Genomic DNA, 56,584 nt, shown 5'->3' with positions numbered 1-56,584 from the left:
GGCCGATCCCGCCCGCTGTAGCGCATCGGCGCCGGTTACCGTGGACACCGAGGCAGGAAGGGAACACCGGACAGATGAACGCAGGACCGTCCAAGACAGCAGCAACGACTGGGCCGACACCGGCAGCGCCGGTCATCGACGTCGTGGCCGATACCGCTCTGGCCGCGGAGGTCGCCGACGTCGCGGCCATCACCTTTCCCCTGGCCTGTCCCCCGCACTGCACCGACGGCGACATCGCCGCCTTCGTCGCGAACAACTTCCAGCCCGCGAACTTCGTCCGGCACATACAGAACCCCGAATCCGATCTGCTCGTCGCACGCGAGGACCGCAAGGTGATCGGATACAGCCTCATTCACCACACGCCACCGTCCAACCCGGACGTCACAGCGGTGGTCACCGAACGCCCGGCGTCGGAGATCTCCAAGATGTACGTCCTGCCGGGCCATCACGGCTCGGCCGTCGCGGCGGCGCTCATGACCACCGCCCTCGGTATCTCCCGAGACCGCGGCAGCGTCGTCGCCTGGCTGGGTGTCAACCAGCACAATCACCGTGCCCAGCGGTTCTACACCAAGATGGGGTTCACCCGCGTCGGGGAGAAGACCTTCGATCTCAACGGGAACGTCGAACACGATTACGTGCTGAGTCGTCGTCTGTAGTCCGACTCAGCCGGACAGGCGACAACTCTGAAGCCCGCGCCTCACGAGCAGCCCATCGTTCCGACGGCTATCCGTCCCTCGTGTGAACGACACCGTTAACATTGCGTGGCCGCGCCTGCGATTCTCACTATGCATAGCTGACCTATGCATCTTTCCGTCGAGAGGAGCGGCGATGCCGCGCAACACATTCGTCTCCCTGGCCGCGCCCATGGGAATCGCGGGTCTTCTGCTGCTGAGTGCCTGCAGCACGGGCGACTCCGGCGACACCGCCGCAAGCCGGCCCACACCCAGCACCGTCACAGTGACCACGACGCAGGACACGCACACCCAGGACAGCGACAACCAGGACTCCGGCACCCAGAACGACGGCACTCAGAACAACGACGGACAGAACAACGACGGACAGGACAACGACGGACAGGACAACGAAGGCGCCCAACCGGTGGCACCGACGTCACACACCGACTGCTCGACGGACGGCTCCGCGGTGATCACCGACGCGGCCAACCGGATCGCTCCCCCGCTCAGCTACAAGACAGACGTGCCGTGGGTGTTCGGCGGCAACACCAACTACAACACGTGCCGCACCCTGAGCTACGCCTCGCTCGACACCCAAGGCGCCACCGCGTCGTCGCCGATGCAGCTGCTGCTGTTCCACAACGGCAGGTTCCTCGGCACCGGCATCAAATGCAACGCCGCATATCAGACCGTCACCAAGACCACCGACACCGCCGTCTACGTCAACTACCGCTATCTACACGACGGCGACATCAGCGCCAACCCGACCGGCAGCGTCGACGTGTGGTTCGAATGGACAGGGTCGGGCGTGACGATGCACGGCACCCTGCCGTACCTCGTCACCTACGGAAAATGCTGAATCTGACTGCTACACCTTGGATTCGGCGAACCGGGACAGCGCGAGCAGACGTGAGGTGGCGCGCAGGTACTTCTTGCGGTAACCACCGTTGATCATCTCCTCGGTGAAGATCTCGTCGAGCTTGCTGCCGGCCACGGTGACCGGGATGTCGGCGTCGTACAGCCGGTCGGCCAGCACCACGATCCGCAGCGCGACGGTCTGATCGGGCGCCGGATGCACGCCGTCGATGCACACCAGCGACACCCCGTCGACCAGTGCCTTGTACTTGGACGGGTGCAGCGTCGCCAGATGCTTGCACAGGTCGTCGAAGCTGTCGAGGGTGGCGCCCGGCGTGGCCTCCGCGGTGGCGATCAGTTCGGCCTCGGCCTTGGGTTCCGGGGCCGGTGGCAGGTCGCGGTGCCGGTAGTCGGGGCCGTCGACCCGGATGGTCTCGAAGATCCCCGACAGCTTGCGGATCTCGCGCAGGAAGTCCTGCGCGGCGAAGCGGCCCTCACCGAGCTGGCCGGGCAGCGTGTTGGAGGTGGCCACGATCGACACCCCACGCGCCGACAGTTCGGTGAGCAGGCGTGAGACCAGCATGGTGTCGCCCGGGTCGTCGAGTTCGAACTCGTCGATGCACAGCACGGTGTGGTTCGACAGCCGCTCGACGGCATTGGTGAAGCCGAGGGCGCCGACCACGTGGGTGACCTCGACGAAGGTGGCGAACGACTTGGGGCCGGGCATCGAGTGATAGACCGACGCCAGCAGGTGCGTCTTGCCGACGCCGAAACCGCCGTCGAGGTAGAGCCCGACGCCGTGCTCGGGTTCCTTGTGCCTGGAGAAGAAGCCCTTCTTCTTGCCACGCAGTTTGCTCGCCCGGGCCACGAAGTCGCGGGCCTTGGCCACAGCCTGCGCCTGGCTGGGCTCGTTCGGGTCGGGGATGTAGGAGTCGAAACTGACGTGGTCGAATGTCGACGGCGGCACCATCTCGTCGACCAACGCGTCCGGGGAGATCACAGGGTTTCTGTCGCAGAGTCGTGCCACCATGCAGGGAGCGTAACGGGCGGGTCCATGATGGATTCATGTTCTCTGAAAGGAAAGCGACCCACATCACATCGGAGAGCGTCGATGACCCGGCCTCATTGCACCGGCTGGCGGACTGCTACCGGTATCCGGAGTCCCCGTCGCCGGATACCGGCTCGCCGTACGTCCGGGTGAACTTCGTCAGCTCGATCGACGGCGCGGCCACCCACAACGGCAAGTCCGGTGACCTCGGCGGCCCCGGTGACCGGGCTGTGTTCAGGACGCTGCGCGGACTGGCCGACGTGATCCTGGTCGGTGCCCGCACCGCGGTCACCGAGGGCTACCGGCAACCGCAACCGGACGACGTGTTCACCGACCTGCGCCGAGACCACGGTCAGGCACCGGCTCCGCGGTTCGCCCTGGTGTCGCGTTCACTGAACATCCCGGCCGACTACGCGCCCCTCGCCGACGCCGGGACGGTGGTCTTCACCTGCGCGAGCGCCCCACACGACCGCAGACAGGCGCTCGCCGCCGCGGGCGCCACGATCATGGCCTGCGGACAGGACACGGTCGATCTGAAACGGGTGCTCGAGATCTGCGGCACGAACCGGTGGAACCGTGTGCTCTGCGAGGGCGGACCGTCGCTGTTCGGTTCGCTGATCGCCGCCGACCTGGTGGACGAGCTATGCCACACCACCAGCCCGGTGCTGGCCGGTGGTGACGCCGGAAGAATCGCGCACGGCCCCGACACCGCCCTCCGGCCGATGCGGCCGGAAACGACCCTCACCGACGACGACGGATATATCTACACCCGATGGGTGCGCGGGCCCGGCCGCTGACCGGCCGACGGAGGCGGCCTGGTCCGAGGGGTGACCGGATGCCATGCCGTAGGCTCGCGGGCATGCCACGGTTCAGTCCGCCACGCGGCACGCTCCGCATGGCCGCGGCCTCGATCGCTGTGGCGATCACGCTCGCGGGATGCGCAACCGGCCCCGATCCCGGGCCCGATCTCGTCACCGGAGACGACGGCTCCGGCGCCCCCACCACCTCGGAATCGGCCACCCCCGCGGTTCCCGCGGTCACCGCGCCCACCGAGGATCTCGCCTGGAGCGACTGTGCGAAGACGACGACCGACACGTTCGGCCTGCGCCCGGCCGCCGGTACCCGCATCGAATGCGCGACGCTGGACTCCCCCGTCGACCCCGACCGGCAGGACGGGGACTCGCTGACCGTGTCGCTGACCCGTGTCCGCAACGCCAGGACCCCGGCCGGTGCGGTGCCCGTGGTACTGACCACCGGCAGCGACTTCCCGTCGACTCTGGGCGCCCTGCTCATCGCGACCGGCCCCGGCAAGTCGCTGCTCGACACCAACCCCGTGGTGGCGATCAACCGGCGTGGTCTGCCCGGCAGCGGTGACGTGGACTGCCTGACCCGGACCGAACGCGACACCCTCGCCGCCAACGGCCAGGTGGACACCGCGCGCGATATCGCGGCCCGCATCGAGACACTCACCGCCGCGGCGTCGTCGGGTTCGGACGGCTGCACCGAGGCCCTCGACCCGACGCAACTGAACTTCTCGATCGGCGAGGCCGCCTCGGACATCGAGACGCTGCGCCGGGCGTGGAAGGTCGACCGGCTCGCACTGCTCGGCATCGGCGAGGGCTCCGATGTGGTGCTGGCGTACTCCTCCCGGTACGGCGGGCGCGCCGGGCGCATCATCCTCGACACCCCGACCGCGTTCGGGAAACCGGCCAAGGACCGGGCACAGCTGACCGCGGGCGGTGTACAGACGGCGCTGCAGGCGTTCGCACAGCGCTGCACCGCCGCCGGCACCTGTCCGCTGGGCGACGATCCTCTGGCCACCCTCACCCGGGTTCTCGCCGACGCACGCGCGGGCCGGCTCGGGTCATTGTCGGACGCGCAGGTGCTGTCGGCGATCACCACCTCCCTGGCCACCGCCCCGTCCTCGGCCGCCACGATCCGGCAGACCGCGACGATGGTCGCGGCAGCCGCCGACGGCAACCTGCGGCCGATGACCGCCGCCGCCGAACACGCGGCCGATCTGCGTACATCCGACGGGCAACTCCTGTCGCGGTGCAACGACGTCACCGGCACCGTCGGGCAGAACGAGATCCCCGCCCTGGTCACCCGGTGGTCCAAGCAGTACCCGCTCACCGGAACCGATGCCGCGATGACATTGCTGCGGTGCTCGGGCTGGGGGTCGGCACCGCCGACCAAGGCGCCGTCGGATCTGCCGGTGGCGCCGGTGGTGCTCAACACCACCGACGACCCGGTCAACGGCGGCCAGGGCGCGAAGGAACTCAACGCCACCCTGCTGCGGGCCGGTGTCACCCCGATCTCGGTGACGTTGGAGGGACTGGGCTATTCGACGCTGGCCAACAGCAACTGTGCGGCGCTGTTCCTGAAAGACTATCTCGGTCCCCGCCCGGTCAGCGGTCCCACCGAGCGGAGTTGTTCCGCGTAGCGCTCACCGATACCCGACGGTTGTTCGGCGCAGGGGTCCGGGTCGGTACCCGATCGGGGTACCGGATCGTAGTACGGTTCGCGGGTGGCAAGAGTAGATCGCATGCTGTTTCCGCCGAGTTCGGCGCAACGGGTGATTCCGATGATCCTGTGGCCGATTTCGATCATGATGGTGCTGCACAAGTCGGTGATCCTCGGTGTCGACGGCGCCCGCACCAACGATTTCCGTCCGGTCTATCTCGCCGCGTGGCGGTTCCTGAACGACTTCCCGGTGTACGCCGAGAATTACAACACGGTGGATCCGCACTACCTGTATCCGCCGTCGGGAACCCTGGTGATGGCGCCGCTGGCCAAACTCGACTACGAGGACGCGCGCTGGCTGTTCATCGCGCTGAGCACGATCTCCCTGGTGGCGTGCGCGTACCTGCTGGTGCGGTTGTTCGGGTACGGCATCGGCGGCTGGCAGATGCCGGCGGTACTGTTCGCCTTCTTCAGCACCGAAACCGTGGCCAACACGCTGATCTTCACCAACTTCAACGGCTTCGTGCTGCTCGGCATGCTCGGTTTCCTGCTGGCGCTGCGCAACCGGCACGACTGGTGGGCCGGTGTGTTCATCGGGCTGACGATCGCGGTCAAACCGGTCCTGGCCCCGCTGCTGCTGCTGGCGCTGCTGAACCGGCAGTGGAAGGCCATCATCCCGGCCGTGCTGGTTCCCCTCGCGCTGCTGGTGGTCGCCTGGCCGCTGGGTGTCGACTCGGCCGACTTCGTCCACCGCACCGTGCCGTATCTCGGCGAGGTACGTGACTACTACAACAGCTCCATCGCCGGCAACGGCGCCTACTTCGGTGTCGCGGACTGGCTGGTGCTGCTGCTGCGGGCGGCGTTCGTGCTGATGGCGGTGTTCTGCCTGTGGTTCCTGTACCGCTACTACCGCAAGACCGACGAACTGCTGTGGCTGACCGTGTCGGCGGGGGTGTTGCTGACCACCGAGTTCCTGGTCGGCTCGCTCGGTCAGGGCTACTACTCGATGTTGCTGTTCCCGCTGCTCGCGTCGGTGTTCCTGCCCGGTTCGCCGATGCGCAACTGGCCGGCCTGGCTGGGTGTGTATGGCGCGTTCACGTTCGACTCGTTGTACTCGGACCGGTGGGAGGCATTCGGCCGCATCCTCGAATACAACAAGGTGACGATGGGCTGGTCGCTGATCATGATCGCCGTGTTCTGCAGCCTGCTGTTCCGTTACCTGGACCTGCGTAGGGCGGGTGCGGCCGGTCCGCTGCTGGAAGAATGGCCCCGGCGCGAGAACGAGGCGACGGGCACGGGTGGCGAGGGTGCCCCGGCCGTGGCTACCGTGAACCGATGACCGATTTCTCCGCACTGTCCGACGACGAGTGGAAAGCCCGCCTCACCCCGGCCGAGTACCGGGTGCTGCGCCAGGCCGGCACCGAGGCACCGTTCACCGGCGAGTACACCGACACCAAGACGATCGGCGTGTACCGCTGCCGGGCGTGCGATGCCGAGTTGTTCCGCAGCGAGCAGAAGTTCGAGTCGCACTGCGGCTGGCCGTCGTTCTTCTCCCCGCTCGCGGGCGAGGCGATCATCGAACGGGCCGACAACTCACTGGGCATGCGCCGGGTGGAAGTGCTGTGCGCGAACTGCGGCTCCCATCTGGGGCACGTGTTCTCCGGTGAGGGCTACCCCACCCCCACCGACCTACGCTACTGCATCAATTCCGTCAGCCTTCGGCTGGAAGAAAACTGACCACCGGACCGAATACCCGACCGGCACCTGACGATGGTCACTGGCGCGCAGGTGCGGGTGACCGCAAACATATGCCTGTGGGAGCGGTGATACGGACGGTCGGACTGAGTAAGACGTTTCACCCGCGCAACCAGGATCCGGTGTACGCCCTGCGCGGTGCCGACCTGACGATCGACCCCGGCGAGATCGTCGCCGTCCTCGGACCGAACGGTGCGGGCAAGACCACCCTCATCGACCTCATTCTGAGCCTGTCCACGCCCACCTCCGGTTCGGTGGAGGTGTTCGGCACGTCGCCGCGGGAGGCGATCAGAGATCAACGTGTGGGTGCGGTGATGCAGGCGGGCGGGTTGCTGCCGGACATGACCGTCGAGCACACCGTCGCGATGCTCGCCGCCACCATGAGCGACCCACCTGCCCTCGACGACGTCCTCGCCCGCACCGATCTGACCAGGCTGCGCCACCGCCGCGTCGGATCCTGCTCAGGTGGTGAACAGCAGCGGGTCCGGTTCGCGATCGCCCTGCTCGCCAGGCCCGACCTGCTGATCCTGGACGAACCGACCGCGGGCATGGACGCCGGGGCGCGGCGGCGATTCTGGGCCACGATGCGCGAGGAGGCCGACGCCGGCCGCACGGTGCTGTTCGCGACGCACTACCTCGCCGAGGCACAACAGTTCGCGCAACGCATCGTCCTCCTCGACGGAGGCCGCATCATCGCCGACGACACCCCGGCCGGGATCCAGTCCCGGCTGTCGGGGTGTGTCGTCGACTACGACATCACCGAGAACGGGGTGAGGGTCCACCACACGGTCACCGCCGATGACTCGGACGCGCTGGCCAGGGAACTGCTCACCACCACCGACGCGCGCAATCTGCGGATCGCCGCCCATACCCTGGAGGATGCGTTCATCGCGCTCACCGACCGGGACTCACACGTGGTGGAGGGAGACCGCCCATGACCGCCACGATCACGGCGGGTGCCCGGGTGAGCACGACGCTGCGTTTCGCCGGATACGACCTGATGCGCCTGTCCCGGGACTGGAGCACACTGTTCTTCTCGATCATGCTGCCGGTGGCGATGTACCTGATCTTCGGCGCGTTCCAGGACTATGGAAACGACCGCATCAACGACAGCAATGTGACCGCCTACGTCATGGTGGCGATGGCCCTGTACGCGGGCATCACGGGCGCGGTCGGGGCGGCGGGCACCATCGCGATGGAGAACCAGACGGGGTGGGGCCGCCAGCTCGCGCTGACCCCGCTCACCGCGGGCCAGCGGCTGTCGGCGAACCTCATCGGCATCGCGGTGCGCGCGGTGCTGCCGATCCTCGCGGTGTATCTGGCCGGTGCCCTCACCGGCGCCGAGATGCCCACCGGGGTGTGGGCGTCGACGCTGGCACTGGCGGTCGTGATGTCGGTGCCGTTCGGCCTGTACGGCATCGCGTGGGCGACGGCGATACCCACAGCCGCGTCGGTGAGCATCGCCGCGACCTCGGTGGTGGTCCTGGCGTTCCTGGGCGGCATGTTCATGCCGCTGAGCGAAGGGCTGCTGGCCGTCGGGCGGTTCACCCCCGCCTATGGGGCATCCACACTCACCCGCTACCCGATGACCGACGGTATCCAGAGCACCGTGGACGGTCAGCTCTCTGACCCCGACCCGCTGTGGTGGCCGTTGCTGAATGTGATCGTGTGGACAGCGGTATTCGCCGCGGCGGTCCTGCTGCTGCGCCGTCAGCGCCGCTAGCGGCACCGACGGCACAGGGCCGGGCTACGGCAGCGCGTCGATGAGGTCGGCGACCTCGACGCGGGGGCCCGAGAAGAACGGGGTCTCCTCGCGCACATGCATGCGGGCCTCGGTGGCGCGCAGGTCACGCATCAGGTCGACGATGCGGATCATCTCAGGCGCCTCGAAGGCGAGCAGCCACTCGTAGTCGCCGAGCGCGAACGCCGGCACGGTGTTGGCGCGGACGTCGGCGTAGCTGTGCGCGGCCAGGCCGTGGTCCTTGAGCATCTTGCGACGGTCCTCGTCGGGCAGCAGGTACCACTCGTAGGAGCGCACGAACGGGTACACGCAGATGTACTTGCCGGGTGCCTCACCGGCGAGGAACGCCGGGATGTGGGCCCGGTTGAACTCGGCGGGCCGGTGCACGGCCGCGTTGCTCCACACGGCGTCGCACACCTTGCCGAGCTGCACCTCGCGGCGGAAGCGTGCGTAGGCGGCCTGTAGCGCCTCGATGCTGGGTGCGTGCCACCAGATCATGAAGTCGGCGTCGGCGCGCAGACCGGCCACGTCGTAGATCCCGCGCACCACGATGCCCTCGTCCTCGAGCGAGTTGAAGAATTCGGTGGCGTCGTCCTTGACCTTGGCGCGGTCCTCGGGGAGTTCACCGGCACGCACCTTGAACACCGAGAACATCAGGTAGCGGATCGTCGCGTTCAGTTCGTCATAATCCAGGCGGCTCATACCATCCATCGTGCCACCGGGACGTACCGACGATCGCGGCAGGGCCGTTCGGCCCATCCACTGCTAGGTCAAGTCGGCGACGAGGTCGGCCGCGGCCCGTCCGGCCGCCCCCACGCATGCGGGTACGCCGACGCCGGCGTACGACGACCCGGTGAGCACCAGCCGGGACGGCCGCAGCCGCAGGGCCTCGGACATCCTGACCAGATGCCCGGGCGCATAGCGCGGCAGCCCGGTCGGCCACGGTTGCACCAGGGCTTCGACGACCCGCGGTGACACGGCCGGACACCCCGCGGCGGTGACCACCTGATCGAGATCCCCGAGCGCGATGCGCACCAGTTCGTCGTCGCCGGCGGTGACCGGTTCGCCGTAGCGGCCGAACGAGGCCCGCACCGATACCAGGCCGCTGTCGGCGACGTGCGCCCACTTCTGGGAGCTGAACGTGAATGCCTTGGCGCGCAACCGTTCCCCGGTCGCCACGAGGACACCCGAATGGTCCGGCACCGGGGTGCCGGGCGCCAGGGTGATCGAGACGACGGCGCTGCCCGCGGGTTCGACGGCGGCGAGCGTGGTGGTGAGTTCGGGCGTGGTGTCCCCGAGGAGCCGGGCGGCCTCCCAGGCGGGCACGGCCAGCACCACGCCGTCATAGGTCTGCCCGCCGACGTCCCAGCCGTCGCCGACCGGGACCGCCGCGGACACCCCGGCCTCGACGAGCCGCACTCCGGACGCCGCAGCGAGGGCGTCGACGAGCACCCGGTAGCCGCCGACGAGGGTCCCGAACACCGGTCCGGTGGCACCGGCCCCGGCGGTGATCAGATCGGTGACCGCGGCCCGGACACCGGGCGCCCCGGCGTCGAGACGGGCGGCGAGCGCCGGGAGCGCCTCGCGCAGGCCGATGTCGCCGGACAGGCTGGAATAGACGCCGCCGAGCATCGGGTCGACGCTGCGGGCCACCACGGACGGCCCACACCGGTCGGCGATGAGGTCGCCGACGCTCGGATCCGCCCCCGGCTCCCAGGTCCAGGGCCGGTCGGGTTCGCCGGCGATGCGCGCGAGATCCTCGGGGTCGACGAGGCCGGCGACGGCGTCGGGTGTGGCGGGCACCCCCATCAGGGCGGGCGTCGGCAGCGGGTGCAGCCGCCCGCCCGACCAGATCGCGGGGCGGCGTCCCGTCGGGGAGACGACCAGATCGGCCAGACCCAGTTCACGGACGAGTTCAAGCACCTCGGGCCGCCGGACAATGAACGCCTCGGCACCCACGTCGACGGTCAGCCCGCCGACGGAGGTGGTGTTGAGCAGACCGCCAAGCCGCCCGCCCGCCTCGTACAGGTCGATGGACACGTCGGCGCCGAGCGCCTGCCGCAGCCGGTAGGCGGTGGTCAGGCCCGACACGCCGCCGCCGACGACCGCGACCGAACGCCGCGTCATGGCAGGTCGACGGAGTGGATGAGGTCGACCGCCCGGGTGAGGGTGTCCGGGTCGGTGGTGGGCAGCACCCCGTGCCCAAGGTTGAAGATATGTCCGGTCGCCCCCGCCGCGACGGCCCGGTCACCGTCGTCGATGACCCGGCGCACCTCGCGCTCGATGACATCGGCCCCCGCGAACAGCACGGTCGGGTCGAGGTTGCCCTGCACGGCTTTGCCCGGGCCGACCCGCCGGACCGCCTCGTCGAGCGGGACCCGCCAGTCGACGCCGATCACGTCTGGACCGACCTCGGTCATCGCCGGCAGCAGCTCGCCGGTCCCCACCCCGAAGTGGATGCGGGGCACGCCATAGCCGGCGATCTCGGCGAACACCCGCGCGCTGTGCGGTGCCACGTAATGCCGGTAGTCGGCGGGCGAGAGCTGCCCCGCCCACGAGTCGAAAAGCTGCACCGCGTCCACACCGGCGTCGAGCTGCACCCGCAAGAAGGTGACGGTGATGTCGGCCAGGTGCCCCATCAGCACGTTCCACGTCCGCGGGTCGCCGTACATGAGTGCCTTGGTGCGGGCGTAGGTGCGGCTCGGCCCACCCTCGATGAGGTAGGACGCGAGGGTGAACGGCGCCCCCGCGAACCCGATGAGAGCGGTGTGATCGGCAAGTTCACCCAGGATCAGTTCGACGGCCTTGCCGATGGCGCCGACACCCGCCGGATCCAGGCGCGGCAGTACCGCCACGTCGGCGGCCGTGCGGACGGGGTGGGCGATGACCGGACCGGTGCCGGCGACGATGTCCAGGTCGATACCGGCGGCGCGCAGCGGCACCACGATGTCGGAGAACAGGATCGCCGCGTCCACATCGTGCCTGCGCACCGGCTGCAGCGTGATCTCGCAGACCATCGCCGGGTCGAAGCAGGCCTCGAGCATGCCGTGGTCGGCGCGGATCGCCCGGTATTCGGGAAGCGAGCGACCGGCCTGACGCATGAACCACACCGGCCGGCGGGTGGGCCGCCCCCCGGTCGCGGCGGCGACCAGCGGGAACGAGGAATCATGGCTGCGTGAGCGCCGGTTATGCGCTCCGGATTCGTGCGGCATCAGGGTCAACTGTGCCATGTGCGGCCACCGGTGAACACGGCGGGACTCCCCCTCGGGACGGCGACCTTCGGCGCGCCTCCCCGGCGACACGCCGGGTCCGACTTACCGTACGTGCGTGACCTCACCCGGAGCTCCGACCGAGTCCTCGACGCGCATACCGGAAGATTTCCGGACCGCCGTGGACTCGCTCGGCGGTGCGCACATCCGTCCCGAAATCGAGGTCGGCCCCATCCGCCCACCGCAACGACTCGCCCCCTACAGCCACGCACTCGGTGTCGAGGTCCGGCAGTTCGACGGCCCCGACCAACTCGGCGACGACGAGCAGGGCAGCGCGTTCGGCCGGCTCATCCTGCTGCACGATCCCGCCGGGCACGAGGCCTGGAACGGCACGATGCGGCTGGTCGCGTACGTGCAGGCGGAGGTCGAGGCGGCGCTGGCGATGGATCCGCTGCTACCCGAGGTGGCGTGGAGCTGGTTGGCCGACGCGCTGGGCGTCGCCGAGGGCGACACCTCCTCGACGTACGGCGATGTCCACGTGACCGCACTCGGTGGCACCGTCACCTCCACCTCGTCGGTGCGCTACGGCGACATCGCCGGGCAACCACGCACCCATCAACTCGAGTTGCGCGCCTCCTGGACCGCGACCGACCTGGATCTCGGCCGGCACCTCGAAGCGTTCTGCGAGGTCCTGTCGGCCGCGGCCGGTCTGCCGCCCGTGGGTGTGACCGAACTATGACCGCCACGCCCACGCCGCTCACGGAGCCGGCCGGTGGCGTCCCGCCGGTGTTGACATCCGCGGCCGAGTTCTCCGACGCCGCCGCGCTGTTGGCCGCCGGCAACGGTCCGGTCGCCGTCGACACCGAACGCGCATCGGGCTACCGCTACTCTCAGCGCGCCTATCTGATCCAGCTCAAACGGGCCGGCGCGGGGTCGTTCCTGCTCGACCCGACCGTCGAACCCGACGCGCTGGCCCCGGTCATCGAGGCGCTGACCGGTCCCGAATGGGTGTTGCACGCCGCCGACCAGGATCTTCCGTGCCTACGCGAGGCCGGCTTCACGTGTACCGCGCTGTTCGATACCGAGCTCGCCGGTCGCCTGCTGGGGCGGCCGAAGGTGAACCTGGCGACGATGGTCGAGGAGTTCCTGGGTCTGGGACTGAGCAAAGGGCACGGTGCCGCCGACTGGTCGCGCCGGCCGCTGCCCCACGACTGGCTCGTGTACGCGGCCCTCGACGTGGAGGTTCTCCTCGAACTGCGCGATGCCACCGCTGCCGCCCTCACCGACGCCGGTAAGGACGATTGGGCGCGTGAGGAGTTCGCCGCGGTGCTCGCCCGGCCCGCGCCTGCGGCACGGGTCGACCGCTGGCGCCGCACGGCCGGCATCCACACCGTCAAGAGCGCGCGCGGTCTGGCGGCGGTACGTGAGCTGTGGCTGACACGTGAGGAGGTCGCCCAGCGCCGCGACATCGCGCCCGGCCGGATCCTGCCCGACTCGGCGATCGTCACCGCGGCGTCCGCGGACCCGGCCACCGTCAAAGACCTGACGCGGCTTCCGGTGTTCGGCGGCCCACGGCAGAGCCGCAACGCCCGGACCTGGTTCGACGCACTCGAACGAGCGCGGGCCCTGCCGGCTGCCGAACTCCCCCCGCGCAAACCGCCGATGACGGGCCTGCCGCCGTACAACCGGTGGGACCGCGGCAATCCGGAGGGCGCCGAGCGTGCCGCGGCCGTCCGGCCGGTGATCGGTGCGCTCGCCGAGGAGAACACACTGCCACCCGAGAATCTCCTCGCGCCGGACATCGTGCGCACCCTGTGCTGGGAGGGTGTCGAGCTGCCCGCCACCCCCAAGGCCGTCGATGCCCGGCTCGCGGCGGGGGGCGCGAGGTCGTGGCAGCGTGCCCTGGTGTCAGAAGCGCTGGCCGGTGCCCTGAACTCGGCCGGGGAACCCGCCGACAGCCAGTAGCCCGGCTAGTTCGGGATCAGGGGCCCGACCGGCCGGGTCGTCACCGCGTGGAGCAGCAACTCGGCCAGGTCACGGGGGCGGCTCAGAAACGGCGAATGCGATGCGTCGATGGTCAGTTGCTCGACACCGAGCCGCTCGGTGACCGTGTCGGCGAGCCAGACCGGCATCGCCCGGTCCTGCTCGCACCGGATGAAGCTGCGTGGCAGATCCGCGGCCCAGAAGTTCGGCACCGACACCGGTGCGACGGTGGTCTCCCCGAATCGTTCGGGCCCGAGGCGCTCGAAAGCCCAGCGGGCCGTTGCCTCGTCGCAGTCGTGATAGAAGTACTTCCACGCCCCGTCGAAGCCGGCGAACGTCATCGCCCCGTCCTCGGCGAAGCTCAGGTAGCCGAGCATCTCCCCCACGTCGCCGTCGATCTCCCCGTCTTCGGCATTGCGCATGGTCATCGCCTCGGTGTAGCTGCGTCCCTCCCGCGGCAGCGCCGCGGCCAGGTACACGATGTGCGAGACCAGTTCCGGTTTCGTGTCGGCGCCCAGGGTGGCGTCGAAACCGCCGCCGGAATGGCCGACCAGGACATCACCGGGCTGCAGCACGTCGGCGACGGCGGCCCGTCTGTTGGCCAGGGTCGAGTCCTCGTCCACCCGGCTGCCGTGGCCGGGCAGGTCCATCGCCACCCCGTCGTGGCCGAGTTCCCGGAGCTCGGCGATGGTGCGTTCCCAGCACCAGGCCGCGTGAAAACCGCCGTGTACGAAGACAAATCGCATACTCATACCTGACTCTCGTTCGAATCGACCCCGGTCTGCCGATATGTGCGTGCAGAACCGTCGCCATCAGAGTATTCAGGTTCTCTCATAATGAGAGTCGAATTCTCAATTCGCCGTCCCTCCCCGCGGCCGGGTGAGGCGGTTCCGGATCAGTCGTCGGCGTGGGACTCGGCGGGCTGATCGGCCGGGGTGTCGGCGAGTGCGTCGCCGTCGAGTTCGGGCACCGATTGCATCCGCGACACCGTCGCCGTGATCGAGCGGGCCAGATCCTGGGCGGTCAGGCCCAGGTCGGCGAGAATCTCACCGCGCGAACCCATCTCGATGAACTCCTGCGGAATGCCCCGCTGCTGCACCGGCACCAGGACATCGGCGGCGGCCACCGCCGCGGCGACCGCCGATCCGACACCGCCGCTGATACCGCCGTCCTCCAGCGTCACCACGAGACGGTGAGAGCGGGCCAGGTCGATGATCGAGCCCGGCACCGGCAGTACCCACCGCGGGTCGACGACCGTGGCCGCGATCCCCTGCTGCGCCAGCCGGTCGGCCGCGTCGAGGGCCAACGCACAGAACGCACCGACCGCGACGATGAGCACATCACCACGCACGGCACCCGCACCGGGCACCCCGCGGCGCAGCACGTCCACGCCGTCGTCAAGCCGCTGAACCGATCGGATATCTTCCGGCACAGCACCTTTGGAGAACCGGACGGCGGTCGGACCGGCGTCGGTGGCGATGGCCTCGGCGAACTCCTCCCGCAATCGCACCGCGTCGCGCGGGGCGGCCACCCGTATGCCGGGCACCATCGCCAGCAGCGACAGATCCCACATGCCGTGGTGGCTCGGGCCGTCGGGGCCGGTGATGCCGGAGCGATCGAGGACCAGGGTCACCGGCTGTTTGAGCAGCGCCACATCCATGAGCAACTGGTCGAACGCCCGGTTGAGGAAGGTCGAGTAGATGGCGACCACCGGATGCAGCCCGCCCAGCGCCAGCCCCGCCGCCGACGTCAGGGCGTGCTGTTCGGCGATCCCGACATCGAACAGCCGGTCCGGGAACCGCTCCCCGAAGGCGAGCGTGCCGGTCGGTCCGGGCATCGCCGCGGTGATGGCGACGATGTCCTTACGGCGGGCACCGGCCTCGATGAGCGCCGCGGAGAACACGTCGGTCCAGCCCAGCGGCGACACGCTCGTGGCCTGCCCGGTGGCCGGATCGATGACGCCGGTGGCGTGCATCTGGTCCTCTTCGTGGTTCTCGGCCGGTTCATACCCCATGCCCTTACGGGTGACCGTGTGCACGATGACCGGTCCGTGAAAGGACTTGGCCTGTGCGAACGCCGATTCGAGCTCGGCGATGTCGTGGCCGTCGACCGGGCCGACATACTTGATGCCGAGGTCGGTGAACATCGCCTGCGGGGCCAGCAGGTCCTTCAGGCCGCTCTTCATCCCGTGCAGCACCGCGTACGCCGGTTCACCGACCATGGGCACCTTCTGCAGCGCCCTACGGCCCTCGGTCAGCAGCTTCTCGTAGCCGGGTTGCAGGCGCAGGCCGGACAGGTGCCGGGCGAACCCGCCGATCGTCGGCGCGTACGAACGACCGTTGTCGTTGACCACCACCACCAGCTGACGCCGGGCGGCGGCGATGTTGTTGAGCGCCTCCCAGCACATGCCGCCGGTCAGCGCACCGTCGCCGACGACGGCCACCACGGTGCGGTCCTGCCCGGTCAGTTCGAATGACTTGGACAGGCCGTCGGCGTAGGACAGGGCCGCCGACGCGTGCGACGACTCGATCCAGTCGTGTTCGCTCTCGGCGCGTTCCTGGTAGCCGGTCAGGCCCCCGCGCTGGCGCAGCTTGTCGAAACCGGCCTTGCGTCCGGTGACGATCTTGTGCACGTACGACTGGTGACCGGTGTCGAACAGGATCGGGTCGTGCGGCGAGTCGAACACCCGGTGCAGCGCCAGGGTCAGTTCGACCACGCCGAGGTTGGGTCCGATGTGCCCTCCGCTGGCGGCGACCTTCTCGATGAGGAACGCCCGGATCTCGGCGGCCAGCGCGACCATCTCATCACCCGAAAGGGACCGCAGATCGGCAGGGGAATCTATCCGATCAAGCACGCCCATCGCCAACCTCCATCATCACCGTCAACCGATCACGCCCGACCGCACAAGCCGCCACGGGGCGTGCTGCACAGTCTAGGCGACCCGGATGAGCACCCCGCCGCGGAAGATGTGATGTCCCACCGACCCGCCGATCCGGCACGGGTGTCACTATGTGAGCGGATCCACACAACGACACACCACGCGAGGAGCGCAAGTGCCGACCGAAGAACGCCAATTCCTGGGCGCCCACGGACATGTCATCCGGTACGACGTGACCACTCCCGACCGCGACCCCCGGGGCGTGGTGGTCATCGTCCACGGTCTCGGCGAACACGGCCGCCGCTACGGTCACGTCGTCGACGCGCTGACCGGCGCCGGTTTCGTGGTCGCGGTCCCCGACCATCTCGGGCACGGGCGTTCCGACGGAAAGCGGCTGCGGATCAACAGCTTCGCCGACTACACCGGGGACATCGGCACCGTCCTGGACGCGGTGCGGATCGAGGGCCTGCCGACCTTCCTGCTCGGTCACAGCATGGGTGGCTGCATCGCCCTGGACTTCGCGCTCGACCATCAGGAGCGGCTGACCGGGCTGGTGCTGTCGGGCCCCGCGGTGGTCCCCGGCTCCGACATGCCGCCGATACTGGTCACACTCGCCCCGATCCTGGGCCGCATCGTGCCCGGGCTGCCGTCGAAGGCGCTGCGCGCCGCCAGCATCTCCCGCGACCCGAAGGTGGTCGCCGACTACGACGCCGACCCGCTCGTGGTGCGCAGCCCGATCCCCGCGGGCTTGGGCGGGGCGATGATCAGCACCATGCAGTCGTTCCCCAAGCGTCTTCCGTCGCTGCGGATTCCGCTGCTCGTGATGCACGGCGGCAAGGACGTGCTCGCCGAGCCTGATGGCAGCCGGATGGTCGAGAAGCTCGCCGGATCGTCGGACAAGACGCTCATCATCTACGACGAGCTGTTCCACGAGATCTTCAACGAACCCGAACGCGACACGGTGATCGCCACCGCCGTGGACTGGCTGAGCGCACACGCCGACGCCGCGCACGGTTCCTGACACCCTCAGCGCACGGGAGGCTGCCCGGTCATCGGGTGAGGCAGCCGACCGCCTCCACGTGGTGGGTGCCGGGGAACGCGTCGAAGGCCCGCAGCGACCGCAGCCGGTACCCATGCCCGGTCAGGAAACCCAGGTCACGGGCGAAGCGGCCGATATCGCACGCCACGTACACCACGACCCGCGGCCCGGCGGCGGCGATGGTGTCGATCACCGCCCGCCCGGCGCCGGTCCGGGGCGGATCGAGCACGACGACACCGGGTGCCGGCAGTCCGGCAGCCACCTCCGCCACGTCCCCGCGGTGCGCGAGCAGCCGCCGGTCACCGGCGAAGGTGGCCTTCGCCGCGTCGATGGCCCCGGCGTCCGAGTCCACCACGTGGACATCGGCGGCGTCCGCGTCGAGCAGTGCGCCGGCGTAGATTCCGGCTCCGCCGTACAGATCCCACGCCACCGCGTCCCGCAGTTCGGCGTCCGCGTCCGCTGCCAGGTCGATGACGGTGCGCGCGTAGGTGGCCGGTGCCCCGCGATGGGCCTGCCAGAACCCGTTGACACCGATCCGCCAGGACCGCTCGCCCACGCGGTGAGTGACCAGTTCCTCGCCCTCGACCATCGAGATCTTCCGGGAGGCGGCCCGCGCCCGGCGGGTGCGCTGGACGTGTCGCCGGTCGCCTCTGCTGCCCCGAACCGGTTCCGGGGGCGCGATCTCGGCGATGTGTCTGCCGTCGGCACCGGCGACCGCGACGATCTCGGAGCCCGCCCTGAAACGTAGTTCGCCGAGACCGGTCAGTAGCCCGTCGACCGGCGCCGAACACTCATGCCCGACGATCACCGAGCTCGCGTGCCAGGCGTGCACCCCGGTCCGGCCCTGGTCGTCGGCGAACAGCCGGGTACGCACACGCCAGCCCTCCCCATCGGGCCCCAGTGCTTGCACGCCGTCGGCGAAGAATCCGGACTCCTCCAGCTGCGGGTCGGTCAGCGACCCGATACGGCGCAGTACGTCGGCTGTCACCTCGGTCTTGAGCCGCCTTGCCGCGCTCGGTACCACGAACGACAGGTCGCAGCAGCCGCCGCCGTGGGCCGCGGCCGGACATGCTGGCGGAACCCGGTCCTGCGACGATTCGACGACCTCGGTCACCACCGCCCGCCAGAACCGGTCGTTGCTGCAATCGACGATCCGCACCCGCACCCGCTCGCCGGGCAGCGCGCCGCGCACGAACACCACCCGGCCGTCATAGTGGCCGACAGCCTCGCCGCCGTTGGCCATCCGGGCCGTCACCAGCTCGGTTTCCGGCACTTCCGCATCGGTCATCTCAGCGTCGTTCCGTCCCACCCATGCCCCGGCGGGTGTCACCGGGGCCGTACACGTTCAGATCACGATCTTTGAGCCGGTCCGAGGAGTTGAGCTGCCACGGTACGGACGTCACCATCACGCCGGGCTCGAACAGCAACCGGCTCTTGAGCCGCAGCGCGGACTGGTTGTGCAGGATCTGCTCCCACCAGTGCCCCACCACGTATTCGGGGATGAACACGGTCACCACGTCCCGGGGCGATTCGCGCCGCACCCTGCGCACGTAGTCGAGGACGGGCCGGGTGATCTCTCGGTACGGGGAGGCGATCACCTTCAGCGGGACCTCGATCTCGCTGGCCTCCCATTTGGACACCAGCGTGCGGGTCGACCGGTCATCGACATTCACGGTGATCGCCTCCAGCATGTCCGGCCGGGTGGCACGGGCGTATCGCACCGCGCGCCGGGTGGCCAGGTTCAGCCCTGACACCAGAACGATCGAGTGGGTGCGGCTGGGCAGCACGGCACTCTCGTCGTCGCGGTCGAGTTCCTCCTGCACGCTCGCGTAATGCGAATGGATCAGTTTCATCAGCACGAACACAGCCACCATCAGAACGATCGCGATCCAGGCACCGGCTGTGAACTTGGTGATCAGCACCACCACCAGCACCGTCGCCGTCATCACCAGCCCGACGGTGTTGACGATCCGGGACTGGATCATCCGTTTGCGTGCCTGCGGGTCGGTTTCGGTGCGCAGCAACCGTGTCCAGTGCCGGACCATGCCGGTCTGGCTCAGCGTGAACGAGACGAACACCCCCACGATGTACAGCTGGATCAGCACGGTCACCTCGGCGCCGAACGAGATCACGAAGATGATCGCGGCGATCGCCAGGAACAGGATGCCGTTGCTGAACGCGAGCCGATCGCCGCGGGTGTGCATCTGCCGGGGCAGGTAGCGATCCTGCGCCAGCACCGAGGCCAGCAGCGGGAAACCGTTGAACGCGGTGTTGGCCGCCAGAACCAGGATGAGCGCGGTCGCCGCCGCCACGAAGTAGAAGGCCGGTGAACCGTCACCGAACACCGCCAGCGACAATTGCGCGATCATCGACTTCTGGTGATAGTTCTCCGGGGCACCGATGAGATCGTTCGCCGGGTCCATCACGTATTTTGCGCCGATCTCCTGCGCCAGCACCACGATGCCGAGCAGCAGGGTGATGGAGAACGCGCCGAGCATCATCAAGGTGGCCGCGGCATTGCGCGACTTGGGTTTGCGGAACGCGGGCACCCCGTTGCTGATCGCCTCGACGCCGGTGAGCGCGGCACAGCCCGACGAGAAGGCCCGGGCGATCAGGAAGACGAAGGCGATCCCCGCGAGGTGGCTGTCCTCGGCCTTGAGCCCGAACCCGCTGGTCTCGGCGCTGACATCCCGGTCGAGGATGACGATCTCCACGAAGCCCCAGATCAGCATCGCGCCGACGCCCACGATGAAGGCGTACGTCGGGATCGCCAGTACCGCACCCGATTCCTTGATGCCGCGCAGGTTGACGGCGGTCAGCACAGCGATCGCCGCGACGCTGAACCACACCTTGTGCTCATGCACCAGAGGGAACGCCGACCCGATGTTCTCGGCTGCAGAGGCGATCGACACCGCGACGGTCAGCACATAGTCGACGAGCAGGGCACTGCCCACCGTCAGCCCCGCATTCGGGCCGAGGTTGACGTTCGCGATCTCGTAATCACCGCCGCCCGACGGGTAGGCGTGCACGTTCTGCCGGTAGCTCGCAACCACCACCACCATCACCACCGCCACGGCCAGCGCCACCCACGGGGTGAACGTCAGTGCGCTGACACCGGCGATCGACAGGACGAGGAAGATCTCCTGCGGCGCGTACGCGACCGACGACATGGCGTCCGAGGCGAACACGGGCAGCGCGATCCGTTTGGGCAGCAGCGTGTGGTTGAGCTTGTCGCTGCGGAAAGGCTGTCCGAGCAGCAGTCGCTTGATCACGACGGACACCTTGGGCACGGTGGACACCACGCCACACTAGGCCGTGCCCCTCGCAAAGACCACAGCACCACCCCGCCTCGCCGACATGTCACCGCCCACCATCACACTCGATCGGTTCACGGAGTAGGTTGAGCAACGTCAAATGTGGGAAAGGACGCCCGTGCGCGTAGTCATCATGGGTTGCGGCAGAGTCGGATCGTCGTTGGCGATGTCCATGAGCCGCCGCGGCCACGAGGTGTCGATCATCGACCGCGACGCCGCGTCGTTCATCCGTCTCGACCAGCCCTTCGACGGCGCCAAGGTGGTGGGCGCCGGATTCGACCGCGACGTCCTGATCAAGGCCGGGATCGAGACGGCCGATGCGTTCGCCGCAGTGTCCTCCGGCGACAACTCCAACATCATCGCCGCCCGCGTGGCGCGCGAGACGTTCGGGGTGGAGCGGGTCGTCGCCCGCATTTACGACGCCCGGCGCGCGGAGGTCTACGAGCGACTCGGGATCCCCACCGTCGCGACCGTCCCGTGGACCACGGAACGGTTCGTGTCCGCTCTCGACGAGACCGCGAACACCGCTGAATGGCGCGACCCGTCCGGCACGCTCGGGGTGGCCCGCATCGATGTCGACGAATCGTGGATCGGTACCACCGTGGGCCGCTTCCAGGAGCACACCGGGGCACGCATCGCCTTCATCAGCAGGGTCGGCCGGGTGATGCTGCCCGACGTCAAATCGGTCATCCAGCAGGACGATCAGGTGTACGCGGCGGTGCTGCTGGACAATCTGGCCAATGCCAGGGCGCTGGCCGCGGCGCCCGCCCCGATCCGGGACTGACAGGACACCTGATTCACATGGAGGCCATGCCGTGAAGATCGCCATCGCCGGAGCCGGCGCGGTGGGACGTTCGATCGCCCGTGAGCTGCTGTCCAGCGCGCACGAGGTCACCCTGTTCGAACGACTCGCCTCCCACATCGACACCTCCGCGGTCCCCGACGCCACCTGGGTGCTCGGCGACGCCTGCGAGCTGAGCAATCTCGAGCGCGCCCAACTGCACCTGTTCGACGTGATGATCGCCGCCACCGGCGACGACAAGGCCAATCTGGTGGTCAGCCTGCTCGCCAAGACCGAGTTCGCGGTCAACAGGGTGGTGGCCCGCGTCAACGATCCGCGTAACGAGTGGCTCTTCGGGGAGGATTGGGGCGTGGACGTGGCGGTGTCCACGCCGCGGCTGCTGGCCTCGCTCGTCGAGGAGGCCGTGTCGGTGGGAGATCTGGTGCGGCTGATGACCTTCCGTCAGGGTCAGGCCAACCTGGTCGAACTGACCCTGCCCGCCAACACTCCCCTCGCCGGTAAGCCGGTGCGCAAGCTCGCGCTGCCGCGGGATGCGGCGCTCGTGGCCATCCTGCGGGGTAAACGGGTCATCGTGCCGCAGTCCGACGACTCGATCGAGGGCGGCGACGAACTGGTGTTCATCGCGCCGGAGGAAACCGAGGACGATCTGTTCGCCGCCATGCAGGTGGCCCATTGATCGTCTGACCGCCGATCACCGGGATGCGGTGTCCTGGCCGGGCGTCTCGGCGGAAACCGCCCGGCGCACCAGGAAAACGGTGATGACGGCCGCGAGCGCGGTCAACGGCCAGCCCATGCCGATGCGGGCCGCGGCCAGCCAGCCGGTGTGATCGCTGTCGTACAGCGCCGACTGTGTCAGGTACCGGGCGCCGAACACGACCGCCCAGCAGGCGGTGGCCAGGTCGTAGGCACGCAGGACGGCCCGCTGCCGGCGCCAGCCGGTGCCCTCACCGGTCACCAGATGCCAGGCCACCCCGATCAGCGGCCAGCGCACCACTATCGACACCACGCACGCGATCGCGTAAACCAACATCGACCAGATGCCGAACAGGAAGTATCCCTTGGCGTCTCCGGTGCGGTGCGCGATGAACGCACAGATCGCGACGCCCAGCAGTCCCGACACCGCAGGCATCAGACCTTCGCGCCGCACCAGCCGGATCACGAACACCAGTGCCGCGGCTCCCAGTGCCGCGCCGACGGCCACACCGAGCCCGCCGATCGAGTTCGCGGGCACGAACACCGCGATCGGGACCGTCGAGTAGATCAGCCCCGACACACCGCCCATCTGCTCCAGCAGCGGCGGCTCGGCGGCCTGTTCCTCGGAAGCCACTTCCGCCCGGACTTCTTCTGCACGGACTTCTTCTGCACGGACTTCTTCTGGATTGTTCGCCTCGCCCGAACCTCCGGGTTCCGGCCGGCCGGGATCAGTCGTCGGCGCCATACAGCTCGTAGTACGGGTTGTAGATCACCTTGCTGCCGTCGAGGTCGGCGATTCTGCCACGCACCGTCACCGTCCGACCGGGCTCGATACCCGGGATCCGGTTACGGCCGAGCCACTTGAGGATGACGGTGTCACTGCCGTCGAAGAACTCCGCCTTGACACCGGCTTTCGCGGTGCGGGAACAGGTCTCGACCGACCGCAGCTCACCGTGCATGGTCACCTCGTCACCGCGACAACATTCGGCGGCACGCTGGCCGCCGCGGGCACGGGACTCACGGGAGATACGTTCGGTCTCGACGTCGCCGAGATCCTCGGTCAACCGACGAGTCAGCCTCTTGAGATATCCGGGCGTTGTCATTCTTTCTCCAAGCACCGCTGGCGATTTGCGTGGTGGGCCGCGTACGCGATCCACCGGACTTCCGCCACTGTAGACCCCTGCCCACGCCAGATCCAACGCCAGGCATCATCGTTACATGCCGACGGGTTCCGAGTTGTCTCACAGTTCACTCACGCCATCCCCCGCAGCACTGGTGGCGATGCCCGGCACCGGCTCCGACGCCGACTACGTGCGGCGTGCATTCGGGCCTGCCGCGACAGAGCTCGGCGTCGAGCTGATCGCCTCGCAGCCCGCCGACGACCTCGTCGCCGGGCATCTCGCCGTCCTCGACGAAGCCGCCCGTAGGCACGGGACGATCCTGGTGGGCGGCGTGTCGATCGGCGCGGCGCTGGCGGTGCGATGGGCGCTGGCCCAGCAGCCCTCCCCCGGCGAGGCCGGCGCCTGCGCGGGTGTCCTGGCCGCGCTTCCACCGTGGTCCGGCGACGATCAGAACGCCATGGCCCGCGCCTCGGCCACCGCCACCGCCGACTCGATCCGCGGCATCGGCCTGGAGGCGACGATCGTCGCGATGCGCGCGTCCTCCCCGGCATGGCTCGCCGACGAACTGACCCGCTCGTGGACCGCTTTCGGGGACCGGCTCGAAAACCAGCTCCGGCAGGCCGCGGCGTACGTGTGTCCGCGTCCGGACGAAATCGCGCACCTGGCGGTGCCCTTGGCGATCACGGCATCACTCGATGACCCGATCCATCCGGTGCACGTGTCCCACGAGTGGTGCGCGGCCGCTCCGCGAGCCGCGGTTGCCCAACTGCCGCTCCCCGAATGGGGCGCCGACGCGGCCCTGCTGGGGACCACCACCGCCCGTATCTGGGCGGCGCTGCGGGCAGCCCCGAACGACTGAACCTCGCAACAGCCGCACTCGGGAAAGGCCGAAACGGCGTCAGCGACGCCAGGAGCGGCGTCGTAGCCGCTGCATCGCCGAACCCGACGACGGTTCAGGACCGCCCTGCGCGCCGGCCTCGCCGTCGTCCTCATAGGCCGCGGGATCGTCGTACCCGGCACGATCGTCGAAGTCCTCGTCGTCGGCGTTCACGACCGTCGCCTGCGACAGCTGATCGAGCGCACCACCGTCGTGCTCCTCGGCCCCGTAGGCGGGTACGTCCTCGAAGCCCGGTTCGCCGGCCTCGACCATCTCCTGCTGCGCTGCGGCCACCTGCGCGGCGAGTACGTCGGGCAGTTCGATCGGCAACGCCTCACGCGGCGGATAGGGGTCGTTCCCGCGCCGCACCACCGACTCGGCGAGGACCGCGCGGGCGAGCTGGCTGAGCGGTTCGGTGGCCTCGGTCGGGCCGCTGGCCACGCACCGCACGAGCCAGCGCGGGCCGTCGACACCGATGAACCGGTGAATGGTGCCGGGCACCTCGGCGACCACCTCGCGGCCCCAGTGCCCGTCCTCGATGGAGGTGGTGGCACCGCTGTCGCGCAGGGATTCGGCCAGTTCGCGGACCACCTCACGCCAGGTACCCGGCGTCTTGGGTGCGGCGAAGGCGGCGACCCCGATCCGGCCGAACGGTGTCACCAGATACACCGCTTCGGGCTGGTGGTCGGCGGTCATCTCGACGGTGACCTGCCCACCCTCGACGACGGGAACCAGCACCGACCCCAGGTCGAGGTGCGAATTCTGCAGCTCGGCAAGCGAAGTCACCAACGCGTCGATGTCGTAAGGGCCGGCCGCCTGGCCGATCCTCAACCCCTGGGTCGCGTTCTGCCGAGCCATTCCGGCGCCTCCTTGCGTAAGTCGATGTAGATCAGCGGATCCGTCTTGAAGGGTAGTCCACCCCGACGCGCCCGCGGTGCAACGCGGCCGTCACCGGCCCCGACCGAGCCCTCAGCCCTCTAACACCGCATGACCGCCGCTGGACCCGTAGCCACCGGTCCCCCGGCTGGTGTCGTCGAGTTCGGCGACCTCGGTGAATTCGGGCAGTTCGACCCGCTGGACGACGAGCTGTGCGATCCGGTCGCCGCGGGCGATGGTGATCGGCGTGTCGGGGTCGTGGTTGATCAGGCACACCTTGATCTCGCCGCGATACCCGGCGTCGATGGTGCCGGGGGTGTTCACGATCGACAGCCCGGTCCGGGCCGCCAGACCCGACCGGGGGTGGATCAGGCCCACCATGCCGACGGGGATCGCGACCGCCACACCGGTCCCGACGAGCTGACGTCGGCCGGGCGGCAGTTCCAGGTCTACGGCCGAGTACAGGTCGACGCCCGCGTCGCCGGGATGCGCCCGGGTCGGCATCGGCAGATCGGGGTCCAGACGGCGAAGGGGGATCACGGGTGCGGAATCTGCGCTCACGGACCGCAGACTACCCCTCCGCCGCAGCCGACTAGGCTGGTCGTCGTGGCAGCACCCCAATCACCGAACAGCTCGTCATCCGGCCCGGCATCCCAGGTCGGATCCCAGTCGGCCCGGCCCGATCTCTATGACGAACGTCTCACCGTTCCGTGGTGGTGGTGGGTTGCCGGTGCCGTCGTGACCGGCGTCGTGGGATATGAGATCCAGCTGTCCGCGCACAAGTCGGCGTGGAGTGTTGCCGGGTACGTGGTGGTCGGGATTCTCGCGGCCGCGTTGCTGTGGTCGATGGGGCGCACCCGGGTGGCAGTGACCGCCGACGGCGAGCTGGTCGCCGACAAGGCCCGGCTGCCTCGTGAAGTGGTCGCGCGCGGCGCGACGGTGGCGGCCACAGCCAAGTCCGCGGCACTGGGGCGTCAGCTCGACCCGGCCGCGTTCCTGATGCATCGCGCGTGGATCAAGGCGATGGTGTTGCTGGTCCTCGACGATCCCGACGACCCCACGCCCTACTGGCTGGTCTCCACCCGGCACCCAGACCGGGTGCTGGCGGCCCTGGGTATCGATGACGCTGCGGCGTCACCCCGGGACAGGGCTCCGCGGGACCGCGACTGACGGGCACCCGACCCGTCGTACCGGGCGGGTGGCGAAAAACCTGGACCGGAGAAACGCAAAACCGGACCGCACGATCGGGCGGTCCGGTTTTCTCTACCGGCTGGACGGCCGGTTCGGGCTGTCACCCACGACACAGGGCTGGTGGCCGCAGGTGGGGCATGACAGGCAGATGGGTTGTGACGGGCACGTACCCGCGATGGTCAGGCGCAGTCCACGCACACCATCGAGTTGCCGTTCTCGCGGGCCAGCCGGCTGCGATGGTAGACGAGAAAGCAACTGGTGCAGGTGAACTCGTCGGCCTGCTTGGGGATGACCCGGACCGACAGTTCTTCGCCGGACAGGTCCGCGCCCGGAAGTTCGAACGACTCGGCGGTGTCGCTCTCGTCGACGTCGACAGACGAGGACTGTGCCTCGCTGCGACGGGCTTTCAATTCTTCGAGCGAGTCCTCGTTGAGGTCTTCGCTCTCGGTTCGACGTGGGGCGTCGTAGTCAGTAGCCATTGTGTGCCTTACCTTTTTTCAGCGTTGAGGGCGCTTTCTCGGCCCGGCTTGTGGCCGGTTACCGAGAGCAAGCGCCGCCCCGTCCGGAGTTATTCCGGGCGGTGGCCGGGCAACGAGCGAACCCTGCCGCGATCAGCGGCGAAGCGGCGTCGCGTGATGCGCCGCCACCCATGCGATCCCGCACTTCGTCCCCGGACCTGTACGTACGTCTGTGACATTTTGCCGTGTCAACTCGGCCCCGTTCTCCGACTGCTGGGGAGCCCGGGCGCCCAGAGCATAGTGTAGTGACCACCGAGAAGTCAATGCCCAAATTGCCGCGCGCGTCGCACGCGCACCACCGTACAGATCCGGGCCTGTGACGTCGCGCACTCCTGCCGAAACAGGTACCAAGGTCCCACCACCGCGGGGCCTGACCGCGATGGAACGGGCCGACCCTCTAGAGTGGGCCGTCTACAGTGGGCCCCTACAGCAGGCCCCTGGAGTGGGCGCGGTCACGCGACCCATCGAGCATCAGCATCGAGCAGCAACCCGGTCATCGAGAGGAGCGACGTCCAGCGTGGTGTCCCATATCGCGGCAGGTACGACGACCGACCGGAAAGGCCGGCCGTTCCGCAGGCGCCGCAAAGAGCCGGTCCTTATCGCAGTCACAGTCCTCGCCACCATCGCGGTTGTCGTATGGTGCGTCGCGGCAGTCAAATCCGGCGATGACGCCACCCCCACGGCATGCAACAGCCCGCTGCCGGTGCCCACCTCGGCCGCCCCCACCTCCACGGCCGCCACCCGGACCCCGGGTAACCCCACCACGCCCACGCCGTCGCTGACGGTTGTCGCCAAGAGCGAGATGGAAAGCGTCGCGCCCGCGGCGCTGTCGAGCTTCCAGGTGCGGGTGCTGAACGCCTCCGGACAGCGCGGCGCAGCCAGGTCGGCCTCCGACGATCTCACCGCGCAAGGGTTCACCCCCGCCGCCGACACCGCGTACGCCGACGACCCGGTCTACGTCGGCCAGGACCTCGACTGCGTGGCACAGATCCGGTTCGGCCCCGGCGGCAAGAGCGCCGCCGCGGCCGTGTGGCTGGCGATTCCGTGCGCCCAGCTCGTCGACGACGGCCGCCGCGGCACTGTGGTCGATGTCGCGCTGGGCACCTACTACCAATCACGCGAACTGTCCCAGGACGCACAGGCCGCGCTGGAGGCGCTACGCCTGGCGAACCCGAAGGATCCGGCAACCGGCGCCGATCCCGGCCTGGTCAGCGCCGTGCACAATCAGTCCTGCTGACCGCCTTCGGGGATGGCGGCCAAGCCGCCCAGCTCCTCGACCAGGGCCAGGAACTCGCTCGCGATCCCCGGCGCCACCGCGATCGTGGGAACCCCGTCGACCGAACGTGAATCGGCGGCCGGCAGCCGGACGACGGCGCCCGCCTCTGCGGCGATGAGCCCGCCCGCGGCCCAGTCCCAGGGATTGAGGCCATGTTCGAAATGCGCGTCGACGCGGCCGCTGGCGACCATGCACAGATCCAGTGCCGCGGCACCGATCCGCCGGATATCCCGGATATGGGGCAGCAGTCTGCCCACGAACTCGCCCTGCGTCCTGCGCCTGCCCTGGTCGTAGGCGAACCCACTGGCCACGAGCGCCAGCCCGACGTCGGTGACCGCGGCGCACCCGAGCCGCTGCCGGGCTGCTCCGTCCCCGGCGGAACGGGCATAGGCGCCATGACCTCGGGCCGCCGAATACGTCACCCCGGCCGCGACGTCCACGACCGCGCCTGCCACTGATTCGCCGCCGATCTGCGCAGCGACGGAGACCGCGTACGCGGGTATGCCGTAGAGGTAGTTGACGGTGCCGTCGATGGGGTCGACCACCCAGCGCACCCCGTCGGGAACCTCGACGCTGCCGCCGCGTTCCTCCCCGAGGACATCGTCGTCCGGCCGTAGCTCGCGCAGCCGCTCCCGGATCAGGGCCTCGCTCTCGGTGTCGGCCAGGGTCACCGGGTCCGTGGGCGTCGACTTCGTCCCGACGGCCGGTTCGGGTGTCCCGCCGCCCGCGGCGGCCGCGGGCGCAGAGCCGAATGCCGCGAACAGTTCCCGTCGCCGTGACCGCACGTGGGCGGCCGCCAGCTCCGCGACGGCGATGGCGACCCGCTCAAGTTCGACCGGCGACGCTGCTGTACCTGAACGATGGGACCGGGGGGAGTTCACGCTCACCATGTCAACACATCGCCGCACCGAACACAGTGGGCGGGCACACATCGGGCGGTACACACCCGATCCAGCCGGCCGAAACGGCCGCGCCCGGGAGCCGCTGTCCGCCGCACCAATATCGCCCCGATGACCTAGCCTTGTGAGACGACACGACCGATCCGTCCGGCGGACCGCGACGACCGTCTCGGGTGACGCCTGCCATGAAAGGGCCGACTATGACCGAGTCCCCCACCCCAGCCACCTCCGACGCGGTGCCCGGCCCCGGTCCGGAGACCGGCGGCAATCTCGGTTTCGGCGTGGACGTCGGCGGTTCGGGCACCAAGGGCGGCATCGTCGATCTCGACACCGGTCAACTCGTGGGGGAACGCTTCAAGGTCCTCACCCCGCAGCCGGCGTCGCCGGACGCGGTCGCCGGGGCGGTCGCCGAGGTGGTGGCGCATTTCGACTGGCAGGGCCCGGTCGGGGTGACGCTGCCTGGTGTGGTCACCGACGGTGTGATGCGCACCGCCGCCAACATCGACAAGGCCTGGATCGGGACAGACGTCTACGACCTGTTCAGCAAGCACCTCGGTGGCCGTGAGGTCGCCGCGCTCAACGACGCCGACGCCGCGGGCCTGGCCGAGGACCGTTTCGGTGCGGGCAAGGACGTCTCGGGTGTGGTCATGCTGCTGACCTTCGGCACCGGGATCGGGTCCGCGCTCATGGTCGACGGCACGCTCGTACCGAACACCGAGCTCGGGCACATGATCGTCGGCCACAAGGAAGCCGAACATCAGGCGTCCTCGAAGGTCAAGGAGGACAACGACTGGTCGTACGAAAAGTGGGCCGGGAAGGTCAGCGACGTCCTCGTCGCCTATGAGAATCTGTTCTGGCCCAACTTGTTCATCGCGGGCGGCGGTATCAGCCGCAAGGCCCACAAGTGGGTTCCGTTGCTGACCAACCGCACGCCCGTGGTGCCCGCGACACTGCGCAACACCGCGGGCATCGTCGGTGCCGCGATGGCCGTGGCGGACTGAGCCCGAACGCACCTGACCGCGACTGCCGAACCGCCCCTGACCAGGCAAGTGATACTGTCGGGGGTCGGTTGTCGTTACAATGTCCCGTATCGGCCTCAAGCGCCGAGGAATCAAGCCCTGTTCTGCGGCGGACCGAGTCTGCCGCGACATTTGAGTGAGTCAGCTCGAAAGGTTGTACGTGGCAGCCACCAATACCCCCGTGGGTGACACCGAGGTCGTCGACGACGCGACGGCCGAGGCCGCTCCCACCCCTGCCAAGAAGGTCGCGAAGAAGGCCGCCAAGAAGGCGCCCGCTCGTAAGGCCCCCGCCAAGAAGGCGGCCGCCAAGAAGACCGCGAAGGCCCCTGCCAAGAAGACCGCGAAGAAAGCGGCGGCCAAGGCGACCTCGGCGGAGGGCGTCGGCGACGACATGGACGCCGATCCCGATTCGATCGACGATCTCGACGCCCCCGACGGTGACCTCGAGGACCTCGACATCGACGACGACATCGAGGTCGATGACGACGACACCGACGAGGACGACTCCGACGACGACTCCGAGACGGACGAGGACGAATCGCAGGAGGAGTCGGCCACCGACAAGGCCCCGGCCAAGGTCGGTGCGGCCACGGCGGGGGCGAAGAAGGCCACCAAAGCGGCCTCGGGTTCCGATTCGGCCAAGTCCGGCGACTTCGTCTGGGACGAGGACGAGTCCGAGGCCCTGCGGCAGGCGCGCAAGGACGCCGAGCTCACCGCGTCGGCCGACTCGGTGCGTGCCTACCTCAAGCAGATCGGCAAGGTCGCCCTCCTCAACGCCGAGGAGGAGGTCGAGCTGGCCAAGCGCATCGAGGCCGGCCTGTACGCCACCGAATGCCTGCGCCGCATCGTCGAGTCGGGTGAGAAGCTCGGCACCGCGCAGAAGCGCGACCTCAACTGGGTTTCGCGCGATGGCAACCGGGCCAAGAACCATCTGCTGGAGGCCAACCTCCGTCTGGTGGTGTCGCTGGCCAAGCGCTACACCGGTCGCGGCATGGCGTTCCTCGACCTCATCCAGGAAGGCAACCTGGGCCTGATCCGTGCCGTCGAGAAGTTCGACTACACCAAGGGCTACAAGTTCTCCACCTACGCCACCTGGTGGATCCGGCAGGCGATCACCCGCGCGATGGCCGACCAGGCCCGCACGATCCGCATCCCGGTCCACATGGTGGAGGTCATCAACAAGCTGGGCCGTATCCAGCGCGAGTTGCTGCAGGACCTGGGCCGCGAGCCGACCCCCGAAGAGCTCGCCAAAGAGATGGACATCACCCCGGAGAAGGTGCTGGAGATCCAGCAGTACGCCCGCGAGCCCATCTCACTGGACCAGACCATCGGCGACGAGGGTGATTCGCAGCTCGGCGACTTCATCGAGGACTCCGAGGCCGTGGTGGCCGTCGACGCGGTCAGCTTCACCCTGCTGCAAGATCAGTTGCAGTCGGTCCTGGAGACGCTGTCCGAGCGCGAGGCCGGTGTGGTCCGCCTGCGCTTCGGCCTGACCGACGGTCAGCCGCGGACGCTCGATGAGATCGGGCAGGTGTACGGGGTGACCCGTGAACGCATCCGGCAGATCGAGTCGAAGACGATGTCCAAGCTGCGTCACCCGTCGCGGTCACAGGTCCTGCGCGACTACCTCGACTAGTTCGGAACGGACGAATCGGGCCTCGGGTGACACTTGTGTGACCTGGATGTTTCGACGGGGTGTTGTGTCAGAGATGACACACCGAAAACGCTCCCGGAACAATACCTGGACGCCAAACGTCTGACAGAGTGAGGGAAGTACATCAGACCCGATGTACCGGCTCACGAAGGGCAGGCAACGTGTTGCCCACCCGGGACGGAGGAAAAAATGTCCGATATCGCCATGACGCCCCCGATCTCCATGCCACTCACGGCTGTTGACAGGTGCGACCGGTGCGGCGCCGCCGCCAAGGTCCGTGCCATCCTGCCCGCTGGTGGTGAACTGCTGTTCTGCCGGCATCACTACAACAGCCACGAGGCCCGCCTGGCCGAGCTCAGCGCAATCGTCGAGGATTCCGCCGCGGAGCTCGTCTGACCCCGTCACGGGCAGACTTCGTGAGGTCTTCCCCCTGAAACCCCCGATCCCCAACACGTCGATGCCCCGGCCGATTCGGCCGGGGCATCGTCGTATCTGTGCGACGTTCGGGCGAGGCCGCGCGCTACCACTTGCGCAGCGCGGCGATCCGTTCGCGGAGCTGATCGGCAGTGGCCATCGCCGTGGGCGGGCCACCGAGCGTGGTGCGCAGTTCCTTGTGCACCATGCCGTGCGGTTTCCCGGTGCGGTGGTGATGCAGCGCGACGAGACTGTTGAGTTCCTTACGCAGGGCATGGAGGTTATCGCCGGTGGTCGCGGGCGCCTCGGGTGCCGCGACGGTGGTGGCCTTGTCCGCGGTGCGGCGGGTGACCTGCTCATGCTGGCGTTTACTCAGCAGGGTGCGCACCTGATCGGCGTCGAGTAGGCCGGGCAGGCCCAGGTAATCCGATTCCTCGTCGCTGCCGGCGAAGGTGGCGGTGCCGAACGAGGAGCCGTCGAAGATCACCTGATCGAGTTCGGCGTCCGCGTGCAGCGACTGGAAGGACTTCTCCTCCTCCCCGGGCTCGTCCTTCTGCTTGTTGGCGTCGCTGATGAGGGCATCGTCGAGACCGTCACTCTCCCGGTGCGGCTTGCCCAGCACGTGATCGCGCTGGGCCTCCATCTCGCTGGCCAGGTTCAACAGCACCGGTACCGACGGCAGGAACACGCTGGCGGTCTCACCGGGGCGGCGCGAACGCACGAACCGGCCGATGGCCTGCGCGAAGTACAGCGGCGTCGACGCGCTGGTGGCGTAGACACCCACCGCGAGCCGCGGCACGTCCACACCCTCGGACACCATGCGCACCGCGACCATCCACTCGTCGTCGGAGGCGGAGAACTCGGCGATCCGGCCCGACGACTTGGGATCGTCGGAGAGCACCAGCGCCGGTCTGCGCCCGGTGATCGATTCGAGGAGCTCGGCATAGTCGCGGGCGTTGGTCTGGTCGGTGGCGATCACCAGACCACCGGCGTCGGGGATGCCCGACTCACGCAGCCGGGTGAGCCGGGTGTGCGCGGCCTGCAGCACGGCGGGGATCCAGTCGCCGTGCGGGTCGAGTGCGGTCCGCCACGCGCGTGCGGTGTGCTCGGCCGACAGCGGCTCGCCCAGGCGTGCGGTGAACTCCTCACCGGCGCTGGTGCGCCAGCTGGCCTGCCCGCTGTAGGCCAGGAACACCACCGGCCGGACCACACCGTCTGCGAGGGCGTCGGCGTAGCCGTAGGTGTGGTCGGCACGCGACCGCAGCACACCGCCCTCCTCCGGTTCGTACGTGACGAACGGGATCGGCGAGTCGTCGGAACGGAACGGTGTTCCGGTGAGCGCCAGCCGCCGGGTGGCGTCGGAGAACGCCTCACGGATGGCCTCGCCCCACGACTTGGCGTCACCGCCGTGGTGGATCTCGTCGAGGATCACCAGTGTCCTGCGGTTCTCGGTGCGCACGCGGTGCCGGTATGGGTGCGCGGCGACCTGCGCGTAGGTGAGGACGACACCGTGATAGTCGGAGCTGGTCTGGCCGGTCGAGTTGCTGAACCGCGAATCGAGGGCGATCCCGACGCGGGCGGCGGCCTCGGCCCACTGATGCTTGAGGTGCTCGGTGGGTGCGACAACGGTGATCGCCTCGACGGTCTTGTCGTCGAGCAGTTCGCGGGCGATCCGCAAACCAAAGGTCGTCTTGCCCGCGCCGGGGGTGGCGACGGCCAGGAAGTCGGTGGGTTTGGTCGCCAGATACTTGGTGAGGGCGCGTCGCTGCCAGGCGCGGAGCCGGATCCCTGACGCACCTTCTGGCGCCGTGACCGTACTCGCGGCGGCCGAATGTGCTTGGCTCACGTGTGTGCCGACTCCTTACGGGAACTCCGCCGGCCACGCCTGCGCGCGCGGCCGGGAACCTAGACATGCTACCCCCGCGAACACCCGGAGCCCGGTCCGCGACAGCGTGCTCGAGGCCACTGTTTCGAGGTCCGGGCCGCGACACGCCGGGGCGCGGTACCGACCCCCGTAGCGTGTTCGCCGATCCGATCCGCCACCATAGGGACATTGCTACGCGACATCGACACCCGGCACCCACACCCGACGACGACCCCCCGTCGCCGGTCGTACCCGGTCACCCTGATGCCGCCCGCCGCAATCCCGCACCGATCGAGCCTGTCTCACCCGAATTGGCCGGACTCGACCCACATCAACCCGATACCGATCACCTCGACACCGATCACCTCGACGCCACGACCCTCGACACCGAGCCGCTGCGCACCCCCGCGGCAGCCGCACCGGCAGCGGTGACCACCCCCGCAGGAGCTCCCGACGAGACGAGCACGCCCGCACAGCAGGCGATCGGCGGTGCGGGACAGGCACGTCCGGCCCGGCTGCCGGTACTGCCGAATCTGCACAAGATGGTGTGGCGCACGATCGTCAACTCCTGGGACCACGGCATCGTCGGCTGGGCCGCGCAGGCGGCGTTCTGGCAGGCGCTGTCGCTGCCGCCGCTGCTGCTGGGTCTGCTCGGCAGCGTCGGCTACGTCTCGAGCTGGTTCGGCGCCGACACCACCACGGTCATCTCGGACAAGATCATCTCGCTGGCCGGGCGCGCGTTCTCCGACAACGTGATGAACGACCTCATCACCCCGACGGTGGAGAACGTGCTCAGCAACGGCAAGGTGTCGGTGGTGTCCGTCGGCTTCGTCATGTCGCTGTGGGCCGGGTCGTCGGCCGTGTCCTGCTACGTCGCGTCGATCGTGCGCGCCCACGACCAGCACGAGGTCCGTAATCCGGTCTGGCAGCGGATCTTCGCGCTGCTGCTCTACGTGGTGTTCCTGGCGGTATCGGTGATCGTGCTGCCGCTGGTCGCCCTCGGCCCGACCTATCTGCGGCGGATCGTGCCGGACGAATGGGATTCATGGGTCACCCGGCTCATCGACTACGGCTACTTCCCCGCCGTCGCAATCCTGTTGATCGGCGTCCTGACCACGCTCTACCATCTCGCGCTGCCCAACCCGCTGCCCTGGCACCGGCTGCTCGCCGGGGCGATCCTGGCGGCGGTGTTCTTCTGGGTGTCGAGCTCAATTCTGCGCGAATACCTGGCGACGATCACCAAGGCCGGCGTCTCATACGGCGCGCTCGCGACCCCGATCGCGTTCCTGCTGTTCGCATTCTTCCTGGGCTTCGCGATCGTGGGCGGAGCCGAACTCAACGCGGCGATCCAGTCGATGTGGCCCGCCAAACCGACCGCATCCACCCAGGTCCGGGAGTGGGTCAACTCCCAGACGTCGGACCTCACCGACCAGATCAAGACGCTGCCCGAGCGGTTCGGCAGCGGCCCGATCCGGCGGCGATAGCCACGCACACCCCGGTGACCGGGGTCGCTACTCCTTGCGCATCCGGTTGTAGATCTTCTTGCACTTGGGGCATACAGGTGACCCTGGCTTGGGTGACCGGGTCACCGGGAAGGTCTCCCCGCACAGCGCCACCACATGGTTGCCCATGACCGCGCTCTCAGCGATCTTGTTCTTCTTCACGTAGTGGAAGAACTTCGGGGTATCGTCATCACCCCGGTCGGTGGCGTCGGTATCCGGGCGTTCCTTGATGTCGACATCGGGGCGGTCGATAGTCTGCGTTCCCATGCGCACCATGATAGGTGCGCGGCTCCGACTGGGATAGGTGAGCGCCTCTGCCGTGGGGGTAGGGAAGCGGCCGGCACCGGCTTGCGACCGCGATCAAATGCGCGGACAGTGGAGGTATGGGCAACCAACGATCCGCCGACGCGTTCCTGATCACCGACGCAGAGGAATCGTTCGAGGCACAGCACCGCGCCCGGGTGCGTAAATATCTGACGCTGATGGCGTTCCGGGCCCCGGCGCTGATCCTGGCGGCCATCGCCTACAGCGTCACCGGCTCGGGCCTGCTCGCGCTGGGCATCGTCGTGCTGTCCATTCCCCTGCCATGGGTGGCGGTGCTGATAGCCAACGACCGTCCGGCCCGTAAACGCGGCGAGGAACCGCAGTATCGCTACGGCGCCGAACACCACGTGACCGGTCCTCTGCCGATCGAGACCACCGGCCGGGCGATCGGGAACACCACCGTCGAGGGCACCGTCGTCGACGGTTCCCCGCGCGGCGACTCTTAGCAACTTCTCAGCCGATCACCCCTGACGACCTTCCATCGGAGCAGGTCACAGCGCTTCTCCGGGTTTCACCGATCGGGAGGTCCCGGGAACTTTGCGGCCGCCGGGTCCGTTGAATCCTGTGAACGCACTCGATTCAGGAGGCCGAATGTCACGCTCGACAATTGCACGCCCGGAAGTCGCCACCACCCCCAGCACGCGCCCGCAGATGACCGAGCAGGATCTGGATGCGCAATCCCCCGCCGCCGACCTCGTCCGGGTCTACCTCAACGGAATCGGGCGCACCGCCCTGCTGAACGCCGAGCAGGAAGTCGAACTCGCCAAGCAGATCGAGGTCGGCCTGTACGCCCGCCATCTCCTCGACAGCGGCAAGCGCATGACCGCCGCAAAGAAGCGGGATCTGGCCATCATCGTCCGTGAGGGCGAGATCGCTCGCTCGCATCTGCTGGAGGCCAATCTGCGGCTGGTGGTATCGCTGGCCAAGCGCTACACCGGCCGCGGCATGCCCCTGCTGGACCTGATCCAGGAGGGCAACCTGGGCCTGATCCGGGCGATGGAGAAGTTCGACTACGCCAAGGGCTTCAAGTTCTCCACCTACGCCACCTGGTGGATCCGGCAGGCCATCACCCGCGGCATGGCCGATCAGAGCCGCACCATCCGCCTCCCCGTCCACCTCGTCGAGCAGGTCAACAAGATCGCCCGTATCAAGCGCGAACTGCATCAGCAGCTCGGCCGGGAGGCCACCGACGCCGAGATCTCCAACGAGTCGGGCATCCCCGAGGAGAAGATCGCCGATCTGCTCGATCACAGCCGCGACCCTGTGAGCCTGGACATGCCCGTCGGCAACGACGAGGAGGCACCGCTCGGTGACTTCATCGAGGACGCCGAGGCAACGTCGGCGGAGAACGTGGTCATCTCGGGCCTGCTGCATTCGGATATCCGGGCTGTGCTCGCCACCCTCGACGAGCGCGAACAGCAGGTCATCCGCATGCGCTACGGCCTCGACGACGGTCAGCCCCGCACCCTCGACCAGATCGGGCGTGCCTTCGGTCTGTCCCGGGAACGTGTCCGGCAGATCGAACGCGAGGTGATGGGCAAGCTGCGTCACGGAGACCGCGCCGAACGGCTCCGCGCCTACGCGAGCTGAGCAGCGGAGTACGCCTTTTTCGATCCGAGCCGCCACGGGGCCCAGAGCCCTGTGGCGGCTCGTGACATCTCGGGCACAAGCCCGGTGCCGACCCGGCTACAGCCTGCGGGGACCGCTGTCGGCGCGGGTCGGCACCGGACCGAGCACCACCTCCGCCGACAATACGGCCGCACCCTCCGGCGACACCAGGATCGGATCGATGGCCAGGCTCCGGATCTCCGCGTTGTCCTCACCGAGCGCTGACACCCGCACCAGCAGGTCGGCGAGTGCGGCCGTATCCACGCCACTCCCATCGCCCTCGCCGTGCACCAGCGCCGACGACCGCGGTTCCAGGAGCAACTCCCTCGCGTCGTACTCGGTCAACGGCATTGCACGGTAGCCGCGGTCGCCGAGCAGTTCGAACGTCCGGCCCGACAAACCGTAGGAGATGATCGAACCGAACGAGCGATCATCACGGATCTCGATGACCGTTCCGATACCTTTGGGTGCCATCTTCTGCACGTGCAGCACCGCGTCGCCCGTGAGCGCCGACAGTTCGGTGAACGCGGTGATCACGGCGGTGGCGTCGGGCAGGTCCAGGCGCGCACCCTCCCGGTCCAGCCGGCCCCGCCACGACGATGACGTCGCCTTCACCGCCACCGGGAAACCCAGTTCCCGGGCGGCTGCCGAGGCCTCGTGCATCGTGCGGACCTCCCGGAACGGCACCACGTGAATGCCATACTTCTCCAGAAGCTGCTGCGAGGCAATGGGATCGAGCCGCACGGTGGGCGCTTCGCCGGCACCGGCCTCAGGCAGGTCGGCGAGTGCCTCGCGGACCAGGGTGCGGGCGCCTTCGTGATCGATCCCGTCCGCCCGGACGGGGTCGACCTCGGGCCGTTCCCGCCAATTGGCGTACTGCCAGGCCCGCGCCAGCGCCGTCGCCGCCCGTTCGGGGCTCGGATACGACGGGATGGACCCGAACGCCGGCAACCCGTCCGGTCCCGGTTTCGTCAGGCCCGGCGGCACACCCTCGACAGCCAGGAACGTCGACACGATCGGTTTGGGCGCATCCGCACCGGGGGTGCCGGCTGCGGCCATCAGCGCCCGGGCGTGCCAGTCCGCGTCCACGGCCACCGGGGGCACGAACACCACCAGGACCGAGTCGACACCGGGGTCGGTCATCGCCTCGGTGACCGCGTCCTCGAACGCGTCTTCGGACGCGCCCGCGCCCAGGTCGACGGTGTCGGTGACCTCCAGGCCCAGCGCCCGCGCGGTCTCGGCCGCGAGGCTGCCCAGGACCGACGAATTGCCGATGATCCGGGTCCGTGGTCCCCTCGGCAGCGGCTGGAACGCGAACACCGAACCGCAGTCGAAGAGTTCGTCGAGCGTGTCGACTCGCACCACGCCCGCCTGTTCGAGCACCATCTGCGCGATCTCGTCGTCGATGCGGCCGGCCTGCGTGCGGGCCGCACGCACCGGTGACATGGCGTTGTTGCGGCGCTTGACCGCCACGATCGGCTTGGATTGCGATACCCGCCGCGCGATGCGCGAGAACTTGCGCGGGTTACCGAAGCTCTCCAGATACAGCAGCACCACATCGGTGGCGGTATCGGAGTCCCAGTACTGCAGCAGGTCGTTGCCCGACACGTCGGCGCGGTTACCGGCCGAGACGAACGTCGACAGCCCGATCTGCCGCTGGGCCGCGGTGTCGAGGATGGTGATGCCGAGCGCACCGGACTGGCAGAAGAACCCGACGCGGCCCGGTTGCGGGATCCGCGGCGCGAGGGTGGCGTTCAGCGCGATCTCCGGGTCGTTGTTGACCACGCCGAGCGCGTTCGGCCCGACCAGCCGCATGCCGTGCTCCCGGACCTGCGTCAGCAGCCGGTTCTCGCTTTCGAGGCCTTCGCTGCCGGCGTCGCCGAAGCCGGAGGTGACCACGACGAGGGTGCGCACACCCTTGACGAGGCAGTCGTCGAGGACGGCGTCGACCCGTGCGGCGGGAACGGCGACAACGGCGAGATCGACCGGGTCGGGAATGTCGCGCACCGTCGGATACGCGCGGATACCGTTGACGGACGGCTGACGTTGACGTGAGCGGCGGGCCGGGGGCGTATAGGCCGATCCCATCATCGCCGCCCACGGCTTCGGCTTGGTCCCCGCTTTCGCGTCCCCGTCCTTATCGTCACCGCTCTCGTCGTCCCCGTCGTTGTGGACCGGCCCGTTCACCGGATACACCGGCCCCGCGAAACCGGCCGCGACGATGTTGCGCAGCAACGCGTTGCCGACCTTGCGCGGGTCGGTCGAGGCGCCGATGACCGCCACGGACATAGGCCGCAGCAGGTTGGCGACACTGCGCGCCTCGGAGGCGCGTTCGCGGGCGTTGCGTACCGACGAGATCGCGTCGGTGGGGTCGATCTCGAACTCGACATGCACGGTGCTGCCGTCGAAACTGCGCGACAACTGGTACCCGGCGTCGCGGAACACCGCCACCATATTGGGGTTCTCGCTGAGCACCTCCGCTTCGAACTTGGTAAATCCGTTCTCGGCGGCCGCACCGGCGAGGTGTTCGAGCAGCACCGGCCCCAGACCGCGGCCCTGATGTTCGTCGGCCACCACGAACGCGACCTCCGCGGCGTCGGGCCTGCCGTCGATCGCCAGTCCCTCGTAGACACCCATCGCGATGATGTCGTCGGCCAGCACCGCCACGATCGCCACCCGATTGTGGTGGTCGACGGTGGTCATACGGGCCACCTCGCGCGCGGGAAGGCGCGGTGTGGGGCCGAAGTACCGCATGTAGCGGGTGCGTTCGGACAGTCCCGCATGGAACCGGACAAGCCTGTCGGCGTCGTCGGGCACGATCGGGCGCAGATGCACGACGCCACCGTCGGAGGCGAGGACGTCGGCGATCCAGTGCCGCGGATAGTCCCAGGGACTCCGGCCCGACGAGTCGCCCTGCGCCACATCCGTCGGGGACTCTGCCGACTGGACCGCGGCGGCTTGGGATTCGGGGCCCTGAGACTCGGAAGCCCGGGATTCGGAAGCCTGGGATTCGGGAGCTTGGGCTTGCCCTGTCGCGGCGTCCCTGGTCGAGTTCCCGGGAGTCGAGTTCTCGGGGGTCTGTTCCGGCTCGGATGTGCTGGCGGCTGATGCCGGCTCGGGTTGACGGTGATCGGGTGCCGACTGATCAGTCACGCGGGTCCTCCGGGTCGAGTCCATGTAGGGGGTAAACAGCACGTCTGGTGGCGAGGATCCCACGATCGGTTTGCCGCTGCGCGACTTCGGTGATTCCCTCCGGCGGCGACTGACCGGTGTCCCCGTCCCAGGCGACATAGTCGACATCGCCGCCGTCGCCCATCGACTCCTCCGGCGGCCGCGCATAGTCGGGGTGGACCTCGGTGGCCACCGTCACGGCCTCGGTGTACCAGTCGTCGCCGACCGGGGTGGTCACGTCGACGTCGCGGTCGAGGACGGTGGCGATCAGGTGTGTCCAGCTCCGCGGCACCACGTTGACCACCCCGTAGCCGCCACCGCCGACCGCGACCCAGTTGCCGTCGGCGTACGCGTCGGCGCAGGTGCGCAATGCCTGCATCGCCGCGCGCTGGCCATCGACGGTCAGCGCCAGATCGGTCAGCGGATCGGCGCGATGGCTGTCGGCCCCGCACTGGGTGATCAGGATCTGTGGGCGGAACTGCTCGAGCAGCGACGGCACCACCGCGTGGAAGGCCCGCAGCCACAGTCGGTCGCTCACCTCAGGCATCAGCGCCAGGTTGACCGCGGTGCCCTGTGCGTCGCCGGTGCCGATTTCGGTGGGCCATCCCGTGCCCGGCCAGAGCGTGGCCGGATGCTGGTGCAGCGAGATGGTCAGCACCCGCGGATCAGCCGCGAAGGCCGTCTCGACACCGTCACCATGGTGGGCGTCGATGTCGATATAGGCGACCCGGTCGTAGCCGTTGTCGAGCAGCCACTGGATGGCGACCGAGCAGTCGTTGTAGATGCAGAAGCCCGCGGCGTGCGACTTCATGGCGTGGTGCATGCCGCCGCCGATGTTCACCGCCCGCCGCACCGATCCGGAGGCCACCGCCTGCGCCGCTGCCAGAGTGCCGCCTACGAGCAGCCGGCCGGCCTCGTGCATGCCGGTGAACACCGGGTTGTCGGCGCTGCCGAGACCGAACAGCCGCTCGAGCAGCTGCCCGGACAGCGCCGCCGAGCCCGAGCCGACGGCTCGCACGGCATCGATGTAGTCCTGGCCGTGGATCACAGTCAGCGCCGAATCGTCGATCTGCTGGGGCGGAACCTCCTCGATGCCGTCGAGAACACCGAGGCCACGGGCCAGCGACATGGTCAGGGCCAGCCTGACCGGGTTCATCGGATGCGTGTACGCCCACTTGTAAGCGAGAAAATCCTCGCTCCAGATGACCGCTGCGCTGGGGTCTGAGTTGGTGCCGCTTGTCACATCTTCAATCTAGTGGGCGCCGGACGGAATCCGCGACAGTTCCGCGGCATGCGGCCCGGACACACCCGATCGCCGGCGAGACACGCGAATACTCGATGATGAGAAGGGTGTTCCGGTCCTGCTCAGGGTAGCCTTGACAGAGACGAAGGGACTGCGCCACGTGAACGATCTTGTCGATACCACCGAGATGTATCTGCGGACGATCTACGACCTCGAAGAAGAAGGCATCGTCCCGCTGCGTGCGAGGATCGCCGAGCGGCTCGAGCAGAGCGGACCGACGGTCTCGCAGACGGTTGCACGGATGGAACGTGACGGACTCGTGCATGTGGCGGGCGACCGTCACCTGCAGTTGACCGAGAAGGGCCGTCGCCTGGCCGTGGCCGTGATGCGCAAGCACCGCCTGGCCGAGCGGCTGCTGGTGGACGTCATCGGCCTGCCGTGGGATGAGGTCCACGAGGAGGCCTGCCGCTGGGAACATGTGATGAGCGACAACGTCGAGCGGCGGCTGCTCGCGGTCCTCAACAACCCCACCACGTCCCCGTACGGCAACCCAATCCCCGGCCTGGAACTGCTCGGCGTCGACGTCCCGGCCGCCGAGGACGGCGCGAGCCGGCTCTCTGATCTGCCACAGGGCGAGTCGGTGGCGGTGATCGTCCGCCGGCTGTCCGAGCACGCGCAGTCCGATCCCGAACTCATCGCGACGCTCCGCGAGGCCGGTGTGGTGCCCAACGCGCGCGTCGCCGTGACCCAGACCCCCCAGCAGGTGGTGATCAGCTCCCCCGGCCATGACGGGCTGGAGTTGTCCCACGAGCTGGCGCACTCGATCTTCGTCGAAAAGGTCTGATCACCGCGGTCCGATACCGGCAAGAGTACCGGTGATCGGCTGCGGTACAGCACATCCCGCCTCGCTCACCGACCGACCTGCGCCGCCGTCGGCGGGGGCAGATCGACGCCGAGCGAGGCGGCGAGTTCGTAGGAGTGACCGACAATGTCCCACAGCATGGCCGGGTGCGCACCGGTATGCAGTGCCTGGGACAGCAGGACGGCGAACGACCAGTCGGGGTCTGCGTCGAGCGCGCAGTCCAGCGCCACCGCCGCGTAGGCGCCTTCGCCTGCGATGTAGTGCAGGTGTGCCAGTAGCGACGCGGCGCTGGCTCGGGCGGTGCCATTGAGCCGCCGCGCCAATGTCCGCCATAACGTCTCGGCGTCGCCGCGCAGGTCGGTGACGGCGAGCGCCAGCAGCGCATCGCGCACGGTGAGGTCGGTCAGCGCCGTGGCCAGCGTCGCGGCGTCCGCACATCCGATCGCGGCGGGACGTGGCTCTCGACGTCGCAGGTGTGCCAGCACGAGCCGCAGCAGTGCCGCGCTGTCACCACCTGAACCCGCCGGGCCGGTACACGACCGGCATTCACAGGTCAGCGGGTCGAGCATGGTCCGCAGCTCGTCCCGGCAGTCCAGCACGCGGCGGCCGGTGGTGACGACCTCCCGCACGGCCGTCGGCGAGGTGTGCGGGTCCTCGACCAGTCCTTCCCGGGATGCGGGGACCTGGACGGGCGCAGCGACACCTGTCCCGGTCGGGCCGCCACGCCCGGCCCACCAGCGTTGTCCCTGGGCGATCCGGGCGGTGATCAGGCCCGCCGACAGTCCTCCGCAGGAGGCGAAGGCGCGCTCGCACAGCGCGAGGATCGTCCGGTATTCCGGCCCCTCGATCCGGTGTCTGTCATCGGCGATCACCGCCACCACCGCCTCGGCCCCGTATTCCCGGCCCAGCTCTCCGATACCGGCGATCGTCGCTCTCAGTTCGGTCGACGGCCGACCGTCCTGCCGGAGCAGAAGATCGTAGCGCATGGTGGCGATGATCGTGTGATCGCGGCGGAAGGTGAGCACGATCAACGACCGGTCGGGCACGAATCCGAGCAGCGCCGGAATGGCGGTGATCAGGGTTGTGGCGTGAACCGGTCGCCGTGGGACCGAGTCGTCGAGTGGGGAACTGTCTGGCGGGGAACCGTCGAGTGGGGAATCATGGTGTGCCATAGGAGAAATCGTCCGGCCCCCGGAAACCCGGTCCAGGGGCCGCGGCGTCACTGTCCCCAGCACCCTTCGTGCGTCATGACCACCTCGGCGGCCATCCCCAATTCGGCCAGCGTCGACGCCGGCGCACAGATCAGCCGCGCGAGGGCCAGGCCTTCTCGACGGCCCGGCGGAACAGGGTGTCGAGGTCGGCGCTGATCTGCTGGGGGTTCGCGCCGGTGCCCTGCCTGCGGTGTTCGGCGTACACCCGGACCCCGTCATGTTGCGCGACCAGTGTGGTGATCGCGTACGACAGCGATCCCCGCTGTCCTCCGGTGGTGACGGTCCGCGCGTATGACCGCGTCCCGATCGCACCGCCCACGGTGCGGGCCGGCAGCTTCTGGAGCACGACCCGCGAACTCGCCCCGGCGGTGCTGGTGGTGAACCGGCCGCACTTGGCGAAAAACATGTCGAAGGTGTCCAGCCCGGCGGGCGCATACGTGATGAGGACCGTCAACGTGCCGGTTGTTCCGGCGGCCGGCGTGCCCGAGCTCCCCACGGAGCCGGTGTCGGGCAGGATCCCCGGGGACGTGTCCGGGGCCGCCACCGAATCGGGTCCCACATTCGCCGCCGCACCCTCGGACACCACTTCGGGCGCCCGGCAGCGCTCCGGCTCGACGGTCCCGGCCGGACCGGCGACATCGGCGATCACTGACATCACACCCGGTCCGGGCACCGTTGACGCTCCGTGCGGGAACGCCGTCGCGGCGACCAGCCGCGGTGTCAGCGACGGCCGGGCGGGTGCGGACTGCGCCTCGCCGTCAACCGAGCATCCGGGCACCAGCAACGCGCACAGGGCGCCGATCGCGATCGGCACGCGTGTGCGCCACGGCGCGCCGGGTGCCGGTCTGCGGTGCGATGTCGATGCGATGAGCGAACCCACACCCCTACTGTGCCAGCGCGGGACGGCCGGTCCCGGGACGACACTCCCCGGCCGGGTAACAATCCGGGAATCTCCGGCACCCCGGCCTGTGTTGAACAGGCATAGTGGCACCACCGGTGAACGCTGTCGGTGCCATGGGTGACAATTGAACCCATTGCCGGTCACCCAGACGATGTGAGGAGGGACGCGATGGACGGGCAGTCCCCGGAATCGAGCTCGCTGTACTCGATGGAGTTCCCCACTCCCGCGGTACCCGACGACGAGGGCAAAGGCACGGTGCTGCTCCACGCACTGGAGGGTTTCGCCGATGCCGGACACGCCGTCGGACTCGCCGCCCAGCACATCCGTGACAGTCTCGACTCAGAGCTTGTCGCCACGTTCGACGCCGACGAACTGATCGATTACCGGTCCCGGCGCCCGACCATCGAATTCTCCGGTGACAGCTTCACCGGCGTCACGATGCCGTCGCTGTCGATGCATGCTGTGACCGACACCTCCGGGCGCGGGTTCCTGCTGCTCAGCGGGTCGGAACCGGACCTGAAGTGGGAGCGGTTCGTCGAGGCCGTCGCCCGCCTGGCCGAGCGCTTCGGCGTCACCGACGTGGTGGGCCTGAACGCGATCCCGATGGCCGTACCGCACACCCGGCCGTCCACCATCACCGCGCACGGCAGCGACGTCGCGGCACTGGGCGATCTGCCCCGGTGGGGGTCGTCGATGAAACTGCCCGCGAGCGCGTCGATGCTGCTCGAGTTGCGGCTGGCGGAGAAGTCCTACCGGGCCTCGGGATTGTCGGTGCATGTGCCGCACTATCTGGCGCAGTCGAACTATCCGGCGGCGTCGGCACGGTTGCTGCAGGCGGTCACCACCGTCACCGACCTCGAGCTTCCGGTGTCCGCGCTGGAGAACGCGGCCTCGCAGATGCGTGAGCAGATCGACAACGAGGTGTCGGGCAACAGCGAGATCGAATCGGTGGTGCACGCGCTGGAGGAGCAGTACGACTCTTACACCAAGGTGCAGGAGTCGCGGGCTTCGTTGCTCGCGGCCGAGGACGAACTGCCCAGCGGCGATGAGCTGGGCGCCGAGTTCGAGAAGTTCCTGGCCGAGCAGGCGGGCAACGGCCCCGACGGCAACGGTGGTCCGCAATCAGCGAGCTGACACCGGCGCCGGCCGACGTACTCACCCCGGCCGACGATCTCGATGACGCCTTCGACGGCTTCACCACCTGGTGGGCTCAGCGCGGCATCGACCTGTATCCGCATCAGGAAGAGGCGCTGCTGGAGCTGGCCGCCGGGAGCAACGTGATCCTGGCGACCCCCACCGGGTCCGGTAAGTCGCTGGTCGCCGCCGGGGCGATCCATTTCGCCCGCACCCGCGGTCAGCGCGCCTACTACACCGCCCCGATCAAGGCGCTGGTCAGCGAGAAGTTCTTCGACCTGTGCGCCTTGTTCGGCGCCGACGACGTCGGGCTGCTCACCGGCGACGCGTCCGTGAACCCGGATGCGCCGATCGTGTGCGCGACCGCCGAGATCGTCGCCAATCTGGCCCTGCGCGACGGCGCGGCCAGCGACATCGGCGTGCTGATCGCCGACGAGTTCCACTTCTACGGCGAGGCCGACCGCGGCTGGGCGTGGCAGGTACCGCTCATCGAACTGCCCCACACCCAGTTCCTGCTGATGTCGGCCACCCTCGGCGAGTTGTCGTTCTTCATCGATGACCTGACCCGCCGCACGGGACGGCAGACGGCAGCGGTCACCGATGCGGTGCGTCCGGTACCGCTGGAGTTCACCTACGCGGTCACCCCGGTCCACGAGACCATCGAGGATCTGATCTCCCGCGGCCGGGCCCCGGTCTACGTCGTGCATTTCACCCAGGCGCAGGCCGTCGAACGCGCGCAGGCACTGCTGTCGGCCAAGATCTGCGACAAGGCGGAGAAGGCGGCCATCGCCGAGGCCATCGGCGACTTCCGGTTCCACACCGGATTCGGTGCCACGCTGTCCAAGCTGCTGCGGGCGGGGATCGGCGTCCACCATGCCGGCATGTTGCCCCGGTACCGGCGTCTGGTCGAGCGTCTGGCCCAGCAGGGACTGCTCAAGGTGGTCGCCGGCACCGACACCCTCGGTGTGGGTATCAATGTGCCCATCCGCACGGTGCTGCTGGCGGCGCTCAGCAAGTACGACGGCACGCGGGTGCGCAGGCTCAAGGCCCGCGAGTTCCATCAGATCGCGGGCCGTGCGGGCCGCGCCGGGTACGACACGGTCGGCTATGTGGTGGCGCAGGCGCCCGACCACGACATCGAGAACATCCGCGCGGTGGCCAAGGCGGGTGACGATCCGAAGAAGTTGCGCAAGGTGGTGCGCAAGAAGCCGCCGGAAGGTTTCGTGTCGTGGGGTGAGAAGACCTTCCTCTCGCTTGTCGACGCCCCGGACGAACCACTGCGCTCCCATTTCCGCATGACCACCGCCATGCTGATGGAGGTGCTCAGCCGTCCCGGCGACTGTTTCGCCGCGCTGCGGCACCTGCTGGAGGACAACCACGAAACCCGGCCCCGCCAGCGCAAGCACATCCTGCACACCATCGCGCTGTATCGCGGCCTGCGCGACGCCGGCATCGTCGTCCAACTCGATGAACCCGACGCCGACGGTAAGAACGTCGCCCTCAGCGTCGATGTCCCGGAGAACTTCGCCCTCACCAACCCCCTGTCGGCGTTCGCGCTCGCCGCGTTCGAGTTGCTCGATCCCGAGTCGTCCACCTACACACTGGATGTGGTGTCGATCCTGGAGTCCACACTCGACGATCCGCGGCCGCTGCTACTGGCCCAGCGCAAGGCGGCCCGCGATGTGGCGATCGCCGAGATGAAGGCCGACGGCATCGAGTACGAGGAGCGGATGGCGCGCCTGGAGGAGGTCTCCTGGCCCACACCGCTGGCCGAGGAGATCGAGTACGCCTACGGTGTGTACCGGCAGGGCCACCCCTGGATCGCCTCCTACCGGCCCTCCCCCAAGTCGGTGCTGCGGGAGATGCGCGAGCGCGCGATGACGTTCACCGAACTCATCTCCGCGTACGGGCTGGCGCGCAGCGAAGGAGTGGTACTGCGGTACCTGTCGGACTGCTACCGGGTGCTGCGGACCGGCCTGCCGAATTCGGTGATGACCGACGAGATCGTCGCGCTCACCGAAGAAGTGGGCGCGATGGTGCGCGACGTCGACTCCAGCCTGGTCGACGAGTGGGAGGCCCTCACCTCCCAGGCCGACGCTTGATCCACATCCCGAAAGCCGATCAGATCGTCCCGGATGCGCTTTCGTCGTCGTGGCGGGCCGCTCCGTCAGCCACCACCAGGTCGGCGATGATCGCGGCCAGCCTGCGGTAGGCGGCGTCGCGGCCGGCCGACGACCGGCACACCAGCCCGACGCGCCGGCCCGGGCGCGGCCTGGTGAACTCGACGGTGACCAGTTTCCCCGACGCGGTTTCGGATGCGACGGATGTCCGTGGGATGAGCGTCACACCGAGACCGCCGGTGACACAGTGCACCGCGGTCGCGAGTGAAGCCGCCCGGGTGCGTCCCTCCTGGGCGTCGACACCGGCGAGCCGACACACCTCCAGCGCCTGATCGCGTAGGCAGTGTCCCTCGTCGAGCAGGAGCAGCGGCAGGTCGGCGAGGATGCGCGGACTGACCCGGCTGCGGCCGCTCATCGGATGATCGGCGGGCAGCGCGAGGACGAAATCCTCGGCGTACATGGGGATTTCGGTCAGTCCGGGTTCGTCCTCGGGGAGTGCCAGCAAGGCTACGTCGAGCGTTCCTTCGCGCAGTGCGGCCACCAGCCGCGCGGTTTGATCCTCGACGATCTGCGGCCGTAGGTCCGGCAGTTCGGCCGCGAGGCCGGTGAGCACTGTCGGCAGGATGTAGGGCGCGACGGTGGGTATCACCCCGAGGCGCACCACACCGGTGAGCGGGTCATGGTTGCGGTCGGCGGCGGCGACGAACTCGTCGATCGCGTCGAGTGCCGCGATGGCCTTGGGAAGTAGCGCCTCCCCCTCGGGTGTGACCATCATGCGGCGGGTGGTCCGCTCGATCAGACGACAGCCGAGGCCCGTTTCCAGGGAGGCGAGGGCCTGTGACAACGTGGGTTGCGTCACACCCAACTCGGCTGCGGCGGTACCGAAATGACGATGATGGGCCAGTGCCACGAACGTACGCAGGCCATTAACGGAAGGCTGATAAGTCTTATCGGACATACCTATCAGTCTACTCCGACTCATCGACTTTATCTTTCACCCGGACTGCGGCAGAATATCTTTCGTACGTGTGAAACACCAATTCGGCCGGATGTCACCGACGAGAGTGACACCGCGACGGCCGTACCAATTCGAGTAGGAGTGAAAGACTATGGCTCTGCTGACCATCGGCGATCAGTTCCCCGCTTACAATCTCACCGCAGTGATCGGTGGTGACCTGAGCAAGGTGGACGCACAGCAGCCCGATGACTACTTCACCCAGATCACATCGGACGACTTCGAGGGCAAGTGGCGGATCATCTTCTTCTGGCCCAAGGACTTCACCTTCGTGTGCCCCACCGAGATCGCCGCTTTCGGCAAGCTGAACGAGGAGTTCGCCGACCGCGACGCGCAGGTGCTCGGCGCCTCCGTCGACAACGAGTTCGTGCACTTCCAGTGGCGCGCACAGCACGAGGACCTCAAGACCCTCCCCTTCCCGATGCTCAGCGACCTCAAGCGTGAGCTGGCCGAGGCCACCGGTGTGCTCAACGCCGACGGTGTCGCCGACCGCGCCACCTTCATCGTCGACCCCAACAACGAGATCCAGTTCGTCTCGGTGACCGCCGGCTCGGTGGGCCGCAACGTCGATGAGGTGCTGCGGGTGCTCGACGCCCTGCAGTCCGACGAACTGTGCGCCTGCAACTGGAAGAAGGGTGATCCCACCATCAACGCCGGCGAACTCCTCACGGCCAGCGTCTGATCCACCGATCACCCATCGCGCCCATCCATTGTGACTGAAAGGCAAAGCCGCCGAACATGAGCATCGACAATCTGAAGGCAGCCCTCCCCGAGTACGCCAAGGATCTCAAGCTGAATCTCGGGTCCCTGGCGCGGTCGACCGAACTGAACGAGCAGCAGCTGTGGGGCACGTTCCTCGCCGCCGCGGCCGCCACCCGCTCGGCCACCGTCCTTCGTGAGATCTCCGAAGAAGCCGGCGATACCCTGTCGGAGGAGGCGTTCAACGCCGCACTCGGCGCCGCCTCGATCATGGGTATGAACAACGTCGCCTACCGGGCCAAGGGCTTCCTCGGCGACGACTACGCCCAGGTCCGGATGGGGCTGCGGATGAACATCATCGGCAACCCGGGCGTCGACAAGGTCGACTTCGAGCTGTGGAGCCTGGCCGTGTCCACCATCAACGGCTGCGAACACTGCGCCGCCGCACACGATGACGTGGTCCGCAAGGGCGGCCTCACCAAGGAGCAGGTGTGGGAGGCCGTCAAGGTCGCCGCCACCGTCCAGGGCGTCGCCCAGGCCATCACCGCCGCCGAAGCGCTCGCCTGAGTTTCACCTCTCACCGCAGCCCGGTACCGCACACGCGGCACCCGGGCTGCGATGTTTCACCCGGCGGCGGAGGCCAAAGTCTCCGGCCTACACAAAGCCCAATGCTTGCCTCAACAGCACCAACGTATCCAGCCCGTGCTCACGATCTGAGTGATCGAGATTGACCCACGACAGGTGGGCAGGATCGTCCAGCTCACCGATGATCGCCCGAAGTCGTTTCCGATCGTTCTTGCTCATCGAGGCATAGTCCAGGGCGGAGGCATCTGTACACGCCAACAAGACCGCAGAATCATCCAGATGTCGTTCACGGTCCCGACGGTCGACGAGCCAAGCTGCGCCCTTCGCGACGAGCGCGCCAAGTTCGTCCGGAACTCCGACCCGAGCCGCCCGGCCGGAAGAGAACTGAAGATCGCAGACGTCGCGCCGTCTAATCGCCTGCTCGCCCGCCGGCGCCCCGAACGCAGGTCTCCGATCCATCCTCGGTTGCATGCGCGAGGGCAAATGGTCTGCGACCATCAGATCGAGCTTGCGTCCGTCGACGTGTAGAAAGCGGTATGCGTGCTTCTCACTATCACTGAGTTCGAACCCCAGTCGCATCAGCCCTGTCCTCGCCCTGGACAAACTCCCCCGATCAGCGAGGTAGTCCACCAGGACGTCGACGTCCTCAGTCGGACGCCGCATCACGACACCCGCTCTGCGCGCGTGAGCTGCGACCATCAGACCGCCGACGAGGGTCCAATCTTGCGAGACGCCCGATTCTGCAACCTCGACGACGGTGCGCCACGCCGGAATGCGGTCATCGTCCGCCATAAGGATGGTCAGTTCTCGGCCAGCCATGCCTGTCTCATTCGCTCCAGAGCTCGCAGCCCGGCGCTCCGTTCGCGGGTATCGGTACTGTGTGCCAGGTCGGCGGCGACAACTGCCGGCGGCATGACATCGTCGACGTAGTCGACAGGGAGAGTGTTGTCGTAGATCACATCGTTCCCGGTGAGCTTGGGAATCATGAAGTGGCTCTTGGCATACTCGTCGACAGTACCGCTTCGCACGTACCCACATACCCAGCGATGATCCTCGATCAGCTCCGAATCGACTACGTCGGCGGCAGCACGACCGGTGCGTATGAGTCCGGACATCGCACGTTCAGGATTGGCGGCAGTGAATCGGTGCGCAGTCGAACGGCTCGCAACGGCAGTTGCTATCGCCTCAACATCAGACTCGCGCAAACGCCTGCGAACTCGTGCGCGGGTACTGCCGCTGAGCCAGTAAGCTTTGCGTCCCGATAGTTCCCACAACAAGGCCCACCCAGTCGAAGCATCGAGCGTCCGACCCGAACCCCGCCTACCGGCTATCTCATATCGCGCGACGGAATCGCTGTCAGCAAGCCACACACCGTTAACAAGTTGGCGACCGGAGATTTCTCCGTTGTAGAGGAGGTCGAGGGCATAGCGTTTCGTTACTCCGAGACGCTCGGCGACCTGTCTGGCGGTCAGTTCAGGCATGTCAGAAAACTTCCTACTCGGGAACTATTCTGACATACGTTGCGCATACGAACCAGCTTCTAGGACTCTTACGGATCGCGGCAACCGTATCCACCATCTCCACCATCAACGGCTGCGAACACTGCGCCGCCGCACACGATGACGTGGTCCGCAAGGGCGGCCTCACCAAGGTGAACCCGCCGCTACGCGGCACCCGGGCTGCGATGTTTCCGTGGCCCGTCACGACGCTGTCGCCTCCCAGAATCGCCCGGCCCGGATGACTGTGCAGCGCATTGCTTACGGGCGTAGGTTCACGAATACGAATCCGGAAGCGACTCAACGGCAAGGACGACAATGACGGTCAGCGAAACCATCACGATCAGCGCCGGCGACGGCCCTACCGAGGCATACGTCGCCAGGCCGGCAGGCGGCGGCACCTATCCCGGCGTGTTGTTCATCGTCGATGTGTTCGGGCTGCGCGTGCAGACCAGGACGATGGCCGACCGCATCGCGGAGTGGGGCTATATCGTCCTGGTGCCGCATCTGTTCTATCGCGGCGGGTCGGCCGCCGAGCTGGCACCGGACGCCGAGTTGCGCGGTCCGGGCGCACGCGAGGCGGCCTTCGCCAAGGTCCGGCCACAGATGGCTGCGCTCACCCCGGATCTGGCGCGCAAGGACCTCGGCCACTACGTCGACGCGCTGCGGTCACTTCCCGGTGTCGATGCGGGCCCGATCGGGGTCACCGGATACTGCATGGGCGGCCGGCTCGCCCTCCTCGCCGGTGCGGCGCGACCCGACGATGTAGGTGCGATCGGCATGTTCCACACGGGCGGACTGGTCACCGACGACGACATCAGCCCGCACCGCAACCTCACCGGCATCACCGCGTCGGTCCTGGCGATCCACGCCGACAATGACCACGGAATGCCGCCCGAGGCGATCGCCGCCTTCGACGAAGCACTCACCGACGCAGGCATCCCCCACGACACCTCCGTCTATCCGGACGCCCCGCACGGCTACACCATGGCCGACACCGACGCCTACCACCACGACGCCGCCGAACGGCACTTCACCGCCCTACGAGAGCTGTTCGACACCACGCTCGGCTGACCCCAAAGCACCGATCGCGCTGAGTTCGACGTCAATCTCCGGGAGATCCTCGGTGTCCATATCAGAACGTGAGGGCGGCCCTGAGGCGGTCGGCGAGTTCCTTGGTCTCCTCCGTGGTCATCACGAACGCCGGGGAGATCTGCAGGGCGCCCTGGCCGCAGACGCGGCCGGTGACACCCTGTGCACGCATGCGGCCATTCATCGCCGGGCCCTCGGCCGGGTCGGCGAGCTGGATCGCCGAGACCGCGCCCAGACCGGTGCGGACCTCCGAGACGGTGTCGAGGTCGGCCAGCGGTGAGAGCGCCGCGGCCAGATCGCTTTCGAGACGCAGCGACTCGTCGAGGAGGTGCTCGCGTTCGATGATGTCCAGGACGGCCATCGACGCCGCGGCGGCACCGGCGTGGCCGCCGTAGGTGTAGCCGTGGCGCCACCAGACACCGCCGGAGTAGAACGGTTCGGCAACGCGCGGGCTGATGAACACCGCACCCATCGGCACGTAACCACAGGTCAGCCCCTTGGCGGTGGTCATGATGTCCGGTTCGAGGCTGAATCGCGACGACGCGAACCAGGAGCCGCCGATACGACCGAAACCGGTGATCACCTCGTCGGCGACGAACAGCACGTCGTGGTCGCGGCAGATCTGGCGCACCTCGTCGAGGTAGCCCTCGGGCGGCAGGTAGATGCCGCCGGCACCGATGATCGGTTCGCAGAAGAAGGCCGCGATGCGGTCGGCACCGAGCCGTTCGATCAGTCCGAGGAGACTTTTCGCATTGTCCCAGTCGACCGTCTCGGTGTCGGGCATGAGTTCGCCGTAACCCTCACGGTTGAGCGGGATTCCGGCCAGCGAGGTGCCGGCAACATGCATGCCGTGGTAGCCCTTGGTGCGGCCGACGATGATCTTCTTCTCCGGCTGGCCCAGCTCGTGCCAGTACCGGCGGGCCAGTTTGGCGGCGGTGTCGATCGAGTCGCTGCCGCCGGAGGTGAAGAACACCTTGCTGCCGGGCACGGGTGCGATGTCGCCGAGCCTGTCGGCGAGTTCGAGGGTGACGTCGGCGGCGATGTCCCCGAACCCCGAGAAGTGCGCCACCTTGGACAATTGGTCGGCGACGGCCTGTGCGACCTCGGTGCGGCCGTGTCCGACGTTGGCGAACCACAGACCCGCCGTCGCATCGAGGTACTCGTTGCCGTCGGTGTCCCAGATGCGGGTGCCCTCCGCGCGCGCCACCACGAACCGTCCGTTCGCGACGACGGAACCCATGTCGGCCATGCCATGCCAGAACGAATCATCCATGCAGCAATCATGCCCGGTGAGCGATGACGGTGTGATCTGGGTCCCCCACTATCCTGAACACATCATGTCGGCAGCCTCTGATTCCTCCTCCGGTCCCACGCCGGCAGCCTCTTCCGCGACATCGGACGGCGAGGTGTCTGTGGGCGCTCTCCGGCAGCTCTTGCCGGAACTGACGGTCGCCGATGGATTCCGCTTCCGCAGGCGCCTCGACAAACTCGGACGCAACCCGAAACCGCAGGTCCTGAAGTCGATCGAGCGCGAGATCGCCGCCGCCGGCACCCGGGTCGATGCCCGGCGCGCCCGCACGCCACGGATCGATTATCCGGCCGAGCTGCCGGTCAGCGCCGCGCGTGAGGAGATCGCGGCCGCGATCGAGGCGCATCAGGTCGTGGTGATCGCGGGCGAGACCGGGTCCGGTAAGACCACGCAGCTGCCCAAGATCTGTCTGGAAGCCGGGCGCGGGATCCGCGGCACCATCGGGCACACCCAGCCCCGGCGCATCGCCGCCAGTTCCGTGGCCAAACGCATCGCCGACGAGACCGGCACCGAGATCGGTGACGCCGTCGGCTATTCGGTGCGCTTCACCGACCGGTCCGGGGCCAACACGCTGGTCAAAGTGATGACCGACGGCATCCTGCTGCGGGAGATCTCCACCGACCCGATGCTGCGCGCCTACGACACTCTCATCATCGACGAGGCCCACGAACGCAGCCTCAACATCGACTTCATCCTCGGCTACCTCAAACAACTGCTGCCCCGGCGTCCGGACCTGAAGGTGATCATCACCTCCGCGACGATCGAACCCGGCCGGTTCGCACAGCATTTCGCCGTCCCAGACAACCCCGACGTCCCCATCATCGAGGTATCGGGACGCACCTATCCGGTCGAGGTCCGGTACCGCCCGCTCACCTCTCGCGACGCGCCCGACTCCGAACACGATCACGCCGACCTCGATCAGCTCCAGGGCGTCGACGCCGCGATCACCGAGCTGTGGGCACACGAGCGCGGCGACATCCTGGTGTTCCTGCCCACCGAGCGCGATATCCGCGACACCGCCGACGCACTGAAGCGCCGGGCGGCTGCCGGAGCCGAGATCGTGCCACTGTTCGCGCGGCTGTCGATCGCCGACCAGCAGAAGGTGTTCTCCCCCTCCGACGGACGGCGGATCGTGCTGGCCACCAACGTCGCCGAGACCTCGCTCACCGTACCCGGCATCCGGTATGTCATCGACGTCGGCACCGCGCGCATCTCCCGGTATTCGACACGCACCAAGGTCAACCGGCTGCCCGTCGAACCGGTCTCGCAGGCCAGCGCCCGCCAGCGTGCCGGCCGCTGCGGGCGCGTCGCACCCGGCATCTGCATCCGGCTCTACAGCGAGGACGACTTCGACAGCCGCGATGCGTTCACCGATCCCGAGATCCTGCGGACCAACCTGGCGTCGGTGATCCTGCAGATGGCCTCGCTGCGGCTCGGTGACATCGCCGAGTTCCCGTTCGTGCAGGCCCCCGACGCGCGCGCCATCCGCGACGGTCTGGGCACGCTGCTGGAGCTGGCCGCGATCACCGAGACGTCGACAGGCACAGCAGACGAGCCCGACACACGTTCCCTGCGCTCCCGCGGCCCACAGCTCACCGAGGTGGGCCGTACGATGGCGCGGTTGCCCGTCGACCCCCGCCTGGCGCGGATGCTGGTGGAGGCGCACACTCTCGGCTGCCTCGACCACGTGCTCGTGATCGCCTCGGCACTGTCGATACCGGACGTGCGCGAACGCCCCGCCGACGCCCGCGAGGCCGCGGACACCGCGCACCGCCGCTTCGTCGGCGACAAGTCGGAGTTCCTCGGCCACCTCATGCTGTGGAACTACCTGGAAGACAAGCGGAAAGAACTGTCGGGCAACCAGTTCCGCCGCATGTGCGAACGCGAGTTCCTGCACTTCCTGCGTATCCGCGAATGGCGGGATCTGCACGCGCAGCTGACCCGGATCGTGCGCGATCTCGACTGGCAGATCCCCGACGTCGAGGTCGACCCCGACGCGGTGCACCGGTCGGTGCTGTCGGGGCTGCTGAGCAACATTGCCGTCCGCAACGGTGACACCCGCGAATACTCCGGCGCCCGCGGCACCACGCTCGCGATCTTCCCCGGATCCGCGCTGGCCAAGAAGCCTCCGGCGTTCATCATGGCGGCC

The 56,584-nt window shown here is 68.3% G+C and carries 53 protein-coding genes (1 of these 53 only partly in view); 29 read left to right on the top strand and 24 right to left on the bottom strand.

Translation table 11 applies throughout. The annotated features are described in order from the left end of the window. Positions 1-74: 74 nt before the first annotated feature. Both GOAMR_RS21465 and GOAMR_RS23870 read left to right on the top strand, forming a co-directional pair. Positions 75-656, top strand: a complete 582-nt coding sequence (locus GOAMR_RS21465) for a GNAT family N-acetyltransferase (RefSeq protein WP_005193022.1) — start codon at positions 75-77, stop codon at positions 654-656. 172 nt (positions 657-828) lie between these two features. Beyond that, entirely contained in the window at positions 829-1,533 is a 705-nt protein-coding gene (locus GOAMR_RS23870) for an LppP/LprE family lipoprotein (protein WP_005193020.1), read from the top strand. 9 nt (positions 1,534-1,542) lie between these two features. Here GOAMR_RS23870 and zapE read toward each other — a convergent pair whose 3' ends face one another. Continuing rightward, the gene (gene zapE / locus GOAMR_RS21455) at positions 1,543-2,559 is read right to left on the bottom strand and encodes a cell division protein ZapE (protein ID WP_040516018.1); all 1,017 of its coding nucleotides are present in this window, start codon (positions 2,557-2,559) and stop codon (positions 1,543-1,545) included. Between the two features lie 35 nt (positions 2,560-2,594). Here zapE and GOAMR_RS21450 point away from each other — a divergent pair, with 35 nt between their 5' ends. The 6 genes from GOAMR_RS21450 (at position 2,595) to GOAMR_RS21425 (ending at position 8,518) form a co-directional block, all read left to right on the top strand. Then, complete coding sequence (locus GOAMR_RS21450; protein WP_005193014.1) at positions 2,595-3,374, top strand: pyrimidine reductase family protein; 780 nt, start codon at positions 2,595-2,597, stop codon at positions 3,372-3,374. Between the two features lie 62 nt (positions 3,375-3,436). Continuing rightward, positions 3,437-5,020, top strand: a complete 1,584-nt coding sequence (locus GOAMR_RS21445; protein ID WP_005193011.1) for an alpha/beta hydrolase — start codon at positions 3,437-3,439, stop codon at positions 5,018-5,020. 84 nt (positions 5,021-5,104) lie between these two features. Then, positions 5,105-6,379: a glycosyltransferase family 87 protein gene (locus GOAMR_RS21440; RefSeq protein ID WP_040516017.1), complete on the top strand. Its 1,275-nt coding sequence runs from the start codon at positions 5,105-5,107 to the stop codon at positions 6,377-6,379. Continuing rightward, complete coding sequence (msrB, locus tag GOAMR_RS21435; RefSeq protein ID WP_005193003.1) at positions 6,376-6,777, top strand: peptide-methionine (R)-S-oxide reductase MsrB; 402 nt, start codon at positions 6,376-6,378, stop codon at positions 6,775-6,777. Before GOAMR_RS21440 ends, msrB begins: the two co-directional genes overlap by 4 nt. A 71-nt stretch (positions 6,778-6,848) precedes the next feature. Next, positions 6,849-7,733 (top strand): ABC transporter ATP-binding protein, encoded by an 885-nt coding sequence (locus GOAMR_RS21430; protein ID WP_005192987.1) that lies wholly within the window; start codon positions 6,849-6,851, stop codon positions 7,731-7,733. Continuing rightward, positions 7,730-8,518: an ABC transporter permease gene (locus GOAMR_RS21425; RefSeq protein ID WP_005192984.1), complete on the top strand. Its 789-nt coding sequence runs from the start codon at positions 7,730-7,732 to the stop codon at positions 8,516-8,518. Before GOAMR_RS21430 ends, GOAMR_RS21425 begins: the two co-directional genes overlap by 4 nt. 24 nt (positions 8,519-8,542) lie before the next feature. Here the strand turns inward: GOAMR_RS21425 and hemQ are convergent, their stop codons facing one another. The 3 genes from hemQ to hemE form a co-directional block, all read right to left on the bottom strand. Further along, entirely contained in the window at positions 8,543-9,238 is a 696-nt protein-coding gene (gene hemQ, locus GOAMR_RS21420) for a hydrogen peroxide-dependent heme synthase (protein ID WP_005192980.1), read from the bottom strand. Positions 9,239-9,301: 63 nt separating this feature from the next. Further along, positions 9,302-10,663, bottom strand: a complete 1,362-nt coding sequence (locus GOAMR_RS21415; protein ID WP_005192978.1) for an FAD-dependent oxidoreductase — start codon at positions 10,661-10,663, stop codon at positions 9,302-9,304. Further along, the gene (gene hemE, locus GOAMR_RS21410) at positions 10,660-11,748 is read right to left on the bottom strand and encodes a uroporphyrinogen decarboxylase (protein WP_050942843.1); all 1,089 of its coding nucleotides are present in this window, start codon (positions 11,746-11,748) and stop codon (positions 10,660-10,662) included. Before hemE ends, GOAMR_RS21415 begins: the two co-directional genes overlap by 4 nt. A gap of 115 nt (positions 11,749-11,863) precedes the next feature. Here hemE and GOAMR_RS21405 point away from each other — a divergent pair, with 115 nt between their 5' ends. Both GOAMR_RS21405 and GOAMR_RS21400 read left to right on the top strand, forming a co-directional pair. Beyond that, positions 11,864-12,484 (top strand): DUF3000 domain-containing protein, encoded by a 621-nt coding sequence (locus tag GOAMR_RS21405; RefSeq protein WP_040516016.1) that lies wholly within the window; start codon positions 11,864-11,866, stop codon positions 12,482-12,484. Beyond that, positions 12,481-13,710 carry an HRDC domain-containing protein gene (locus GOAMR_RS21400; protein ID WP_005192972.1) on the top strand — a complete coding sequence of 410 codons (1,230 nt, stop codon included), beginning with the start codon at positions 12,481-12,483 and terminating at the stop codon, positions 13,708-13,710. The genes GOAMR_RS21405 and GOAMR_RS21400 overlap by 4 nt, the downstream gene beginning before the upstream one ends. Before the next feature lie 5 nt (positions 13,711-13,715). On the opposite strand, the gene GOAMR_RS21395 is transcribed toward GOAMR_RS21400, so the two are convergent. Together GOAMR_RS21395 and dxs are read right to left on the bottom strand one after the other, a co-directional pair. Beyond that, entirely contained in the window at positions 13,716-14,474 is a 759-nt protein-coding gene (locus GOAMR_RS21395; protein WP_040516040.1) for an alpha/beta fold hydrolase, read from the bottom strand. A 149-nt stretch (positions 14,475-14,623) separates the two neighbouring features. Then, a complete protein-coding gene (dxs, locus tag GOAMR_RS21390; protein WP_005192968.1) occupies positions 14,624-16,588 on the bottom strand; it encodes a 1-deoxy-D-xylulose-5-phosphate synthase in 1,965 nt (654 codons plus the stop codon). A gap of 193 nt (positions 16,589-16,781) precedes the next feature. On the opposite strand from dxs, the gene GOAMR_RS21385 reads away from it, so the two are divergent. Beyond that, positions 16,782-17,627: an alpha/beta hydrolase gene (locus tag GOAMR_RS21385; protein ID WP_005192966.1), complete on the top strand. Its 846-nt coding sequence runs from the start codon at positions 16,782-16,784 to the stop codon at positions 17,625-17,627. 28 nt (positions 17,628-17,655) lie between these two features. On the opposite strand, the gene GOAMR_RS21380 is transcribed toward GOAMR_RS21385, so the two are convergent. Then, entirely contained in the window at positions 17,656-18,933 is a 1,278-nt protein-coding gene (locus GOAMR_RS21380; protein ID WP_005192962.1) for a class I SAM-dependent RNA methyltransferase, read from the bottom strand. A gap of 1 nt (position 18,934) precedes the next feature. Then, a complete protein-coding gene (locus tag GOAMR_RS21375; protein WP_170319200.1) occupies positions 18,935-20,944 on the bottom strand; it encodes an APC family permease in 2,010 nt (669 codons plus the stop codon). 133 nt (positions 20,945-21,077) lie between these two features. On the opposite strand from GOAMR_RS21375, the gene GOAMR_RS21370 reads away from it, so the two are divergent. Together GOAMR_RS21370 and GOAMR_RS21365 are read left to right on the top strand one after the other, a co-directional pair. Next, the gene (locus GOAMR_RS21370) at positions 21,078-21,743 is read left to right on the top strand and encodes a potassium channel family protein (RefSeq protein WP_005192956.1); all 666 of its coding nucleotides are present in this window, start codon (positions 21,078-21,080) and stop codon (positions 21,741-21,743) included. Between the two features lie 31 nt (positions 21,744-21,774). Beyond that, entirely contained in the window at positions 21,775-22,437 is a 663-nt protein-coding gene (locus GOAMR_RS21365; RefSeq protein WP_005192954.1) for a potassium channel family protein, read from the top strand. A gap of 15 nt (positions 22,438-22,452) precedes the next feature. On the opposite strand, the gene GOAMR_RS21360 is transcribed toward GOAMR_RS21365, so the two are convergent. Further along, positions 22,453-23,043: a DUF3159 domain-containing protein gene (locus GOAMR_RS21360; RefSeq protein WP_244427480.1), complete on the bottom strand. Its 591-nt coding sequence runs from the start codon at positions 23,041-23,043 to the stop codon at positions 22,453-22,455. 139 nt (positions 23,044-23,182) lie between these two features. Next, on the bottom strand, positions 23,183-23,557 hold the full coding sequence (locus GOAMR_RS21355) for an OB-fold nucleic acid binding domain-containing protein (RefSeq protein WP_005192950.1): 375 nt from the start codon (positions 23,555-23,557) through the stop codon (positions 23,183-23,185). Between the two features lie 115 nt (positions 23,558-23,672). Between GOAMR_RS21355 and GOAMR_RS21350 the strand changes: the two genes are divergently transcribed. After that, entirely contained in the window at positions 23,673-24,434 is a 762-nt protein-coding gene (locus tag GOAMR_RS21350) for a hypothetical protein (RefSeq protein WP_005192948.1), read from the top strand. 39 nt (positions 24,435-24,473) lie between these two features. On the opposite strand, the gene GOAMR_RS21345 is transcribed toward GOAMR_RS21350, so the two are convergent. Together GOAMR_RS21345 and dut are read right to left on the bottom strand one after the other, a co-directional pair. Next, the gene (locus tag GOAMR_RS21345) at positions 24,474-25,310 is read right to left on the bottom strand and encodes a DUF3710 domain-containing protein (RefSeq protein WP_005192945.1); all 837 of its coding nucleotides are present in this window, start codon (positions 25,308-25,310) and stop codon (positions 24,474-24,476) included. A 111-nt stretch (positions 25,311-25,421) separates the two neighbouring features. After that, a complete protein-coding gene (dut, locus tag GOAMR_RS21340) occupies positions 25,422-25,889 on the bottom strand; it encodes a dUTP diphosphatase (RefSeq protein ID WP_040516014.1) in 468 nt (155 codons plus the stop codon). Between the two features lie 45 nt (positions 25,890-25,934). Here dut and GOAMR_RS21335 point away from each other — a divergent pair, with 45 nt between their 5' ends. Further along, a complete protein-coding gene (locus GOAMR_RS21335) occupies positions 25,935-26,498 on the top strand; it encodes a DUF3093 domain-containing protein (protein ID WP_050942839.1) in 564 nt (187 codons plus the stop codon). A 200-nt stretch (positions 26,499-26,698) separates the two neighbouring features. Here GOAMR_RS21335 and GOAMR_RS21330 read toward each other — a convergent pair whose 3' ends face one another. Then, positions 26,699-26,998, bottom strand: a complete 300-nt coding sequence (locus GOAMR_RS21330; protein WP_005192938.1) for a DUF4193 domain-containing protein — start codon at positions 26,996-26,998, stop codon at positions 26,699-26,701. 556 nt (positions 26,999-27,554) lie between these two features. Here GOAMR_RS21330 and cei point away from each other — a divergent pair. Next, entirely contained in the window at positions 27,555-28,274 is a 720-nt protein-coding gene (cei, locus tag GOAMR_RS21325) for an envelope integrity protein Cei (protein WP_005192934.1), read from the top strand. Here cei and GOAMR_RS21320 read toward each other — a convergent pair. Continuing rightward, entirely contained in the window at positions 28,262-29,203 is a 942-nt protein-coding gene (locus GOAMR_RS21320) for an inositol monophosphatase family protein (protein WP_005192931.1), read from the bottom strand. The genes cei and GOAMR_RS21320 overlap by 13 nt on opposite strands. Positions 29,204-29,412: 209 nt before the next feature. On the opposite strand from GOAMR_RS21320, the gene ppgK reads away from it, so the two are divergent. The 3 genes from ppgK (at position 29,413) to GOAMR_RS21305 (ending at position 32,281) form a co-directional block, all read left to right on the top strand. Next, complete coding sequence (ppgK, locus tag GOAMR_RS21315; protein WP_005192928.1) at positions 29,413-30,213, top strand: polyphosphate--glucose phosphotransferase; 801 nt, start codon at positions 29,413-29,415, stop codon at positions 30,211-30,213. A gap of 178 nt (positions 30,214-30,391) precedes the next feature. Beyond that, positions 30,392-31,867, top strand: a complete 1,476-nt coding sequence (locus GOAMR_RS21310) for an RNA polymerase sigma factor (protein WP_005192925.1) — start codon at positions 30,392-30,394, stop codon at positions 31,865-31,867. A 207-nt stretch (positions 31,868-32,074) separates the two neighbouring features. Beyond that, the gene (locus GOAMR_RS21305; RefSeq protein WP_005192923.1) at positions 32,075-32,281 is read left to right on the top strand and encodes a DUF7455 domain-containing protein; all 207 of its coding nucleotides are present in this window, start codon (positions 32,075-32,077) and stop codon (positions 32,279-32,281) included. Positions 32,282-32,405: 124 nt separating this feature from the next. Here GOAMR_RS21305 and GOAMR_RS21300 read toward each other — a convergent pair whose 3' ends face one another. Next, positions 32,406-34,145 (bottom strand): DEAD/DEAH box helicase, encoded by a 1,740-nt coding sequence (locus tag GOAMR_RS21300; RefSeq protein WP_005192920.1) that lies wholly within the window; start codon positions 34,143-34,145, stop codon positions 32,406-32,408. A 500-nt stretch (positions 34,146-34,645) separates the two neighbouring features. On the opposite strand from GOAMR_RS21300, the gene GOAMR_RS21295 reads away from it, so the two are divergent. Continuing rightward, positions 34,646-35,647 carry a YihY/virulence factor BrkB family protein gene (locus GOAMR_RS21295; RefSeq protein ID WP_373278791.1) on the top strand — a complete coding sequence of 334 codons (1,002 nt, stop codon included), beginning with the start codon at positions 34,646-34,648 and terminating at the stop codon, positions 35,645-35,647. Between the two features lie 27 nt (positions 35,648-35,674). Here the strand turns inward: GOAMR_RS21295 and GOAMR_RS21290 are convergent, their stop codons facing one another. Further along, positions 35,675-35,932 carry a DUF3039 domain-containing protein gene (locus tag GOAMR_RS21290; protein WP_040516038.1) on the bottom strand — a complete coding sequence of 86 codons (258 nt, stop codon included), beginning with the start codon at positions 35,930-35,932 and terminating at the stop codon, positions 35,675-35,677. A 116-nt stretch (positions 35,933-36,048) separates the two neighbouring features. Here GOAMR_RS21290 and GOAMR_RS21285 point away from each other — a divergent pair, with 116 nt between their 5' ends. Then, complete coding sequence (locus tag GOAMR_RS21285; RefSeq protein WP_005192912.1) at positions 36,049-36,435, top strand: DUF3099 domain-containing protein; 387 nt, start codon at positions 36,049-36,051, stop codon at positions 36,433-36,435. Between the two features lie 145 nt (positions 36,436-36,580). Then, positions 36,581-37,579 carry a sigma-70 family RNA polymerase sigma factor gene (locus GOAMR_RS21280; protein ID WP_005192909.1) on the top strand — a complete coding sequence of 333 codons (999 nt, stop codon included), beginning with the start codon at positions 36,581-36,583 and terminating at the stop codon, positions 37,577-37,579. 96 nt (positions 37,580-37,675) lie between these two features. On the opposite strand, the gene GOAMR_RS21275 is transcribed toward GOAMR_RS21280, so the two are convergent. Both GOAMR_RS21275 and GOAMR_RS21270 read right to left on the bottom strand, forming a co-directional pair. After that, a complete protein-coding gene (locus GOAMR_RS21275) occupies positions 37,676-40,519 on the bottom strand; it encodes a bifunctional acetate--CoA ligase family protein/GNAT family N-acetyltransferase (RefSeq protein WP_005192906.1) in 2,844 nt (947 codons plus the stop codon). 223 nt (positions 40,520-40,742) lie between these two features. Further along, positions 40,743-42,011 carry an acetoin utilization protein AcuC gene (locus tag GOAMR_RS21270; protein ID WP_005192903.1) on the bottom strand — a complete coding sequence of 423 codons (1,269 nt, stop codon included), beginning with the start codon at positions 42,009-42,011 and terminating at the stop codon, positions 40,743-40,745. A gap of 160 nt (positions 42,012-42,171) precedes the next feature. Here GOAMR_RS21270 and GOAMR_RS21265 point away from each other — a divergent pair, with 160 nt between their 5' ends. Then, positions 42,172-42,855, top strand: coding sequence for an iron-dependent transcriptional repressor DtxR (locus tag GOAMR_RS21265; RefSeq protein ID WP_005192900.1), 684 nt, complete (start codon positions 42,172-42,174; stop codon positions 42,853-42,855). Between the two features lie 65 nt (positions 42,856-42,920). Here GOAMR_RS21265 and GOAMR_RS21260 read toward each other — a convergent pair whose 3' ends face one another. Both GOAMR_RS21260 and GOAMR_RS21255 read right to left on the bottom strand, forming a co-directional pair. Continuing rightward, positions 42,921-44,045: a DUF4192 domain-containing protein gene (locus GOAMR_RS21260; RefSeq protein WP_050942837.1), complete on the bottom strand. Its 1,125-nt coding sequence runs from the start codon at positions 44,043-44,045 to the stop codon at positions 42,921-42,923. Between the two features lie 130 nt (positions 44,046-44,175). Next, positions 44,176-44,964: a hypothetical protein gene (locus GOAMR_RS21255; protein ID WP_040516013.1), complete on the bottom strand. Its 789-nt coding sequence runs from the start codon at positions 44,962-44,964 to the stop codon at positions 44,176-44,178. Between the two features lie 189 nt (positions 44,965-45,153). Here GOAMR_RS21255 and GOAMR_RS21250 point away from each other — a divergent pair, with 189 nt between their 5' ends. Both GOAMR_RS21250 and GOAMR_RS21245 read left to right on the top strand, forming a co-directional pair. Further along, a complete protein-coding gene (locus GOAMR_RS21250) occupies positions 45,154-46,119 on the top strand; it encodes a PAC2 family protein (RefSeq protein WP_005192887.1) in 966 nt (321 codons plus the stop codon). Further along, entirely contained in the window at positions 46,116-48,221 is a 2,106-nt protein-coding gene (locus GOAMR_RS21245) for a DEAD/DEAH box helicase (protein WP_170319203.1), read from the top strand. Before GOAMR_RS21250 ends, GOAMR_RS21245 begins: the two co-directional genes overlap by 4 nt. Before the next feature lie 19 nt (positions 48,222-48,240). Here the strand turns inward: GOAMR_RS21245 and GOAMR_RS21240 are convergent, their stop codons facing one another. Further along, positions 48,241-49,197 (bottom strand): hydrogen peroxide-inducible genes activator, encoded by a 957-nt coding sequence (locus GOAMR_RS21240; protein ID WP_005192883.1) that lies wholly within the window; start codon positions 49,195-49,197, stop codon positions 48,241-48,243. 151 nt (positions 49,198-49,348) lie between these two features. Here GOAMR_RS21240 and GOAMR_RS21235 point away from each other — a divergent pair, with 151 nt between their 5' ends. Together GOAMR_RS21235 and ahpD are read left to right on the top strand one after the other, a co-directional pair. Further along, positions 49,349-49,936 carry a peroxiredoxin gene (locus GOAMR_RS21235; protein WP_005192880.1) on the top strand — a complete coding sequence of 196 codons (588 nt, stop codon included), beginning with the start codon at positions 49,349-49,351 and terminating at the stop codon, positions 49,934-49,936. Between the two features lie 56 nt (positions 49,937-49,992). Beyond that, entirely contained in the window at positions 49,993-50,520 is a 528-nt protein-coding gene (gene ahpD / locus GOAMR_RS21230; RefSeq protein ID WP_005192878.1) for an alkylhydroperoxidase, AhpD family, read from the top strand. Between the two features lie 87 nt (positions 50,521-50,607). On the opposite strand, the gene GOAMR_RS21225 is transcribed toward ahpD, so the two are convergent. Both GOAMR_RS21225 and GOAMR_RS24910 read right to left on the bottom strand, forming a co-directional pair. Next, complete coding sequence (locus GOAMR_RS21225; RefSeq protein ID WP_005192876.1) at positions 50,608-51,357, bottom strand: hypothetical protein; 750 nt, start codon at positions 51,355-51,357, stop codon at positions 50,608-50,610. Beyond that, a complete protein-coding gene (locus tag GOAMR_RS24910; protein ID WP_005192874.1) occupies positions 51,339-52,019 on the bottom strand; it encodes a hypothetical protein in 681 nt (226 codons plus the stop codon). The genes GOAMR_RS21225 and GOAMR_RS24910 overlap by 19 nt, the downstream gene beginning before the upstream one ends. Before the next feature lie 333 nt (positions 52,020-52,352). On the opposite strand from GOAMR_RS24910, the gene GOAMR_RS21215 reads away from it, so the two are divergent. Continuing rightward, entirely contained in the window at positions 52,353-53,108 is a 756-nt protein-coding gene (locus tag GOAMR_RS21215) for a dienelactone hydrolase family protein (RefSeq protein ID WP_005192871.1), read from the top strand. A 61-nt stretch (positions 53,109-53,169) separates the two neighbouring features. Here GOAMR_RS21215 and GOAMR_RS21210 read toward each other — a convergent pair whose 3' ends face one another. Then, positions 53,170-54,399 (bottom strand): aminotransferase family protein, encoded by a 1,230-nt coding sequence (locus tag GOAMR_RS21210; RefSeq protein WP_005192868.1) that lies wholly within the window; start codon positions 54,397-54,399, stop codon positions 53,170-53,172. Positions 54,400-54,463: 64 nt separating this feature from the next. Between GOAMR_RS21210 and hrpA the strand changes: the two genes are divergently transcribed. Continuing rightward, positions 54,464-56,584 carry the 5' portion of an ATP-dependent RNA helicase HrpA gene (hrpA, locus tag GOAMR_RS21205; protein WP_040516035.1) on the top strand. The gene runs 1,878 nt beyond the window's last position, so only the first 2,121 of its 3,999 coding nucleotides appear in the window; the start codon lies at positions 54,464-54,466; the stop codon falls past the right edge of the window.

Source organism: Gordonia amarae NBRC 15530 (assembly GCF_000241345.1).
Lineage (GTDB): Bacteria > Actinomycetota > Actinomycetes > Mycobacteriales > Mycobacteriaceae > Gordonia > Gordonia amarae.
Note: the sequence above shows the minus strand (reverse complement) of the source record. Positions and strands in the feature narration are given on the sequence as shown.

Excerpts from the sequence above, each read along its gene's own strand:
- GOAMR_RS21465 (WP_005193022.1), top strand. The coding sequence starts at position 75 with ATGAACGCAGGACCGTCCAAGACAGCAGCAACGACTGGGCCGACACCG.
- GOAMR_RS23870 (WP_005193020.1), top strand. The coding sequence starts at position 829 with ATGCCGCGCAACACATTCGTCTCCCTGGCCGCGCCCATGGGAATCGCG.
- zapE (WP_040516018.1), bottom strand. The coding sequence starts at position 2,559 with ATGGTGGCACGACTCTGCGACAGAAACCCTGTGATCTCCCCGGACGCG.
- GOAMR_RS21450 (WP_005193014.1), top strand. The coding sequence starts at position 2,595 with ATGTTCTCTGAAAGGAAAGCGACCCACATCACATCGGAGAGCGTCGAT.
- GOAMR_RS21445 (WP_005193011.1), top strand. The coding sequence starts at position 3,437 with ATGCCACGGTTCAGTCCGCCACGCGGCACGCTCCGCATGGCCGCGGCC.
- msrB (WP_005193003.1), top strand. The coding sequence starts at position 6,376 with ATGACCGATTTCTCCGCACTGTCCGACGACGAGTGGAAAGCCCGCCTC.
- GOAMR_RS21430 (WP_005192987.1), top strand. The coding sequence starts at position 6,849 with ATGCCTGTGGGAGCGGTGATACGGACGGTCGGACTGAGTAAGACGTTT.
- GOAMR_RS21425 (WP_005192984.1), top strand. The coding sequence starts at position 7,730 with ATGACCGCCACGATCACGGCGGGTGCCCGGGTGAGCACGACGCTGCGT.
- hemQ (WP_005192980.1), bottom strand. The coding sequence starts at position 9,238 with ATGAGCCGCCTGGATTATGACGAACTGAACGCGACGATCCGCTACCTG.
- GOAMR_RS21415 (WP_005192978.1), bottom strand. The coding sequence starts at position 10,663 with ATGACGCGGCGTTCGGTCGCGGTCGTCGGCGGCGGCGTGTCGGGCCTG.
- hemE (WP_050942843.1), bottom strand. The coding sequence starts at position 11,748 with ATGCCGCACGAATCCGGAGCGCATAACCGGCGCTCACGCAGCCATGAT.
- GOAMR_RS21400 (WP_005192972.1), top strand. The coding sequence starts at position 12,481 with ATGACCGCCACGCCCACGCCGCTCACGGAGCCGGCCGGTGGCGTCCCG.
- GOAMR_RS21395 (WP_040516040.1), bottom strand. The coding sequence starts at position 14,474 with ATGCGATTTGTCTTCGTACACGGCGGTTTTCACGCGGCCTGGTGCTGG.
- dxs (WP_005192968.1), bottom strand. The coding sequence starts at position 16,588 with ATGGGCGTGCTTGATCGGATAGATTCCCCTGCCGATCTGCGGTCCCTT.
- GOAMR_RS21380 (WP_005192962.1), bottom strand. The coding sequence starts at position 18,933 with ATGACCGATGCGGAAGTGCCGGAAACCGAGCTGGTGACGGCCCGGATG.
- GOAMR_RS21360 (WP_244427480.1), bottom strand. The coding sequence starts at position 23,043 with ATGGGCGGTGTGTCGGGGCTGATCTACTCGACGGTCCCGATCGCGGTG.
- GOAMR_RS21355 (WP_005192950.1), bottom strand. The coding sequence starts at position 23,557 with ATGACAACGCCCGGATATCTCAAGAGGCTGACTCGTCGGTTGACCGAG.
- GOAMR_RS21350 (WP_005192948.1), top strand. The coding sequence starts at position 23,673 with ATGCCGACGGGTTCCGAGTTGTCTCACAGTTCACTCACGCCATCCCCC.
- GOAMR_RS21345 (WP_005192945.1), bottom strand. The coding sequence starts at position 25,310 with ATGGCTCGGCAGAACGCGACCCAGGGGTTGAGGATCGGCCAGGCGGCC.
- GOAMR_RS21330 (WP_005192938.1), bottom strand. The coding sequence starts at position 26,998 with ATGGCTACTGACTACGACGCCCCACGTCGAACCGAGAGCGAAGACCTC.
- GOAMR_RS21320 (WP_005192931.1), bottom strand. The coding sequence starts at position 29,203 with ATGGTGAGCGTGAACTCCCCCCGGTCCCATCGTTCAGGTACAGCAGCG.
- ppgK (WP_005192928.1), top strand. The coding sequence starts at position 29,413 with ATGACCGAGTCCCCCACCCCAGCCACCTCCGACGCGGTGCCCGGCCCC.
- GOAMR_RS21305 (WP_005192923.1), top strand. The coding sequence starts at position 32,075 with ATGTCCGATATCGCCATGACGCCCCCGATCTCCATGCCACTCACGGCT.
- GOAMR_RS21290 (WP_040516038.1), bottom strand. The coding sequence starts at position 35,932 with ATGGGAACGCAGACTATCGACCGCCCCGATGTCGACATCAAGGAACGC.
- GOAMR_RS21285 (WP_005192912.1), top strand. The coding sequence starts at position 36,049 with ATGGGCAACCAACGATCCGCCGACGCGTTCCTGATCACCGACGCAGAG.
- GOAMR_RS21280 (WP_005192909.1), top strand. The coding sequence starts at position 36,581 with ATGTCACGCTCGACAATTGCACGCCCGGAAGTCGCCACCACCCCCAGC.
- GOAMR_RS21260 (WP_050942837.1), bottom strand. The coding sequence starts at position 44,045 with ATGGCACACCATGATTCCCCACTCGACGGTTCCCCGCCAGACAGTTCC.
- GOAMR_RS21250 (WP_005192887.1), top strand. The coding sequence starts at position 45,154 with ATGGACGGGCAGTCCCCGGAATCGAGCTCGCTGTACTCGATGGAGTTC.
- GOAMR_RS21240 (WP_005192883.1), bottom strand. The coding sequence starts at position 49,197 with ATGTCCGATAAGACTTATCAGCCTTCCGTTAATGGCCTGCGTACGTTC.
- GOAMR_RS21235 (WP_005192880.1), top strand. The coding sequence starts at position 49,349 with ATGGCTCTGCTGACCATCGGCGATCAGTTCCCCGCTTACAATCTCACC.
- ahpD (WP_005192878.1), top strand. The coding sequence starts at position 49,993 with ATGAGCATCGACAATCTGAAGGCAGCCCTCCCCGAGTACGCCAAGGAT.
- GOAMR_RS21225 (WP_005192876.1), bottom strand. The coding sequence starts at position 51,357 with ATGGCTGGCCGAGAACTGACCATCCTTATGGCGGACGATGACCGCATT.
- GOAMR_RS24910 (WP_005192874.1), bottom strand. The coding sequence starts at position 52,019 with ATGCCTGAACTGACCGCCAGACAGGTCGCCGAGCGTCTCGGAGTAACG.
- GOAMR_RS21215 (WP_005192871.1), top strand. The coding sequence starts at position 52,353 with ATGACGGTCAGCGAAACCATCACGATCAGCGCCGGCGACGGCCCTACC.
- GOAMR_RS21210 (WP_005192868.1), bottom strand. The coding sequence starts at position 54,399 with ATGGATGATTCGTTCTGGCATGGCATGGCCGACATGGGTTCCGTCGTC.